The 56,745-nt window shown below is 63.6% G+C and carries 52 protein-coding genes and 1 pseudogene (1 of these 53 running past the window's edge); 28 read left to right on the forward strand and 25 right to left on the reverse strand.

Annotated elements, in window-relative coordinates; genetic code table 11:
- The first annotated feature begins 10 nt into the window (after window positions 1–10).
- Window positions 11–466, forward strand: coding sequence for a DUF1269 domain-containing protein (locus U5A58_RS06790; protein ID WP_321960830.1), 456 nt, complete (start codon window positions 11–13; stop codon window positions 464–466).
- Between the two features lie 314 nt (window positions 467–780).
- Entirely contained in the window at window positions 781–1,680 is a 900-nt protein-coding gene (locus U5A58_RS06795; protein WP_321960958.1) for a LysR family transcriptional regulator, read from the forward strand.
- Window positions 1,681–1,733: 53 nt separating this feature from the next.
- On the opposite strand, the gene U5A58_RS06800 is transcribed toward U5A58_RS06795, so the two are convergent.
- From U5A58_RS06800 to U5A58_RS06810, 3 genes are read right to left on the reverse strand one after another with little or no spacing between them, the layout of a single operon-like run.
- Entirely contained in the window at window positions 1,734–2,069 is a 336-nt protein-coding gene (locus U5A58_RS06800; RefSeq protein WP_321960831.1) for a DUF6566 family protein, read from the reverse strand.
- 19 nt (window positions 2,070–2,088) lie between these two features.
- On the reverse strand, window positions 2,089–2,565 hold the full coding sequence (locus tag U5A58_RS06805) for a hypothetical protein (RefSeq protein WP_321960832.1): 477 nt from the start codon (window positions 2,563–2,565) through the stop codon (window positions 2,089–2,091).
- Between the two features lie 58 nt (window positions 2,566–2,623).
- Window positions 2,624–3,013, reverse strand: coding sequence for a DUF6911 family protein (locus U5A58_RS06810; protein WP_321960833.1), 390 nt, complete (start codon window positions 3,011–3,013; stop codon window positions 2,624–2,626).
- 665 nt (window positions 3,014–3,678) lie between these two features.
- Here U5A58_RS06810 and U5A58_RS06820 point away from each other — a divergent pair.
- Together U5A58_RS06820 and U5A58_RS06825 are read left to right on the forward strand one after the other, a co-directional pair.
- Window positions 3,679–4,061, forward strand: a pseudogene (locus U5A58_RS06820) (AAA family ATPase); the annotation flags it as partial.
- 280 nt (window positions 4,062–4,341) lie between these two features.
- Window positions 4,342–4,713, forward strand: a complete 372-nt coding sequence (locus U5A58_RS06825) for a hypothetical protein (RefSeq protein WP_321960834.1) — start codon at window positions 4,342–4,344, stop codon at window positions 4,711–4,713.
- 13 nt (window positions 4,714–4,726) lie between these two features.
- On the opposite strand, the gene U5A58_RS06830 is transcribed toward U5A58_RS06825, so the two are convergent.
- The 4 genes from U5A58_RS06830 to U5A58_RS06845 form a co-directional block, all read right to left on the reverse strand.
- The gene (locus tag U5A58_RS06830; RefSeq protein ID WP_321960835.1) at window positions 4,727–5,077 is read right to left on the reverse strand and encodes a hypothetical protein; all 351 of its coding nucleotides are present in this window, start codon (window positions 5,075–5,077) and stop codon (window positions 4,727–4,729) included.
- Window positions 5,074–5,406, reverse strand: a complete 333-nt coding sequence (locus tag U5A58_RS06835) for a superinfection immunity protein (protein WP_321960836.1) — start codon at window positions 5,404–5,406, stop codon at window positions 5,074–5,076. The genes U5A58_RS06830 and U5A58_RS06835 overlap by 4 nt, the downstream gene beginning before the upstream one ends.
- 430 nt (window positions 5,407–5,836) lie before the next feature.
- Window positions 5,837–7,096, reverse strand: coding sequence for an MFS transporter (locus tag U5A58_RS06840; RefSeq protein WP_321936607.1), 1,260 nt, complete (start codon window positions 7,094–7,096; stop codon window positions 5,837–5,839).
- Between the two features lie 93 nt (window positions 7,097–7,189).
- Window positions 7,190–8,218: an ABC transporter substrate-binding protein gene (locus U5A58_RS06845; protein WP_321960959.1), complete on the reverse strand. Its 1,029-nt coding sequence runs from the start codon at window positions 8,216–8,218 to the stop codon at window positions 7,190–7,192.
- 165 nt (window positions 8,219–8,383) lie between these two features.
- On the opposite strand from U5A58_RS06845, the gene U5A58_RS06850 reads away from it, so the two are divergent.
- Together U5A58_RS06850 and U5A58_RS06855 are read left to right on the forward strand one after the other, a co-directional pair.
- On the forward strand, window positions 8,384–9,049 hold the full coding sequence (locus U5A58_RS06850) for a response regulator transcription factor (protein ID WP_201696450.1): 666 nt from the start codon (window positions 8,384–8,386) through the stop codon (window positions 9,047–9,049).
- The gene (locus U5A58_RS06855; RefSeq protein ID WP_321960837.1) at window positions 9,036–10,454 is read left to right on the forward strand and encodes a sensor histidine kinase; all 1,419 of its coding nucleotides are present in this window, start codon (window positions 9,036–9,038) and stop codon (window positions 10,452–10,454) included. The genes U5A58_RS06850 and U5A58_RS06855 overlap by 14 nt, the downstream gene beginning before the upstream one ends.
- Here U5A58_RS06855 and U5A58_RS06860 read toward each other — a convergent pair.
- The 6 genes from U5A58_RS06860 to U5A58_RS06885 form a co-directional block, all read right to left on the reverse strand.
- Window positions 10,441–11,217 (reverse strand): TIM barrel protein, encoded by a 777-nt coding sequence (locus U5A58_RS06860; RefSeq protein ID WP_321960838.1) that lies wholly within the window; start codon window positions 11,215–11,217, stop codon window positions 10,441–10,443. The genes U5A58_RS06855 and U5A58_RS06860 overlap by 14 nt on opposite strands.
- A gap of 164 nt (window positions 11,218–11,381) precedes the next feature.
- A complete protein-coding gene (locus U5A58_RS06865) occupies window positions 11,382–12,572 on the reverse strand; it encodes a sugar transporter (protein ID WP_321936576.1) in 1,191 nt (396 codons plus the stop codon).
- A 115-nt stretch (window positions 12,573–12,687) separates the two neighbouring features.
- Window positions 12,688–14,010 (reverse strand): MFS transporter, encoded by a 1,323-nt coding sequence (locus U5A58_RS06870; RefSeq protein ID WP_321960839.1) that lies wholly within the window; start codon window positions 14,008–14,010, stop codon window positions 12,688–12,690.
- A 98-nt stretch (window positions 14,011–14,108) separates the two neighbouring features.
- A complete protein-coding gene (leuD, locus tag U5A58_RS06875) occupies window positions 14,109–14,747 on the reverse strand; it encodes a 3-isopropylmalate dehydratase small subunit (protein WP_321960840.1) in 639 nt (212 codons plus the stop codon).
- Window positions 14,740–16,158, reverse strand: coding sequence for a 3-isopropylmalate dehydratase large subunit (leuC, locus tag U5A58_RS06880; protein WP_321960841.1), 1,419 nt, complete (start codon window positions 16,156–16,158; stop codon window positions 14,740–14,742). The genes leuD and leuC overlap by 8 nt, the downstream gene beginning before the upstream one ends.
- Before the next feature lie 35 nt (window positions 16,159–16,193).
- Window positions 16,194–17,072, reverse strand: coding sequence for an alpha/beta hydrolase (locus tag U5A58_RS06885; protein ID WP_321960842.1), 879 nt, complete (start codon window positions 17,070–17,072; stop codon window positions 16,194–16,196).
- Between the two features lie 117 nt (window positions 17,073–17,189).
- On the opposite strand from U5A58_RS06885, the gene U5A58_RS06890 reads away from it, so the two are divergent.
- Both U5A58_RS06890 and U5A58_RS06895 read left to right on the forward strand, forming a co-directional pair.
- Complete coding sequence (locus tag U5A58_RS06890) at window positions 17,190–18,098, forward strand: LysR family transcriptional regulator (RefSeq protein ID WP_321960843.1); 909 nt, start codon at window positions 17,190–17,192, stop codon at window positions 18,096–18,098.
- 223 nt (window positions 18,099–18,321) lie between these two features.
- Complete coding sequence (locus tag U5A58_RS06895) at window positions 18,322–19,146, forward strand: alpha/beta hydrolase (protein WP_321960844.1); 825 nt, start codon at window positions 18,322–18,324, stop codon at window positions 19,144–19,146.
- A gap of 34 nt (window positions 19,147–19,180) precedes the next feature.
- On the opposite strand, the gene U5A58_RS06900 is transcribed toward U5A58_RS06895, so the two are convergent.
- Window positions 19,181–19,429, reverse strand: a complete 249-nt coding sequence (locus tag U5A58_RS06900) for a hypothetical protein (protein WP_321960845.1) — start codon at window positions 19,427–19,429, stop codon at window positions 19,181–19,183.
- A gap of 61 nt (window positions 19,430–19,490) precedes the next feature.
- The gene (locus tag U5A58_RS06905; RefSeq protein WP_321947625.1) at window positions 19,491–19,907 is read right to left on the reverse strand and encodes a MarR family winged helix-turn-helix transcriptional regulator; all 417 of its coding nucleotides are present in this window, start codon (window positions 19,905–19,907) and stop codon (window positions 19,491–19,493) included.
- Window positions 19,908–20,340: 433 nt separating this feature from the next.
- Between U5A58_RS06905 and U5A58_RS06910 the strand changes: the two genes are divergently transcribed.
- The gene (locus tag U5A58_RS06910; protein WP_321910322.1) at window positions 20,341–22,584 is read left to right on the forward strand and encodes an NADP-dependent isocitrate dehydrogenase; all 2,244 of its coding nucleotides are present in this window, start codon (window positions 20,341–20,343) and stop codon (window positions 22,582–22,584) included.
- 138 nt (window positions 22,585–22,722) lie between these two features.
- Here the strand turns inward: U5A58_RS06910 and ilvD are convergent, their stop codons facing one another.
- Window positions 22,723–24,582 carry a dihydroxy-acid dehydratase gene (gene ilvD / locus U5A58_RS06915; RefSeq protein WP_321960846.1) on the reverse strand — a complete coding sequence of 620 codons (1,860 nt, stop codon included), beginning with the start codon at window positions 24,580–24,582 and terminating at the stop codon, window positions 22,723–22,725.
- A gap of 296 nt (window positions 24,583–24,878) precedes the next feature.
- Here ilvD and U5A58_RS06920 point away from each other — a divergent pair, with 296 nt between their 5' ends.
- From U5A58_RS06920 to U5A58_RS06935, 4 genes are all read left to right on the forward strand, one after another.
- A complete protein-coding gene (locus U5A58_RS06920) occupies window positions 24,879–25,091 on the forward strand; it encodes a hypothetical protein (protein WP_321960847.1) in 213 nt (70 codons plus the stop codon).
- 540 nt (window positions 25,092–25,631) lie between these two features.
- Window positions 25,632–26,174 carry a PAAR domain-containing protein gene (locus tag U5A58_RS06925; protein WP_321960848.1) on the forward strand — a complete coding sequence of 181 codons (543 nt, stop codon included), beginning with the start codon at window positions 25,632–25,634 and terminating at the stop codon, window positions 26,172–26,174.
- Window positions 26,167–26,865 (forward strand): M35 family metallo-endopeptidase, encoded by a 699-nt coding sequence (locus U5A58_RS06930; RefSeq protein WP_321960849.1) that lies wholly within the window; start codon window positions 26,167–26,169, stop codon window positions 26,863–26,865. The genes U5A58_RS06925 and U5A58_RS06930 overlap by 8 nt, the downstream gene beginning before the upstream one ends.
- Window positions 26,866–27,533: 668 nt before the next feature.
- Window positions 27,534–28,922: an alkaline phosphatase family protein gene (locus U5A58_RS06935; protein ID WP_321960850.1), complete on the forward strand. Its 1,389-nt coding sequence runs from the start codon at window positions 27,534–27,536 to the stop codon at window positions 28,920–28,922.
- 38 nt (window positions 28,923–28,960) lie between these two features.
- Here U5A58_RS06935 and cynR read toward each other — a convergent pair whose 3' ends face one another.
- Entirely contained in the window at window positions 28,961–29,857 is an 897-nt protein-coding gene (cynR, locus tag U5A58_RS06940; RefSeq protein WP_321910331.1) for a transcriptional regulator CynR, read from the reverse strand.
- Window positions 29,858–30,040: 183 nt separating this feature from the next.
- Between cynR and U5A58_RS06945 the strand changes: the two genes are divergently transcribed.
- On the forward strand, window positions 30,041–30,340 hold the full coding sequence (locus tag U5A58_RS06945; RefSeq protein ID WP_321960851.1) for a hypothetical protein: 300 nt from the start codon (window positions 30,041–30,043) through the stop codon (window positions 30,338–30,340).
- Here the strand turns inward: U5A58_RS06945 and U5A58_RS06950 are convergent.
- The 3 genes from U5A58_RS06950 to nirB form a co-directional block, all read right to left on the reverse strand.
- A complete protein-coding gene (locus U5A58_RS06950) occupies window positions 30,294–34,490 on the reverse strand; it encodes a sulfite reductase subunit alpha (RefSeq protein ID WP_321960852.1) in 4,197 nt (1,398 codons plus the stop codon). The two genes, U5A58_RS06945 and U5A58_RS06950, sit on opposite strands and share 47 nt — an antisense overlap.
- A 72-nt stretch (window positions 34,491–34,562) precedes the next feature.
- Window positions 34,563–34,910, reverse strand: a complete 348-nt coding sequence (gene nirD, locus U5A58_RS06955) for a nitrite reductase small subunit NirD (protein WP_321910337.1) — start codon at window positions 34,908–34,910, stop codon at window positions 34,563–34,565.
- A 29-nt stretch (window positions 34,911–34,939) separates the two neighbouring features.
- A complete protein-coding gene (gene nirB, locus U5A58_RS06960; RefSeq protein WP_321960960.1) occupies window positions 34,940–37,516 on the reverse strand; it encodes a nitrite reductase large subunit NirB in 2,577 nt (858 codons plus the stop codon).
- Between the two features lie 619 nt (window positions 37,517–38,135).
- Between nirB and cobA the strand changes: the two genes are divergently transcribed.
- From cobA to U5A58_RS06975, 3 genes are all read left to right on the forward strand, one after another.
- Window positions 38,136–38,933, forward strand: a complete 798-nt coding sequence (cobA, locus tag U5A58_RS06965; protein ID WP_321960853.1) for a uroporphyrinogen-III C-methyltransferase — start codon at window positions 38,136–38,138, stop codon at window positions 38,931–38,933.
- Between the two features lie 479 nt (window positions 38,934–39,412).
- Window positions 39,413–40,132 (forward strand): response regulator, encoded by a 720-nt coding sequence (locus U5A58_RS06970; RefSeq protein ID WP_321960854.1) that lies wholly within the window; start codon window positions 39,413–39,415, stop codon window positions 40,130–40,132.
- 66 nt (window positions 40,133–40,198) lie between these two features.
- A complete protein-coding gene (locus U5A58_RS06975; RefSeq protein WP_321960855.1) occupies window positions 40,199–41,182 on the forward strand; it encodes a zinc-binding dehydrogenase in 984 nt (327 codons plus the stop codon).
- Between the two features lie 32 nt (window positions 41,183–41,214).
- Here U5A58_RS06975 and U5A58_RS06980 read toward each other — a convergent pair whose 3' ends face one another.
- On the reverse strand, window positions 41,215–42,609 hold the full coding sequence (locus U5A58_RS06980; protein WP_321960856.1) for an MFS transporter: 1,395 nt from the start codon (window positions 42,607–42,609) through the stop codon (window positions 41,215–41,217).
- A gap of 23 nt (window positions 42,610–42,632) precedes the next feature.
- A complete protein-coding gene (locus U5A58_RS06985) occupies window positions 42,633–43,361 on the reverse strand; it encodes a type IV pili methyl-accepting chemotaxis transducer N-terminal domain-containing protein (protein WP_321960857.1) in 729 nt (242 codons plus the stop codon).
- Window positions 43,362–43,859: 498 nt separating this feature from the next.
- Between U5A58_RS06985 and U5A58_RS06990 the strand changes: the two genes are divergently transcribed.
- The 7 genes from U5A58_RS06990 to U5A58_RS07020 all read left to right on the forward strand — a co-directional run bounded on the left by U5A58_RS06990 (window position 43,860) and on the right by U5A58_RS07020 (window position 50,869).
- Window positions 43,860–44,228 carry a hypothetical protein gene (locus tag U5A58_RS06990; protein WP_321960858.1) on the forward strand — a complete coding sequence of 123 codons (369 nt, stop codon included), beginning with the start codon at window positions 43,860–43,862 and terminating at the stop codon, window positions 44,226–44,228.
- A 333-nt stretch (window positions 44,229–44,561) separates the two neighbouring features.
- Window positions 44,562–45,668 (forward strand): AI-2E family transporter, encoded by a 1,107-nt coding sequence (locus tag U5A58_RS06995; RefSeq protein ID WP_321910350.1) that lies wholly within the window; start codon window positions 44,562–44,564, stop codon window positions 45,666–45,668.
- Window positions 45,669–45,711: 43 nt separating this feature from the next.
- Window positions 45,712–47,262, forward strand: coding sequence for a TolC family protein (locus tag U5A58_RS07000; RefSeq protein WP_321960961.1), 1,551 nt, complete (start codon window positions 45,712–45,714; stop codon window positions 47,260–47,262).
- On the forward strand, window positions 47,259–48,380 hold the full coding sequence (locus U5A58_RS07005) for an HlyD family secretion protein (protein WP_321960859.1): 1,122 nt from the start codon (window positions 47,259–47,261) through the stop codon (window positions 48,378–48,380). The genes U5A58_RS07000 and U5A58_RS07005 overlap by 4 nt, the downstream gene beginning before the upstream one ends.
- A gap of 9 nt (window positions 48,381–48,389) precedes the next feature.
- Window positions 48,390–49,430: a DUF2955 domain-containing protein gene (locus U5A58_RS07010; protein WP_321960860.1), complete on the forward strand. Its 1,041-nt coding sequence runs from the start codon at window positions 48,390–48,392 to the stop codon at window positions 49,428–49,430.
- The gene (locus U5A58_RS07015) at window positions 49,427–49,804 is read left to right on the forward strand and encodes a potassium channel family protein (protein WP_321960861.1); all 378 of its coding nucleotides are present in this window, start codon (window positions 49,427–49,429) and stop codon (window positions 49,802–49,804) included. Before U5A58_RS07010 ends, U5A58_RS07015 begins: the two co-directional genes overlap by 4 nt.
- A 114-nt stretch (window positions 49,805–49,918) precedes the next feature.
- On the forward strand, window positions 49,919–50,869 hold the full coding sequence (locus tag U5A58_RS07020; RefSeq protein WP_321960962.1) for a hypothetical protein: 951 nt from the start codon (window positions 49,919–49,921) through the stop codon (window positions 50,867–50,869).
- Between the two features lie 31 nt (window positions 50,870–50,900).
- On the opposite strand, the gene U5A58_RS07025 is transcribed toward U5A58_RS07020, so the two are convergent.
- Window positions 50,901–51,677: an NAD(P)H-dependent oxidoreductase gene (locus U5A58_RS07025; RefSeq protein ID WP_321910357.1), complete on the reverse strand. Its 777-nt coding sequence runs from the start codon at window positions 51,675–51,677 to the stop codon at window positions 50,901–50,903.
- An 84-nt stretch (window positions 51,678–51,761) separates the two neighbouring features.
- On the opposite strand from U5A58_RS07025, the gene U5A58_RS07030 reads away from it, so the two are divergent.
- The 3 genes from U5A58_RS07030 to U5A58_RS07040 all read left to right on the forward strand — a co-directional run bounded on the left by U5A58_RS07030 (window position 51,762) and on the right by U5A58_RS07040 (window position 54,073).
- A complete protein-coding gene (locus U5A58_RS07030; protein ID WP_321960862.1) occupies window positions 51,762–52,658 on the forward strand; it encodes a LysR family transcriptional regulator in 897 nt (298 codons plus the stop codon).
- 110 nt (window positions 52,659–52,768) lie between these two features.
- Window positions 52,769–53,635 (forward strand): AraC family transcriptional regulator, encoded by an 867-nt coding sequence (locus U5A58_RS07035; RefSeq protein WP_321910360.1) that lies wholly within the window; start codon window positions 52,769–52,771, stop codon window positions 53,633–53,635.
- A 57-nt stretch (window positions 53,636–53,692) separates the two neighbouring features.
- Entirely contained in the window at window positions 53,693–54,073 is a 381-nt protein-coding gene (locus U5A58_RS07040) for a cupin domain-containing protein (protein ID WP_321936592.1), read from the forward strand.
- Window positions 54,074–54,144: 71 nt separating this feature from the next.
- Here the strand turns inward: U5A58_RS07040 and U5A58_RS07045 are convergent, their stop codons facing one another.
- The gene (locus tag U5A58_RS07045; RefSeq protein ID WP_415774183.1) at window positions 54,145–55,263 is read right to left on the reverse strand and encodes an FUSC family protein; all 1,119 of its coding nucleotides are present in this window, start codon (window positions 55,261–55,263) and stop codon (window positions 54,145–54,147) included.
- Between the two features lie 252 nt (window positions 55,264–55,515).
- Between U5A58_RS07045 and U5A58_RS07050 the strand changes: the two genes are divergently transcribed.
- Entirely contained in the window at window positions 55,516–56,214 is a 699-nt protein-coding gene (locus tag U5A58_RS07050; RefSeq protein WP_321960863.1) for a cation transporter, read from the forward strand.
- A gap of 53 nt (window positions 56,215–56,267) precedes the next feature.
- On the opposite strand, the gene U5A58_RS07055 is transcribed toward U5A58_RS07050, so the two are convergent.
- Window positions 56,268–56,745, reverse strand: partial view of a helix-turn-helix transcriptional regulator gene (locus U5A58_RS07055; protein ID WP_321960864.1) — the 3' portion only. 338 nt of this gene lie beyond the right edge of the window; only the last 478 of its 816 coding nucleotides appear in the window; its start codon lies beyond the right edge, outside the window — the gene reads right to left on this strand; the stop codon is at window positions 56,268–56,270.

Here is a 56,745-nt window from a genome sequence, read left to right on the forward strand (position 1 = left end):
TTAATGTGCCATGGCCAACAATTTAATCGTCGCTGTTTTCAATGATTCCGCTATCGCCGAAAAAGCGTGTCAGGACTTCAAGGACTACGCAGAAAAAGGACAAGGGTTCATGATCCACAGCGGCGTCGTGGTAGAAAAGAGTACCAATGGAAAGTTGTCCGTTCTCGAGCGGCAATCGCGGTCCTTCTGGGGCACGACAATCGGCGCGGCGACAGGCGCGCTCATCGGTTTGCTGGGCGGCCCGGCCGGCTCGATTCTTGGCTTTGTCGTCGGTGCAAGCGCAGGATTGACCGGGCATGCGCTGCGTGAGTTGCTTGACAGCGAACTGGTGAACGCGATTTCGGCGAAGCTGACGCCCGGCTCCGCTGCGGTCATACTCGAAGCGGAGGAACCCTCCCCCTTTGTTGTGGACAATGTCGTAAGCGGTTATGGCGGCAGTGTTCACAGGAAAGCGTATCCGGAATGACGCCCCTCTCTTTGGTTTGCTTCCAGGATCGAATCACTCCACAGGCTTCCATAACAGTTCGACTCTCGCCGGAACGTCAACTGTTATCTATGTGTTCACGCCGTACGCGCCGCATCAAAACTGTACTCTACTCAGCGAGCGCGATTTGTGCGCTCCGCGCATGAATGACTCCTCTTACTCTTACCCCATCGCCACGTCGCCTCTGCAAGGCGCGACGCAAGAATCGGAGTTAAAGCAATGAGAGGAATCGTATGTCAACGCCATTTACTGAAGGACGCACCGCGAATACGGCTGGCCACGGCAAGGAACGCATGGTGAACCTGCTGGAGGCCATGCGAATTTACGTGAGAGTGGTCGAAAGAGGGAGCATCTCGGGCGCAGCAAGGGACCTGGACATCGGCCAGCCGGCCGTGAGTGAGCGCATCGAGCGGCTCGAAAAGTACCTCGGATGTCGCCTGCTGCAACGCAACGCACGCGCTTTCAAGTGCACGCCTGAGGGGATCATCTTTCATGAACGCAGCAAAGCCGTGCTAGGCGCCGTGGAGCAAGCCGTGGCCGAAGTGTCGAACGACGAGCAGGCAGTGAAGGGCGCGATTCGTATTGCAGCGCCACACTGCTTCGGCGAAACGCTTCTGCCCGAGGGCGTGAAGCGAATCCGTGAAAACTATCCGCGCATCGACATCGAACTCGTGCTCAACGACAAGATCACCGACCTTGTCACCGAGGGCGTCGACATCTCGTTTCGTCTCGGACAGCCAGGCGACGGTGCGTACATCGCCTGGCCGATTGGTGAGATCGAGCGCGTGCTAGTCGCTTCGCCGGACTATCTGAAGCGGCACGACGCGATCGACGATCTGGCGGATCTCACAGGACACAACCTGATTCGCGTGAAGGGCTCTTTCGACGCGGACCTGCTACCACTCTCGCGAGATGGTGCGCCCATCGACAGCGTTCCGATTCAGACAATGATCAAGACCACGCATTGGCGCCCGATGTATGAAATGGTTTTGTCAGGACTCGGGCTCGGCGTGCTCGAAGCACCGGCCGTCAAGCACGCCCTCGAGACAGGCGAGCTGGTGCGGGTGCTGCCGAAGTATGAAGTGCCTGCACTGGCACTGAACCTGCTTATCCAGCCGCAGCGTCCAATTTCGGTACGGGTTCGCAGAATCGTCGACACACTCAGGAGCTACCTCTCGGAGGCACTGGCCCAATAGTGAAATCGAAACGCCGATCCTCTGTTGGCTATCTTGAACAGTCGTTAGTTACATCAAAGTGCATTCAGTTCGCGAACGATCTGCTCCGCTTCCTGAGTGCATTCAAGCCTGAAGAACCAGCGTTCAGCATGCTCGCGAACGGCTACCCACGACCGATCCTGAAGGTCATTTTTTATGCGGCCGATGAATTTGCAGGCGCGCTCCATGCCGTCACGATTGGCCTCTGCCTGCGTCAACCATTCCGGTTGCACGGTGTCCGGGCTACACGTAGCAAACAAACGGCCAGCGTGACGAATCTCCACGTGCGCGATCCAGCCACCCCGCTCGTTCTCGCGGGATTGCGCCGTTATCTGAAAGCCGTAGCACGTCATACTTTCGGTCGGAACCATGCGCTGCCTCCATTGCCATTCACGTTGATGGCCGTGTATCCCCCAACGCGGACGGCTGTCCCGTCGTCGAGGTTCGCATTTCCAGTACCGCGCGATGAATGGCTTCGGTTAGCGTATTGTTGACTTCAATGAGCTTACGCATCTCGTCCTGCAGCTTCAGAAGTGCCTCGGCGTCCTTGTAGGTCTGCAAGGCCTGCTTATCCGATGCCGCAGCCGCCACCTTCTGGCCGACCATGATTACCGATAACAGTACGAGCTGCAAAAATGTCTGTGCGACCCACGCGACCAGAGTCGAAACGCCACCCTGGATAGCCGACGGCAAGCTCACAAGCGCAATCGCTGCAAAAACGTAGGCGCACCACATCGTTCCGACAACATTAGTGATAGCGACGGCAATCCTGCCGTTCAGCCCCACATGCTCATGCGTGGTCAGATGCGGGCCGGTCTTTTTTCGTTCTTCAACACGCGCACTCGCTTCGTTATCAACTTTCATCATTGAACCCCCGAAAGAGCGGTTGGATCAGCGTCGGACCCGGCAACGTGCCCCACCGTATTTATCGGCCGTGATTCCCGTGCGTGATCTGTGTGCCAAGCTCGGAAATCGTACGGAAGGCCCTTCGCACCACTGCAAAATCGTGTGTCACAGCGCGGCGTGGAAATGCGTCGCCCGGCACGCTGACGACGTCAAGATCAAGACCATGCATCGAGAGTATATCGACGATCGCACTATCGTCTCCCAACATCGTGCTGAGCATTAATACGAACATTCCATGCTCCGAATAGAGCGATAGTTCGTAAGGGCCGCGAGTCGATACGGGAACGACGCGCAGTACAACGAGACCATCTTCTTCGCTGAAGCATTCAATCAACCGTTCGATCGTGATCAGGTCCGGACCGAAGACGGGATCGAGCGGCGCTTGCTTCGCCCCGCGCCACCGATGCATCCGCCAATCACGCCGTTCATAACGCCTCCGTTAGCTCGCTGTAATCGTCACGCCCTGGATTGCAAAAAAAAAGGCGCCGCCCGGTTTGGCGTTGAAAAGCCCGGTTCTTCGTGGCACCGGCTTTACCTGATACGACGTATCTGTCTCCAGGTTTGGGAAATCGTACATCCAAACTGCAAAACGAAAAGATCGGTTTCTTCTTGTCAATCCGATACCTGATATCGCACGCACAATAAGATCGACCCGAATCTCCCCGATATAACGTATCGGATGGGCAGAGGTTCACATCCGCCGAATCCAACAATAAAATTCAATCGTCAAATTGTCCCTTTTTGGCTTCCCTCGCGCTCTCGTCTGATATCGGCGCTGCTTGCGGGCGACTATGAACTCCATCGCAGCGAAGACCATTCCATCGGCTGACTCGATCAACCGGACACGACGATCAGACTGTACCTGCGCAAAGCATTCACTTTCTGGATGCTGACAAGCGAAGCGTCGGTTCCGCTTGCCTATTCAGAGGCAGGGCCGGCACACGCTGACTTCTTCAGGACAACTTCAAACGGATAAAGGTGCTTCGATCACGCCTACACTCTGCGATATCTGCCACGCTCGCCCCGCTGTCGCGCGAGTCGTTGTGACCGAGAACGGCGAGCGCAAGTCTCTGTCGATACCTCACTGCGCTCGCGCGCCAGGGCAAGCTCGACCCGGTGCTCGGCCGCGCTCAGGAAATCGAAAGCACGATTGAGGTGCTCGGGCGCCGCAAGAAGAACAATCCTGTGCTCATCGGCGAACCGGCCGTGGGCAAGACCGCGATTATCGAAGGACTCGCGCAGCGCGTGGTCAACGGTGACGTACCTGAGGAAACGCCTCGTGGAAGTCAATATCAACTCGATGGTCGCCGGCGCGAAATACCGCGGTGAATTCGAAGAGCGCAAAGCAATTGATCGACGAGGTGACGGCCAAGCAAGATGAACTCATTTTGTTCATCGACGAGTTGCATACGATCGTAGGCGCTGGCCAAGGCGGCGGCGAAGGCGGCCTCGCCATCATGGAGTATCGCGACGGAACTCGCCTTGTCGCATCGCCTAAATGCGACCGCGGCGTGAAGGTGTCACCGCTGCGCACCTCATCTCGAGCGGTATGAGTAGCATCGTTTAGATGTGTGAGGCGCAGCGCATGCTAGCCCCGCCAAACGACTCAGACGCAAATCTGAAAATCGCCAGGCTTGAGGCAATAGGGAAGATTTAGAAGATTCGATTATCGGGAGTCGTCAGGCGACGCCCCACTTCGTCGATAATCGCGTCATATCTCGCTGACGAAAACCATCCATGTCGACAAGAACAACGCACGCTGCGCTTTTATGCATCGCGTTTTGCGCAGGCACTGTCGCGGCCGAACCCGCACAAAAGCCGCCCGGACCGGCCATGATGGTCCACTTCGACTACTACCCGAAAGACCGCGCGCAGATCCACGCGCTCGAACAGCGGCTGGCAGGCGCGATCAAGCGCGCGGACGCCGGCGAACTCGGCGAAACCGAAATTCACGTCGATGGCAACGACGGGTATCTGTACATGTACGGCCCCGACCCGGACCGGCTGTATCGCGTCACGAGCCCGATTCTGAAGTCGTCCAGATTGACCGCCCATTCCGAAGTCACGAAATGGTATGGGCCGCGCACGGAGACTATTGTGATTCGCTAAGGTAGCGAGCGCCTCAAAGCTTCGGATGGCACTCGAAACGGATCGTGGAAGCCTGCTGCTGCAGCGCCTCGAAGCCGTCCATTTGTTCGATGCCGAGGCTCGCCTGCATGCCGCGAGTCTCGCAATAGTCGGACGCCGCGGTCACGGCGCGTTTGTGGGCGCGTGCCCAGGCCAGGCGCCCGCCGGACGCCGAGGCAGAAACGACGAACGTGTCCTGCCGATCCGCCGTAGTGACATTGCTCGCCGATGCGCATCCGGCGAGCACCGTGCAAGCGGCGGCAAGTGAAACCAATACTTTGGGCAACGACTGCGTGATACGCGACGGCCACTTCGCGCCGCCGCCAAACTGTTCCGACGCGCTCATGAATACACCACCTCCGCGCTGCGCTTGGCCACCGCCTTGCGGGACTCCAGCGCCATACGCAACTTCGCATGCTGCATGAGGTTCTGCGTCGTCACGCGCCCGGCTGTGTGAAGCACCCGCTTCGCCGCGCGCGGCAACCGCCGCTGTTCGTTGCGGCTATGCGCCCAGGCGCGCGCCGCGAACCAGCCAACGACCGTCCAGCCGAGCAGGATGTTGACCATCGTGATCGCAAACGCGTCCTTGTGCCCGCGCGCGTCGGCTTCGATGGAAGGAATCAGATACAGGATGACGGCCGCAATGACCGAGGCACCTTCGAGAATTTGGAACATCACACCACCTCATGTTCGAGCGTCGAAACTGGGCGAAACGCCTGTGCGTCGCAGGGGCAGGATCGGGCGCGATCGCGCGCCGGATTGTCCACGTCCGCCAGCTTCAGAAGCTTCGCTTTGCCTGCACCGCGGCCGTCAGGGCCGCCGTGACATGAGGTAGCAGTTTAGGATCGTTCTATCGAAAGTCCATGCCAATAGAACGAATTCAGTGTTGCGGCTGCATTAACAATCGCACGCGCCTTCAAACGAAAAGGTCGATGATTGCCGCCGAATTACGCCAATCATGAAATAAATGGGGTCGAGATCTCGTGAACGTGGGAGTGATCGGCACGAAGCGGCAGGAAGACTAGTCGACGTGTTTCGCGCGCGCGGCACACGTCTATCCGCGCACGCATGCCGCCACCGCCATCAAATAAGGGTCAAGCCAGGCTCACGCGGGCACCCCCTCCATCGCACGCCCGGAACGTCCCCACGCCACCACGACGCCGAGACCGAGCACCGCGAGGCACACGATCGGCACGATCATCGGTCCGAATGCAGTGCCCGTGAGCTTGCCTGCGAGCGGCATGAGGTTCTGGCCAAAGAAGCCGCCGAGATTGCCGATCGAGTTGATGGCCGCCACGCTCGCCGCCGCCCGCGCGCCGGTGAAGTAGCGCGGCGGCATCGACCAGAAGCACGGGTACAGCAGCGGAATGCACGCGCCGCCGAGTACGAGCGCGATAAAACGCAGCGGCGTGGAAGGCAGCAGCAGACTCAACAGGAAGCTGAGCGTCCCCAGCGCAGCGACGATCGCCATCGTTCGAAGAATGCTTTTTGCGCGGCGCAGCTTCGAAGGCAGCCACAGCAGCAGCAAGACCGCCAGTGCCCACGGCAGCATGCTCAACAGCCCGTTCACGCTGCTCGACACGCCAAACGACTTCACGAGCGTGGGCAGCCAGTAAGTCACGCCATACAGCGACGTCGACATCAGCATGTAGGTCGCCGCGAACAGCATCACGCGCGGATCGAGCAGCGCCTTCCAGGGCTGTGCGTGTTCGGCATGCTCGGGCTTCTCGCGCTCGTGCGCGGCCGCCACGATCTGTTTTTCGCGCTCATTGAGGAAGCGCGCTTCCTGGTACGACGCCGGCAGCAGCCTGAACACGGCAATGCCGACCAGCACGGCGGGCAGGCCCGTGGCGATGAACACCCACTGCCAGCCGGCCAAGCCCCATACGCCGTTGAGGCTCAGCAGCCAGCCGCCCACGAGCGAGCCCAGCATGTTCGCGAGCGCGCTGCCCAGCGTGAAGATGCCGAGCACGCGCGCGCGGTAGCTCTGCGGAAACCACAGCGTGAGGTAATAAATCACGCCCGGATAGAAGCCGGCTTCGGCCACGCCCAGCGCAAGGCGCAGGCCGCAGAACACCTTCATCGAGGTGGTGAAGCCCATCAGCACCGTAATCAAGCCCCAAGTGAGCATGATGCGCGCGAGCCACACGCGCGCGCCGTAGCGATGCAGCGCGAGCGTGCTGGGCACTTCGAATAGCAGATAGCCGATGAAGAAAAGCGACGACGCCAGACCGAATGCCGTTTCGGTCATGTTGAGGCTGTGCACCATCTGCAGCTTTGCGAAGCCGACGTTCTGCCGGTCGATGAAGGAGATCAGGAACATCACCACGAGGATCGGCATCAGGCGGCGCGCGATCTTCGACATGACATCCCGCTCTTCGGCGGACTGTTGATCGACGGTTTTATCTGGATTCACTCTGTTCTCCTACGTTTATTTGTATGTTGCCTGTGCGACTGCCTAAGACGGACGGAAGTCCCCGAGCATCGGCACGAACATGTCGTTCCATGTGCGCGGTTTCGCCTTGATCGTGCCCACCATGGACAGAAAGTCCACGTACTCCATCAGCTGCTCGGGCCAGACCGAAAAGCGCGACTCCGGCGCGGCGAGCGTCTGCACCACGTGCTCGCGCGATGCCCCGAAGCCCGACGAATCGACATAGATCTGTGCCGCGGCCGCTTTGTCCTGCGCGATCATCCGGTTCGCCTCGTCCAGCGCATGAAGGAACGCGCGTACGAGCGCCGGTTCCGTATCGACGAGGCGCTTGGGCGCGAATACCACGTCGAGCGTAAGCGGCCCGAGCACGTCAACGGAATTGACCACGCGGTGGATGCCCGGCTGCTGCAATTCGAGTGTTGAAAATGGCGGCGATGCGAAATGGGCGGTAATGCCGCCCTCGCGCCGCATCAGCGACTGCATGGCCTGCGGATGTGGCAAACCCACGGTGATCGAATCGAGCTGCGCGAAGTGCTGCGCGCCAAGCAGCTTGCTCGCCACCATTTGCAGCACGACGGCGGAAAGCGAGGTGCGAATGCCCGGCACCGCAATGCGGTCAGCGGGCGTGAAGTCGCGCAGCGTCGCGATCCGCGGCCGGTTCGTGTTCAGCGAGAGCGCCGTGGCCGAAAGGCCGCTAATGCCGATCACCTCGACGTTCGGTATGCCGCGCGCCCGCGCCCACAGTTCGATGAAACCGGGCGCGCCCACGGCGGCGAAGTCGAGCGTGCCGGCCATCATGGCGTCGTCGACGGAATTGCCGCCGTCGAGCCTCAGCCACTCCACGCTGACGTCCGCAAGCCCCTGACGGGCGGCGTGGCGCTCGAAGAGCCGCATCTTCTCCATCACGAGCAGCGGCAGATACAGCAGGCCGTAGCCCTTCGAAATGCGCACCGTGCGCGGCGTGGCCCGCACCCAGGCAGGCGCGAGCCCTGCGGCGAACGCCGCCGCGCCAAGCCCGGCCGCAACGAGTGCGCGCCGCCTCGGCGACTGCATGCGCATCTTGCCGTCTCCGGTGGTTCGTGTCGTAATCACGTCGCTGCATCTTCCATGGTTCGCGAGATTACCGGGCGAGTCTGAGAAAATGCTGAGAAAACACAGCTGGCAGACCTCGGGAAAACCCGCAATCGCACCCATGAAGATTTCGGCAGGAACGGCATCATGCGCATTCTGGTGGTAGAGGACGACGCGGAAATCGGCGCGGCGGTCCGCAGCCGCCTCACACGCCTCGGTCACGCGGTGGACCTCGAAGCGAACGGCGCCACGGCGAACAGCCTGCTAGGCGTCGAGCGCTTCGACCTGGTCGTGCTCGACGTGATGCTTCCCGCCATGGACGGCTTCGCGATCCTGCGCAACCTGCGCGCGGCGGGCTCCACCACGCCGGTGCTGCTTCTCACCGCGCGCTCGGCCATCGACGATCGCGTGAGCGGGCTGGGACTCGGCGCCGACGACTACCTCGTCAAGCCGTTCGACTATCGCGAACTCGAAGCACGCGTGCAGGCGCTCCTGCGCCGCAACAGCGGGCACGCGAACGATGTCGTGAGGCTCGGCGGTCTTGCGATCGACCGCAGCAGCCGGCTCGCCGAACTCGATGGCAAACCGCTTTCGCTCTCGCGTCAGGAATTCGCATTGCTCGAAATCCTCGCGAGCCGTCCGCAACGCATCTTCCCGAAAGAGGAACTGCTGAACCAGTTGTTCAGCTATGGCAACGAGCCGACCGCGAACGCGGTCGAGCAGTACGTCACGCGCTTGCGCAAAAAACTACAAGGCAGCTCGGTCGAAATTCGCACCGCGCGCGGCATGGGATATCAAATTGCCGCGCTTTGACTGGTTCCCCAAAACGCTGCTCGGCCGCACGCTGCTCTTCATCGCACTCGTGGTGGCGTCGGGCGCGGCGGCGCTCGCGGGCATCGCGCGCTATTACGCGGGCGTCGCTTCCGAGCGCGCCTACGATCAACTGCTTGCGGGCGCAACCATCCAGGTCGCCGAGAATCTCTATGTGCAGGGCGGCGTGCTCGCGCTCAATCCGCCCGTGGCCGCGCTCTCCACGCTCTCGCGCTACGACATCGTCTACTACAAGGTGATCGATGCGCGCGGCCTCGTGGTAGCGGGTTATGGCGACCTTCCCGGTCCGGCCAACACGATGAGTGCGCGTCAGGGTCCGACATTCGCGAATGGGCGTTACCAGGGTGAGCGCGTGCGCACGGCCACCATCGGGCGCTACATGCCCGACGCGCGGCCGCCCGGCTGGGCCCTCGTTACGGTCGCGCAAACCACGCATGCGCGCCAGCAGCTCACGAACGACATGAGCTTCAAGGTCTGGACGCTGATTCTGCTGATGAGCGTGCTCGCCATTGGCGCGAGCGGCCTCGCGATCCGGCGCGGTCTGCGCCCGCTCGCGCAAATCGAGCAAATCATCGCCGCGCGCGACCCCGCCGACCTGCGGCCCGTTTCGCATGACACGCCGAGCGAGATCAACGCGCTGATCGGCGCGATCAACGGACTGATCGGGCGCCTCGCGGAACGCATGACGGCCATGCAGCGCTTTATCGCCGACGCCGCGCATCAGATGCGCACACCGATCGCGCGGCTCGACGCGCAAATCGAATTGCTCAGCACCGAGTCCGACCCCGCGCGCCACGCTGCACGGCTCGAAGCGTTGCGCGCCACCTGCTCGGACGTGGGCCGGCTCACCGGCCAGTTGCTCAATCACGCCATGGTGATTCATCGCACGGAAGTGGTGCCGTTGCAGCGCGTGGACCTGGCGAAGCTCGCGAGAGAAGTGTTGGGCCGCACGATCCCGCTCGCCGACGAACGCGACGTGAAGGTGGCGTTCGAAAGCAGCGCGCCGCAAGTGTGGATCGCGGGCGACGCCGTGAGCCTGCAGGAAGCGCTGTCGAACGTGCTGCACAACGCGCTGCTGCACGGCAAGGCCGACGATATCGTCGTGACCGTGAACGCTTCGCTGGAGGCTGTCACGCTGACCGTGACCGACAACGGCAGCGGCATTGCGCGCGAACACTGGGACGCCGCGTTGCGTCCGTTCGAGCGCATCGGCCAGGAAGGCGCGGAGCGCACGACGGGCTCCGGCCTTGGGCTCGCCATCGTACAAGCGGTGATGAAGGCGCACGGCGGCCGCGTGAACTTTGCGTTTCCCTCCGCGGGTGGGTTCGCCGTGGTGCTGACGTTTCCGCGCGCAGAAGACGAAGCGCCTCCCGCTACGCCAATGTGAACGCCTCACGAAAGCGCTGGAGCGCGAGTTCGGTGTCGCCGCTCGCCCAGGCTTCGAGGCCGATCGTGCCGCGATAGTCGAGCGCGGCAAGCGCACGTGCGATCGCAGGATAGTGAATCTCGCCGGTGCCGGGCTCCTTGCGCCCAGGCACGTCGGCCACCTGGATCTCGCCGATATAAGACGCGGCACGACGCACGAGTTCGATCAGATTGCCCTCGCCGATCTGCGCGTGATAGAGATCGAGATTCAACCGCAGATGCGGATTGTCGACGGCCTTGATGAGCGCCAGCGTGTCGGCGGCTTGCGCGAACGGCACGCCCGGATGATCGACTTCAGTGTTGAGGTTTTCCAGGCAAAACACCACGTCGTGCCGCGCGCCCAGTTCGGCAACGCGGGCAAGCGTTTTCTGCGCGGCCAGCCACATTTCGCCGCTCACGACCGGTACCGGTATAACGGGCAAACCGTTGCTATCGAGCCCGGTGCCGTGCAGGTTCAGGCGTGGGCACGCAAGGCGCTTCGCCACTTCGATCGATTGCCCGGCCGTGCGCACAAGCGCATCGGCGCCACGCTCGGTAATCAGGTCGCCTTCTATATAGCCCGTCATCGACGAAAACTTCGCGCCGCTATGCGCCAGCGCGCCGATATCGTGCCGGGTCCAGTCCCAGATCTCGACCTCGAAGCCCAGTTCGCTGATACGCCTAACGCGCTCGATCACCGGCAAGTCACGAAAGACCATCTCCGCGCACACTGCGAGAGTAAACATGGGTATCCCTTACTCAATCGGAAGATTCCAGCCCGGCGCCTGGCTAAGTCAAGCGGCCTTTACGCGGCCAGCAGTGCAATAGTAGTCCGACTTCGCGCCGCCTCCACGCCGAAATGTCCGGTCTGGGTAAACGGCCATCGATCCGCAACTTGCAAAACCGCGCTTCAATGGTCCGAAGGATGCGCCCGCGCATACATGCGCAATGCGAGCCAGCACACCGCTGCCCCAAGGCCGCCCACCACGCCGCCGAACGAGCCGACCCACGACACGCCAAAGCCGTTGGCGATATGGTTGCCCAGTAGCGCGCCCGCGCCGATCCCCACGTTATAGAGCCCGGAATAGATCGAGACCGCGAGGTCCGTGGCTTCCGGCGCGAGTTTGAGCACCCATGCCTGCATCGCAAGGCCAAAAGAAACGATCGCGCCGCCCCAGACCAGCGTATGAACCGACAACGTGACGATGCTCAACGCAGCGGGAAACAGGACGAGCAGGCATACGCACACGGCAATCACAGCCGCTTGCAGGAATTGCGCGGGATCGCGCGGGTAAAGGCGATTGAAGCAAATGGCCGCTGGAATGCCGGCACCGCCGAACAGGATCAGGATATAGGTGATGCGCTGACTGCTTTCGTGACCCACGGTGTGAATGAACGGCTCGATATACGTATACGACGTGAAGTGCGCGGTCACGACGAGTATCGTCAGCAGATAAAGCGAGGCCAGCATCGGCTTTCTGAACAGCACGGGTACGCTGCTGAACGAGCCCGTTTGCTGGCTCGGCAAGGCGGGCAGCCACATGCGCAACATCAGCAGCGCAACCGCCGCCGCGCCCGCGATGACGAAGAAAGTCTGCCGCCAGCCCAGCGTCTCGCCAATCACGCGCCCAAGCGGAATGCCCGCCACCATCGCGATCGATGTGCCCATGCCGAGCATGGCGAGCGCACGGCTCTTGTTGCCGGGCGGCGCGAGCCTCACCACCAGCGAAACGGAGATCGACCAGAATATCGCGTGCGCAAATGCAATACCGACGCGGCCCACCATCAGCACCGTGAAATTCCACGCCACGCCGGTCACGATATGGCTGACGATGAAGAGCCCGAATATCCAGGTCAGCAGCTTGCGGCGTTCGACGTTGCGTGTGAGCAGCATCAAGGGCAGCGACGCCACGGCCACCGTCCACGCGTAGATCGTCAGCATGAGGCCGACGTCGGTCGGCTGCATGTTAAGGCTGTCGCCAATGGCACTCAGCAGCGCAACGGGCACGAACTCGGTCGTGTTGAAAATAAAGGCCGAAAGCGCCAGGACGAGCACGCCCCACCACGAGTGCCCGGAAGAGACCGGTTCAGGCGTCGACATACGAGAGATGCGGGAATCGATAAAGGGCAATTATCGCGTATCGCGCGTTTCAAGCTCTCCGAACCGTACAGTGCCTCTTCTGGCCCTCGCCGCAAGCAGCGAGGGCCGGCCCAGATTACTGGCTTACGCGAACCGCCGCGCGCCGGGCACGCAGTCCGAACGCATAAGCAAGCACGGCCGAAACAAGCAGCGTGGCGCTGACGAAATACAGCCCCAGTGAATAGTCGCCGCTCAGGTCGCGCAACCGGCCAATCACCATCGGGCCGATCGTGCCGCCGATGAGGCTGCCCATCGCGTTGATGAGCGCAATGCCCGCGGCGGCAGCAGAGCCCGAGAGAAACTGCGTGGGCATGCTCCAGAGCGGCGGCTTCGCCGCGTTGATGCCGAAGTTCGCGATCGAGAGCCCGACGATCAGCACAATGACATTGGCGGCGTGACCGGACATCAGCATGCCGATGCCGGCCGCGAGACACGCAATCGCAACGTGCAGGCGGCGCTCGTTCGTGCGGTCCGAGTTGCGCGCCCAGAGCACCATCGTCACCACCGCGAACAGGTTCGGAATCGCGTTCACGATACCCAGTTCGAAGTAGCTGAAGCCGAAGCGGTGGATGATCATCGGCGCCCAGATGCCAATGGCGTATAGTCCGGTCGAAGTGCCCGCATAGACGAGCGCGAGCAGCAGCACGCGCGGGTCCTTCACTGCGCCCCACACGCTCGACTTGCTCTGTGCCGCTTTCGCTTCGCGTTCGCGCCGCATTTCGGCGCTAAGCCACTGGCGCTCGGCGGGCGCGAGCCACTGTGCGTCCTCGGGCCGGTCAGTCAAATAGAAGTACGAAATGATACCGAGCAGCACGGTCGGCGCGCCTTCCATGAGGAAGAGCCACTGCCATCCGTGCAGGTGCGCCACGCCTTCCAGGTTCATGAGCGCGCCGGAAATGGGCGAGCCGATCATGTTCGAGAGCGGCGCGGCGGTCATGAACATCGCCGTGACGAACGCACGGTGGCGCGCGGGAAACCAGAAGCTCAGATAGAGAATGATGCCGGGAAAGAAGCCCGCTTCAGCGAGACCGAGCACGAAGCGCAGCGTATAGAAGCTGTACGGGCCTGTAACGAATGCCGTGGCTGCGGAAAGCAGACCCCATGCAACCATCAGCAGTGCGATCCATCTGCGCGCGCCAACGCGCTGCAATGCAAGGTTGGACGGCATCCCCGCCGCAATATAGCCGACGAAGAAAATCCCCGCGCCCACGCCAAACATGGCTTGCGTGAGCCCGATGTCGTGATTCATCGTGAGCCCAGCGAAGCCGACGTTCACGCGGTTCAAAAAACTCAGGAAATACAGGACGATGATGAACGGCGTGATGCGCCGTGAGACCTTGCGCACAACGCTGGGCTCCAGCGCGGCGGCGTCCTGCGGGTGGACTGCGGCAATGCTCATGGGTTGTCTCCGTATGGGCGCACTTGCCGCGCATGGCGGTGAGTGCGCCCCTGTGCCGTTGCGCGCGATGCACGAACGGTCTGGTTATAGCAAGGGGATTAAGCGCGTTGCTGCTGCGCTGGCAAATCGATGCGGCACCACGGCTGCGTCGCCCAATGTTTCGCCTCGAAGGCGTCGATCGCTTCCTGCTGGCGCAGCGTCATACCGACCATGTCGAGCCCTTCCACGAGCATCTGCTTCTGCCGTGCCGGCAGCGAGAACGCATAGCGCTGCCCCGAAGGCGCGATCACCACTTCGTTGTCGACATCGATCGATACGTGCTTGTCGTCGCCGCTCGCGATCTCCGCGACCAGCGCCTCGACTTGTTCCGGCGGCAGCGTAACGAGCAGCAAGCGGTTGTTCGTCGAATTGAAGTAGAAAATCTCGCCATGGCTCGGCGCGATCACGGCTTCGAAACCCGCCTGCTGCAAGCCCCACACGGCATGTTCGCGGCTCGATCCGCAGCCGAAGTTCGAGCCCCCGATCAGCACCTTCGCGTCGCGATACTCAGGACGATTGAGCACGAAATCCTCACGCACGCGGCCATCGGCATCGAAACGCAAGTCGTACAGCAGCCCGCGCGCGAGCCCCGATTTGTCGATGCCGAGCAGAAACTGCTTGGGCATGATCTGGTCGGTGTCGAGGTTGTTGACGGGCAGTGGCGCGGCAACGCCCGAGATCGTGAACGGCTTAGCCATGTGCAAGCTCCTTGCGAATGTCGACGATGCGGCCCGCCAGCGCAGCGGCGGCGGCCATTGCGGGGCTCATCAAATGCGTTTTGCTGTCGCGCCCCTGGCGCCCTTCGAAATTGCGGTTCGTCGTCGAGGCGCAGCGCTCGCCTGGCGCTAGCACGTCGTCGTTCATCGCGAGGCACATCGAGCAGCCCGGCTGACGCCACTCGAACCCCGCGTCGATCAGCGTCTGCGCAATGCCTTCGCGCTCGGCCTGATCGCGCACCATGCCCGAACCCGGCACGACCATCGCGCGCACCGTCGCGGCCACCTTGCGGCCGCGCACGACCTGGGCGACGGCGCGCAGGTCCTCGATGCGCGCATTCGTGCAGGAGCCGATGAACACGCGGTCGATTGGCGTGCCCTCGATCGGCGCGCCTGCGGCGAGGCCAATGTAATCGAGCGCCTTGTGCAGCGTCGCGGCGTCGAGACCCGCGCCTTCGGCCGCTTCGGGAATGCGGCCGTCCACCGGCACGGCCTGGTCAGGGCTCGTGCCCCATGTCACGTAGGGTGCAACGCGCGCGGCGTCGAAGCGATGCTCGATATCGAAATGCGCGTCGTCATCGGAGCGCAGTTTCGACCATGCGTTGCATGCGGCGTCGAGCGTCTTTACATCGAGGTCGCGCACCTTGCTGACCACGTAGTCGAGCGTCGTGCGGTCGGGCGCGATCAGCGCGGCGCGCGCGCCCGCCTCCACGGTCATGTTGCACAGGGTCATGCGCGCCTCGGCGGAGAGCCCGGCGATGGCTTCGCCCGCATATTCCACGGCGTAGCCGCGTGCGCCCTGCGCGCCGATCTTCGCAATGATGTGCAGCACGAGATCCTTCGATGTCGTCCCCGGCGGCAGCGCGCCATCCACGACGATGCGCATGTCCTTTGCGACGCGGTACACCAGCGTCTGCGTCGCCAACACGTGTTCGACTTCCGAGGTGCCGATGCCGAACCCGAGCGCGCCCAGTGCGCCGTAAGTCGTCGTGTGGCTGTCGCCGCACAGCACGACCATGCCAGGACGAATCAGACCGATTTCGGGCGCGACCACATGCTCAATGCCCTGCATCGGGTCGTGGATATCGAACAGATGAATGCCCTGCTCCACGCAGTTGCGCGTGAAGTTCGCAGCCTGCTTCGCGGCGTCGACGATCTCGATCGTGCGCGCGGCCACGGGCACCGGCTTGCTGGGAATGACGTGATCGACCACGCCCATCTGCTGGCGCGGGCGGCGCACGCGCAGGCCCTTCTCATGCAAGCCTGCGAACGCTTGCGGGCTCGTGTACTCGTTCATGATGTGCAGATCGGCGTAGAGCAGAACGTGCTCGGCGTCGATGATCGATACGGTGTGCGAATCAACCAGTTTCCGGTAAAGCGTGTGTGAGGACATGATGAAGCCCGACTAAAAAATGACGAACGATCGAATCAGCGCTGCAGAAACGGCAGCACGCGTTCGAGGAGCAACTGGGGCGCTTCTTCCGCGATGTAGTGGCCGCACGGCAGCGCTTCGCCGCTTACGTTCGCGTTCCAGCTACGCCACTCCGCCAGCGGATCGAAGCACTGGCCAACCGTGCCCTGCGCGCCCCACAACGCGAGGAACGGGCACTCGATGCGCTTGCCCGCCGCCAGATCCGCGCGGTCGTGTTCGAGGTCGATCGTGATCGACGCTCGATAGTCCTCGCAGATTCCGTGTGCGGTTGCGGGGTCCGAAAGGCAGCGCCAATATTCCGCGTAGGCCTCGGGCGCGAAAGGCGCGAGCCCCGCGCTACGCGCGCCCATGGTCTGCTTCAAATACAGATCGGGGTCGGCACGGATCAGCGTTTCCGGAAACGGCGCCGGGCGCACGAGAAAGAACCAGTGCCAGTAAGCGCGCGCGAACTCGAACGACGTCTGTTCGTACATCGCGACAGTTGGCGCGACGTCGAGCGTAACGAGCTGCGTGACCACGTCCGGATGATCGATCGCCATGCGCGCGGCGACGCGGCCGCCCCGGTCATGGCCCATCACCGCAAACGAAGCGAAGCCGAGGCCGCGCATGAGCCCAACCTGATCGAGCGCCATGCGGCGCTTCGAATAGTTGGCGTGGTCGGGCGTGCCCTGCGGTTTGCCGCTGTCACCGTAGCCGCGCAGGTCGGCGGCAACGACCGTGAAGTGTTCCGCGAGCGTGGGCGCAATCTTGTGCCAGATGGCATGCGTTTGCGGATGGCCGTGCAGGAGCAGCAGCGCCGGGCCGCGTCCGCCCTTGATTGCGTGAATGCGGACGCCTTCAATGTCCGCCGACACGTTGGTGAAACCTTCGAACATGCTTGTCTCCCGAGGTTGCATGCAGTCTAATTGATGCCTTGGGCGATTGGGTTTCCGCAAAAGCAATCCGGTCGTAACTTTCAGGAACGAATCACGCACGGCAACGGGAGCGGCTCGATGGACGCGTTTTCCGATCTGAATCTCTTTGCGCTCGTGGCGCGCAACCGTAATCTGGCGGCGGCCGCCCGCGAACTGGGCGTCACGCCGCCCGCTGTGAGCAAGCGTCTCGCTCAACTGGAGCAGCGCCTGGGCGTGCGGCTCGTGAACCGCACGACACGGCGTCTTTCGCTCACGCCGGAAGGCGAGCTGTATCTCGCGAACGGCTCACGCATCCTCGACGAACTCTCGGAGCTGGAGCAACTCGTCACGCGCAGCCGCGGCGAACCGGCCGGGCTGCTGCGTGTGAACGCGTCGTTCGGTTTTGGCCGCGCGCACGTCGCGCCCGCGGTATCCGCTTACGTCGAGCGGTTTCCCTCGATGAAAATCCAGCTGCAATTGACCGAGCGCCCGCTCAGCCTGCAGGAAGAAGGCTTCGATCTCGGCATTCGCTTCGGCGAGGTGCCCGACGCGCGCATCAACGCGCGTTTGCTGCTGAAAAATCAGCGCATCGTGTGCGCTTCGCCGGCGTATTTGAAACGGCATGGCAATCCATCGGCACCGCACGATCTGACACGCCACGCGTGCATCGTGCTGCGCGAAAACGACTCGGCATACGGCACCTGGCACTTTTCGCGCGGCAAGCGCACGGAAACCGTGAAGGTCGACGGCGCGCTCTCGAGCAACGACGGCAGCACCGTGCTGCGCTGGGCGCTCGACGGACGCGGCATTGTCGTGCGCTCGCAGTGGGAAATCGGCGAGCACATCGAGCGTGGCGAACTCGTGCCGCTGCTTGCCGAATGGGCGCTGCCGAACGCCGATATTCATGCGATCTATCTCGAGCGCAACAAGCTTTCGGCGAAGCTGCGCAGTTTCGTCGAGTTTCTCGGCGACTATCTGCGCGATGCGGTTGGCGCGGAAATGGCTTAGCCACGCCGGGCCGCACACCCTCGCATCATCGAACAGGCGTTCTCTCTATACTCTTTCGCGTGCCTTGCGCCTCTTTCCTGAGGCTCAGCTTCGGGCACGTTCCACCTGCATTGCCCATCCCTGGACGCCGTCACGTACTGCCGCGCGAAACGCGACTGCGCGCGCATGCGCGCCGGTGTCTGTCTGCTTCGTGATGCCGTAGTTAGAAACTGGAGAGTTTCCAATGAGCACCTTCACCACCCGCGATGGCACGTCGATCTATTACAAGGACTGGGGCAGCGGGAAGCCCGTCGTTTTCTCCCACGGCTGGCCGCTTACGGCCGACGCCTGGGACGCTCAAATGCTCTTTCTCGTGCAAAACGGTTTTCGCACGATCGCGCACGACCGCCGCGGCCACGGCCGCTCCGATCAGCCCGCCAAGGGCAACGACATGGACACCTGGGCCGACGACCTCGCCGACCTGCTCGACAAGCTCGACGTGCAGGACGCCACGCTCGTTGGCCATTCCACGGGCGGCGGCGAAGTCGCGCGCTATATCGGCCGCCACGGCACGAAGCGCGTGTCGGGCGCGGTGCTGATCGGCGCGGTGCCGCCCATCATGATCAAGAGCGAGAAGAATCCGGGCGGCCTGCCTAAAGACGTGTTCGACGGCATCCGCAAGGGCGTGATCGACGACCGCTCGCAGTTCTTCAAGGACCTGGCCGTGCCGTTCTACGGCTACAACCGCAGCGGCGCGAAAGTCTCGCAGGGCGTGATCGACTCGTTCTGGCAGCAGGGCATGTGGGGCGGCATCCTCGCGTTGCATGACTGCGTGCACGAGTTCTCCGAAGTCGATTACACGGAAGACCTCAAGAAGTTCGACGTGCCCACGCTGATCCTGCACGGCGACGACGACCAGATCGTGCCGATCGACGACGCCGGCAAGCTCTCCGCGAAAATCGTGAAGGACGCGACGCTCAAGATCTACCCGGGCGCCCCGCACGGCATGTGCACGACGCTGGCCGATCAGGTCAACGCCGATCTGCTCGCGTTCCTCAATCGCAAGTAATGCGGTACGCGGCGTGCCCGCTTGATGTGCCCATTTAGCGCGCGCACGCCGTAAGCGCCTCGACGTATTGCGCCTGCCACGCCGGATCTTGCGCGAACGCCGCGAGATCCGCGTGCAGATCGTTGGCATAGGCCGCGATGCACGCGCGGTTGTTCGCCTCCACGGCACGCGGCATGTAAAGAATTACCGCGACGACCGCTCCCACCGCCAGCGCGGCGATCGCCACGCCAATTGCCCAACGCCAGACCTCCTCCGCCGTCCCTTTCAGCGCCGCTTCGCTCATCGTTCTTCTCCTTATTGATTAGCAAGACAATCATTAGGGTTTTAAAAAAGGCGCGAACGCCTCACGCGAGTCCCTTGCGAATTTTGCGCATGCCGGTGACCGTCGACTCGAACAGGTCCGAGCCCACTTGCGCACGCAGGCGGCGCGCGACTTCGGCGCTCGCACCGTTGATCGGGCCGTCGAGCGCCGCGCCGCTCGCCGTGGGAAAGAGACCCCATTCGCGGGCGTCGGCCTCGCCCTGGCGGCGCTCGAGCAGGTCCTTCTCGCACAGGGTGTCCACGAGGCGCGTGGCCGTGGGCCGCGCAATGCCGAGCGTTTGCGCGACATCGCTCGCCAGGCATCCAGGCTTGGCCAGCACCACGCGCAGCACGAAGCCTTGCGCGGGCGTGAGGCCGAACGGCGCGTAAGCGGCGCTCCACTCGCGCTCGACGAGCCGCGCGAGCGCCGACGAATTGAAGTAAAGGCAGTGATCGAACATGGAACGAATGAGACCACGAATTGATTAGCAAGGCAACCGTTATTGCGCGCTTGAGCGAGGCTGACGGAGCAAAATTCTTATATAAGACTCCCCGATTCACTTCTCTTTTCACAAGGGTCTTTACCAACTTGACACATTATCAAGGGTACGATCCACAAAATCTCAGGGCGGTGAGCGAATCCCCGGAATCACGCTGCAAAGCCTTATGCAACGGGGCTCCGGCGCGGAAACGTTTTCAGCGCGCGGCCGGCCAATCAAGGCAAACGCGCCGACTTTCTGGTCAATTAACATTGCGCAAGCACATTCCACGATATGAAATACATGCATGGTTGGCCCCCAGCCCGCTGCAAATTCAGGCAAAATCCAGGTGTTTCGCCGACTGCGCGCAGCCGGTGGTGTTATCACCCCGTTTTTGAACCCCGCCAAGAAGCCGATGAGTACCCAGCAACCCACCATCATCTATACCCTGACCGATGAAGCGCCGCTGCTCGCCACCAGCGCGTTTCTGCCGATCATCCGCACCTTCGCTGCGCCGGCCGGCGTGAACGTCGAGACCAGCGATATCTCCGTTGCGGGCCGTATCCTCGGCGAGTTCCCGGAATTCCTCACGGAAGACCAGCGCGTGCCGGACAATCTGGCCGAACTGGGCCGTCTCACGCAGTTGCCGGAAACGAACATCATCAAGCTGCCGAACATCAGCGCATCGGTGCCGCAGCTCGTCGCCGCGATCAAGGAACTCCAGGGCAAGGGCTACAAGGTCCCCGATTTCCCTGAAGATCCGAAGACCGACGAAGAAAAGTCCATCCAGAAGCGCTATTCGAAGTGCCTCGGCTCGGCCGTGAACCCGGTGCTGCGCGAAGGCAACTCGGACCGCCGCGCACCGCTCGCAGTCAAGAACTACGCGAAGAAGCACCCGCACAGCATGGGCGAGTGGAGCATGGCTTCGCGCACCCACGTCGCGCACATGAAGCACGGCGACTTCTATCACGGCGAAAAGTCGATCACGAACGACAAGGACCGTGAAGTCCGCATGGAGCTCGTGACGAAGGGCGGCGAGACCATCGTGCTCAAGCCGAAGGTCAAGCTGCAAGCCGGCGAGATCGTCGACAGCATGTTCATGAGCAAGAAGCACCTGCTGGCCTTCTACGAAGAGCAGATGGAAGACGCGCGCAAGACCGGCGTCATGCTCTCGCTGCACGTGAAGGCGACCATGATGAAGGTTTCGCACCCCATCGTGTTCGGCCACGCCGTGCGCACGTTCTACAAGGACGCGTTCGCGAAGCACGCCAAGCTGTTCGAACAGCTCGGCGTGAACGTCAACAACGGCCTCGTCGATCTCTACACGAAGATCGAAACGCTGCCGGAATCGCAGCGCGAAGAAGTCATTCGCGACATGCACGCCTGCCACGAGCACCGTCCGGCGCTCGCCATGGTCGACTCGGCCAAGGGCATCTCGAACCTGCACGCACCGAACGACGTGATCGTCGACGCTTCGATGCCGGCCATGATCCGCGCAGGCGGCAAGATGTGGGGCGCCGACGGCCGTCCGGCCGACACGAAGTGCCTGATTCCGGAAAGCACGTTCGCGCGCATCTACCAGGAAATCATCAACTTCTGCAAGACCAACGGCGCATTCGACCCGCGCACGATGGGCACGGTGCCGAACGTCGGCCTGATGGCGCAGAAGGCTGAAGAGTACGGTTCGCACGACAAGACGTTCGAGATCCCGCAAGACGGCACGGCGCGCATCGTCGACAACGCCACGGGCGAAGTCCTCGAAGCCCTCACGCAGCCCGTCGAGCAAGGCGACATCTGGCGTATGTGTCTCGTGAAGGACGCGCCGATCCGCGACTGGGTCAAGCTCGCCGTCACGCGCGCGAAGAACTCGAACACGCCGGCCGTGTTCTGGCTCGACCCGTACCGTCCGCACGAAAACGAAGTGATCAAGAAGGTCGAAACGTACCTGAAGGATTACGACACGAACGGCCTCGACATCCAGATCATGTCGCAAGTCCGCGCAATGCGTTACACGCTCGAGCGCGTGATCCGCGGTCTGGACACGATCTCGGTCACCGGCAACATCCTGCGCGACTACCTGACCGACCTGTTCCCGATCATGGAACTGGGCACCTCGGCGAAGATGCTCTCGATCGTTCCGCTGATGGCGGGTGGCGGCATGTACGAAACGGGTGCAGGCGGCTCGGCTCCGAAGCACGTGCAGCAGCTGGTTCAGGAAGACCACCTGCGCTGGGACTCGCTCGGCGAATTCCTCGCGCTGGCTGTGTCGCTCGAAGACCTCGGCATCAAGACGAACAACGCGCGCGCCAAGCTGCTCGCGAAGACGCTCGACGCCGCCACCGGCAAGCTGCTCGACAACAACAAGGGCCCGTCGCCGAAGACCGGCGAGCTGGACAACCGCGGCAGCCAGTTCTACCTCTCGATGTACTGGGCACAGGAACTGGCCGCGCAGAAGGACGACGCGGAACTCGCAGCGCAATTCGCACCGCTCGCGAAGGCACTGGCCGACAACGAGCAGACGATCGTTGCCGAGCTGGCTGCGGTTCAGGGCAAGCCGGTCGACATCGGCGGCTACTACAAGCCGGACTTCGTGAAGCTCGCTGAAGTCATGCGCCCGAGCACGACGTTCAACGCCGCGCTCGCAGCCGTTGCGAAGTAATTGATGGAACCCGCCCCTGCGCTTCTCGCGGGGGACGTACCACCAAATGAATCGAGCCTCCCGATGTGATCGGGAGGCTCGATTTTTTTTGCCCTTTCTGCTTGAGGCGAGCCTTGCGGCCCGCCCCTGCGTTCAGGCTTAGTCGTCCAGCAGCGAGAGGTCGCGCACGGCGCCCTTGTCCGCCGACATCACGAGCTTCGCATACGCCTTCAAAGCCGCCGACACCTTGCGCGGACGCGCCTTCGCCGGCTTCCAGCCTCGGGCGTTCTGCTCTTCGCGGCGGCGCGCGAGTTCCTCGTCCGAAACCAGCACGTTGATCGTGCGATTCGGAATATCGATGCGGATCTTGTCGCCGTCGCGCACGAGGCCGATCGCGCCGCCCGCTGCCGCTTCCGGCGAGCAGTGGCCAATCGAGAGGCCCGAGGTGCCGCCCGAGAAGCGGCCGTCGGTCAGGAGCGCGCACGCCTTGCCGAGGCCCTTCGACTTGATGTAGCTCGTCGGGTAGAGCATTTCCTGCATGCCGGGGCCGCCCTTCGGGCCTTCATAGCGCACGATCACGACGTCGCCGGCCTTGACCTTGTCAGCGAGGATGTTTTCCACCGCCTCGTCCTGCGACTCGGTCACGTGAGCCGTGCCTTCGAACACGAGAATGCTGTCGTCCACGCCTGCCGTCTTCACGACGCAGCCGTCGAGCGCGATGTTGCCCGTCAGCACGGCGAGGCCCCCTTCCTTCGAGAACGCGTGCTCATACGAGCGAATGCAGCCTTCAGCGCGGTCCGAGTCGAGGCTCGGCCAGCGGGTGTTCTGGCTGAACGCGACCTGGCTCGGCACGCCAGCGGGACCTGCCATGTAGAACGTCTTGACCGCTTCGTCCTGCGTGCGCTTGATATCCCATTGCTCGAGCGCGTCGCCGAGCGTCGGCGTGTGCACGGTCGGCACATCGGTATGCAGCTTGCCCGCGCGCTCCAGCTCGCCGAGGATCGCCATGATGCCGCCCGCGCGGTGCACGTCTTCGATGTGGTACTTGTTCGTGTTCGGCGCGACCTTGCACAGCTGCGGCACGACGCGCGAAAGGCGGTCGATGTCGGTCATGCCGAAGTCGATGCCCGCTTCCTGCGCAATGGCCAGCAAGTGGAGGATCGTGTTGGTCGAGCCGCCCATGGCGATGTCGAGCGTCATGGCATTTTCGAACGCCTTGAAACCCACCGAGCGCGGCAGCACGCGCTCGTCTTCCTGCTCGTAGTACTGGCGCGCGAGTTCGACGATGCGGCGGCCGGCGCGCTTGAAGAGCTGTTCGCGGTCCGCGTGCGTGGCGACCACGGTGCCGTTGCCCGGCAGCGAAAGACCCAGCGCCTCGGTCAGGCAGTTCATGGAGTTGGCCGTGAACATGCCCGAGCACGAACCGCAGGTCGGGCAGGCGGAGCGCTCGACTTCGGCCACTTCGGCGTCGGAGTACTTGCTATCCGCCGCGATCACCATGGCGTCGATCAGGTCGAGCTTCTTGACTTCGATCGCTTTGGTGACGGGGTTCGCGAGGCGCGTCTTGCCCGCTTCCATCGGGCCGCCCGAGACGAAGATCACGGGGATGTTCAGGCGCATGGCGGCCATGAGCATGCCTGGGGTGATCTTGTCGCAGTTCGAGATGCAGACCATGGCGTCGGCGCAGTGCGCGTTGACCATGTATTCCACCGAGTCCGCGATGATGTCGCGGCTCGGCAGCGAATACAGCATGCCGTCGTGGCCCATGGCGATGCCGTCATCGACGGCGATCGTGTTGAATTCCTTGGCTACGCCGCCCGCGGCTTCGATTTCGCGCGCAACGAGCTGGCCGAGGTCTTTCAGGTGCACATGGCCGGGAACGAACTGGGTGAACGAGTTGACGACCGCGATGATCGGCTTGGAGAAGTCTTCGTCTTTCATGCCGGTGGCGCGCCAGAGGGAGCGCGCACCTGCCATGTTGCGGCCGGCGGTGGAAGTTTTGGAACGGTATGCGGGCATTGTGGCTGTAGGAGAAAAATCGCAGAAAGGAAGCGGGCCACGGGAATAAAGGCCCCACGCACGCCCTTGCGAACAACCTCTTGAGCTGTGCTCTGGGCAGAACCCGTAATTATCCCACAGGCCTCGGCGCCGCGCTGTCCGCAGCGGTTTTGGCGGTTTTTCTCGCTCCATCATTCGCGCTTTGCATGCCTGGACGCCCCCACATTTTTGGCGGCAGATGTCGAATGAATTCTGGCGGCGTATGGTGGCCATACAGCGTCGTGCAGACGCGCAAACTCAAGCACCTCGGGGGCAATATGAAACATTGGCAACACGCGCGGCGACGCGCCACCTGGGCCGTCACAGGCCTCGCACTCGGGCTCGTTGCAACGGGTGCGGGCGTGCACCTCTGGCTGCGCGCCCCGGCAGGCGGCGCAGCGGATCAGTCGGTTGCGGTCGGCGCGATCCTGCTCGGCGTTTTCACGGCGATCTGCGCCGGACATGAAATCTGGCGCGCGAGGATGCGGTAGGGGCGGCAGGTATCGATCAAACCTCGACGACGCCGACGCGAGACGCGGGCGTTTGGGGGACTTTACGCCACGGCGCTCTGCGAGGCCCATTCGCGGTGCACTTATGCGCGCGAGCAACTTTGCAATGATCGCGCCCCAAACCTTGCCGTCATCATCGAGGCCCCTGCACAGCAGGCGCGACCTAAGCAGTAACGCGCCGCGTGTAAGCATTTCCGCCCTTTCGCCTCGCCGTCCGGCGCGGCCCTTCATTTATTCGGAACAAATTTCAAGCACCCGGATAAATCGCAATACAGGACAGATTTTGTCCAATGCCCAATTGCGCGGACACCGCGATGCGTGGCGAATCGCCGCCGCCCCCGTCTTTCCCCATTTCAGACCAGTCTGATTTCGCGACACGCAGCACGCCTCGAGCATCGTCCAAATGGGCAGTCGCTTGTCCATCCAATTGCGCCGGTCGCGTCACCGGGCCGGTCGCTTTTATCTACTTCCCGGAGGTATGGAGATGTCGGCAAAGCAGCAACGCACCACGAGAGCTCCGAAATGAGGCGAGCCATTCTGAAACTGGGAGACAAAACAACGGCGGGCGGTGTCGTACTCGAAGGCGTTGATGGCTGCACGCATCACGGAACACCGCTGACGTTTATCGGCGCGAAGATCTGGTGCCCCGCGTGCAATTCGGAAGGCGTGATCGGCTGGAATGGCCCACACCGAAAGGCGACGATGAGGGGTAAGCAGCAGGCCCTGGAAGGCGATCTTTGCCTCTGCAGGTGCGATCCGCCGCCTGTACTTATCGCCTCGCAGAATAGCGCCTGGCACGTGTTCGAGGCATGCGAACTGGCGGGCACTCGGTACGCATCTGTGGGCACGGCCGGTTCAGCACCACATCGCGGCATATACGACGAGCAATACACGCTAAAAGGCAGTGACGGGCGTCCGCTTGCGGGTATGCCATATCGAATCGTTACCGCCAGCGGGCGCGTTATAAATGGAACAACAAACGGTGTGGGGCAAACGAAACGTATTGAGACAGATGGTAAGGAAAAACTCAAACTCTACACAACCGAAGGCGGCGAGAATGCGTGACTTCACCGGCAAAAACAAATACGATTTTGATATTAGCGACGGTGAAGAATGGTTCGAAATACATTCCACCGCAGTCACCAACACTATTCCGGGGTCGATGGTTGAGGTAACCATAAACAATAAGACAATCTGTGAAAACCTGACCAACAGGGATTTTAGGGAAATCATCATAAGCATTCTTCAACGCGCAATTCCGTTGGTTGACAATCGCATCGCGGCGTTAAGAATGTGGTCGCCGAGTGAACGCGCGCGCGTCCAGCGGTGGTTCGGTCGAGCTGACGAATCGGCTCGCGCGATTCTCATAAACGGCTTGCCACGAATTGCCACCGTACTTCGTGGCCTGAGCCCCGCGAATTTTATTCGTTCAAGTCCAGATCGGGATAGAGCGCTAGGTTGCACCCCCAATCCGGTGAGCAACCGTCAGGAAGCGGCTCATGTTTGTGCGCCAGATACCGCAACGCATACGATCAGCATTAGCCCCAACTTTTGTTCAATGCGTCACTGGTCGGCTGATGCAGACTCACGTGTTTCGACAGTCATTCATGAAGTTACACATTTCATCGACACTATGGCTACGAAGGATCACAAGTACACGATAGCGTATACGCTACGAGATTGGGCGCAAGAACATTCCGATCTCGCACTCAATAACGCGGACAGCGTAGCCGGATATATTGTTGAAGGAGACTGAATTGAAGCGATTCATTTTTCTGAGCCTCTTCTTCCTTAGCCTGTCAAAGGCGTTTGCTTGCTCGGATTCATCGAGCCAACCCGGTTCAACCAGAGATATTAATTTCAATTTCAATTCAAGCATAATCACCAATGCAGAAATTCTTTCGCTTGCAAATTGGATCTTGGACTCACGCGGGACGTTCTCCACTCTCGAGGGTGTTTCTATAATTGGACTTGCTGACGCGCGCGAGCGGAATCCACAACGCATGGCGGAAGACCGGGCCAACAACGTCAAGCACGTACTAGACGTGTTAGGCGTCCGATCTGCGACGACGGGCGTCATAGCCCACATTTATAAGCCCACTCTGCCGAGAGACAAATATGAGCCCACTGGCACAAGAGCAGAAGTCACGCTAATTCCAGGTTGTGCAAAAAACTAGCCCTTCCGCTTGCTACCCCCGCATCGGCGGGGCTTTACGATCAACAAAAGTAACGGCAAATCGTCTAGCGCCAAGTTAATGGCTCAGGTGCCCCACGTTTCGCCCGCCCTTCGCTTTCAAAACGCCTGACTTAGCCAACTCTGCCCGATTCAATCAATTTCCCCCGACGCACTCAGGGTTCCCGCACCTTGCACAAAGCGTGCGGCTGCACCAATACTCTGCGTCAGTCCCCGCGACGGAGAGACCCATGCCCATGCAGAACATCAAGCACGTCGTTGTCGTGATGTTCGAAAACCGTTCGTTTGACACGATGCTTGGCGGCTTGTACACGAACGGCAGCAGCCCCACGCATTTCCTCCCCGCCGCCAGCGCGGACCGGCCGTTCGACGGCCTCAAGGCGGGCCTGAGTAACCCGACCCGGGCAGGCGGCACTATCGCCGCGACCACACCGGCCTCCACGGCCACGCTGCCCGACCCCGATCCGCAGGAAACGTTCGCAAACGTGCACATCCAGTTGTTCGGCAACGCCGCTGGGGCCGAGCCCATGTCCGGCTTCGTCCAGGACTACGAAACGACCGCGACGACAGATGCAAGCCAGGTCATGCAGTGCCACAGCCCCGACCAGTTGAAGGTGCTCGCAACGCTCGCGCGCGAATACGCCGTTTCGGATGCCTGGTTCGCGAGCGTGCCGAGCCAGACCTGGCCGAACCGCGCGTTTGCCCAGGCGGGCACGTCGAACGGGCATGTCGACAACGGCTCGCCGCCCGATCCGTTCGACTGGCAGGTGCGCACCATCTTCAACGTGTTGAGTGACGTGGACATGAGCTGGGCCGTGTACAGCGCCGCGCTCGTCGCGCCGTCGCTCACGCTCACCATGTTCCCAACATTATGGGATCCAAAATATAAAGCGAATTTTCAGCGCTTCGGCAACTTCGTCTCGGACTGCGAGAACAACACGCTGCCGCAGTATTCGTTCATCGAGCCGCGCTTTCTGCTCGATCCCAACGACCAGCACCCGCCACACGACGTCTATGCGGGCGAAAGCTTTCTCTACGACATCTGGCATGCGTTGAGCACCTCGCCCGCATGGCCCGAAACGCTGCTCGTGATCACTTACGACGAGCACGGCGGCACTTACGATCACGTCCTTCCGCCCGCCAACGCCGTGGCGCCCGATACCGCAAGCAACCCCGGAGACCAGAACTTCGCCTTCGACAGCTTTGGCGTGCGCGTGCCAGCGGTCGTGGTTTCGCCCTATATCGCACCGGGCACCGTATTTCGCTCGCCCAGCGCCACGCCTTACGACCACACGTCGATTCTCGCCACGCTGCGCGACTGGCTCGACATCGCCCCCGCCGACATGCTTGCGAGCAAGCGCGTGGCGGCCGCGCCCACGCTGGCTCCGTTGCTCACACTGGACACGCCGCGCACGGACTTGCCAGCCATCGCCGCGCCGCCTGCCTCCGGCTTTATTGCGACCAACCTCGCCCGCCCGCTGAACGACCTGCAAAAGAGCCTCGTAAGCGGCACGGCACGGCGCACCGGGCTCGACCCGGCGGCCACGCTCGGCGCGATGAGCACTCGCCAGCACGCGGTGGACTTCTTCCACAACCTGCTTTCGTCCGGGCACTCCTGAGCGGATCAACGAACCGAAAGGGGCATGCGACGCATGCCTCAGGCTTCGCCCAGCCCCTCCTGCGCAATCAACCCGAACAGCACGTCCGAAAACGCGTTGGCGGCGAGCGTGCTCGATGCGTGCCGCCGCTTGAGCAGCGCAACCGTGCGCTGCGGCAACGCCGGCATGACGGGCAGCGTGACGAGCCCGCGATGCTCGCGCAGCACCGCCGATGGCAGCAGGGTGGCGAGCGTGCCGTCCTTCACGAGCTTGAGCACCGTGCCCACCGAGTTGGCCTGCAGCATGACGCGCGGAATCAACTGGTGCGCTCGGAAATACGCATCGGCGAAACGCCGCACCACGAAGTCCGGGCTCAGCAGTGCAAGCGGCATCGCCGCAAGCTGGTCAGCCGTCACTTCGGCGCGGCGGCGCGCGAGCGGATGGCGCGTGGCCACAAGCAGCGCCATGTGCTCGGCAAAGAGCGGACGCACTTCGATTTCATCGGAGCGCACGTCCGTGAAGCCAATGCCGAGATCGATTTCGTCACGCTCGAGCCCCCCTTCGATGTCCTCCAGTGGCCGCTCGCTCACGTCGAGCGCGATAGCCGGATGCGCTTCACGAAAACTGCGCAGCGCGGGGCCGATCAGATATTCCGCGAAAGTGGGGGTATAGGCGAGCCGCAGCAGGCCGCGCGTGAGGTCGCGCACGTCGTGCAGCGCACGCTTGCCCGCATCGAGATGCGCGAGCGCCTGGCGCGCGTGGTCGATGTACACGCGCCCGAATTCGGTGAGGCTGATGGCCCGGCCGCTGCGGTCGAACAGCGCCCCGCCAAGCTCGTTTTCCAGTTGGCGGATCTGCTGTGAGAGCGCCGGCTGCGAAACGTGCAGCACTTCGGCTGCGCGCGTGAAATTCTTCAACTCCGCCACGGTGAGCACGTAGCGTATCGAGCGAAGCATCAAGATGGCTTGCCTCCCGAATGTCTCCGGATTCTTTTCATAAGGTGCGCTTATCGCGACGATCCAAATATCGTCTTGGACGTGAGCGCGCGCCCTGCGCAAAATAGTTTGCGATGGCGGCGATCCGGTGCGCCCTGCGCGCTGCATCGCTTGCCGGACACCATTCTACCGGGGAGCAAACGGATGTTCGAGTCGATCTCGATGAGCGTGGCGGCGGTGTTCGCAGGCTCGTGCCTGACGTTTCTCATCGCCGTCCTGCTGCCCGAACCCGTTGTGGCCAAAGGCGCCGAGGGCGGCCTTTATGCCGGGCTTGGCAATGAAGATAAAAGTTTCGTGCGCGCGAGCCAGGCGCGCACGCGGCGCTTTCGCGCGCTGAAAACGTGGCGCGCGGGCGGCCGCCGTTCGCCGGGCACGACGGTAGTCGCGGGTTGCCCCGTCAATAGACGTCGCGTACGTAGCGTTTGTCCCGCCCGAGCGCACTGACATAGTCGTGCGCGGCCTCGGCGCTCATGCCGCCATGGGCCGCCACCACGTCCCGGAGCGCCGCATCCACATCCTTAGCCATGCGGCTCGCATCGCCGCACACGTAGAGGTGTGCCCCTTCCTGCAGCCACGCCCATAGCTGCGCGCCCTGCTCGCGCATACGATCCTGCACGTACACCTTCTCGGTCTGGTCGCGCGAGAACGCGAGATCGAGGCGGTCGAGGTGGCCGTCCTTGCGCATTTGCTCCAGTTCGTCGCGATAGTAGAAGTCGGTGGCGGCGTGCTGCTCGCCGAAGAAGAGCCAGTTGCGGCCCGTATCGCCACGCGCCTGCCGCTCGTGCAGGAAGGCGCGGAACGGGGCGACGCCGGTGCCGGGGCCGACCATGATCATCGGCGCGTCGCCATTGCGCGGCGGCCGGAAATGCGTGCTTTTCTGCACGAACACGGGCACGCTGCCCTCGTGCGCGCGGTCGGCGAGGAAGGTCGACGCCACGCCCTTGCGCTCGCGGCGGCCGTTGTTATAGCGCACGGCCGATACGGTCAGATGCACCTCGCCCGCATGCGCCTTCGGGCTCGACGAAATCGAATAGAGCCGCGGCTGCAGGCGTTTGAGCATGCCGAGCAGTTCGGGCGCGGTCATGTCGACGGGGTATTCGTGCAGCACGTCGGCGAGCTGCTGGCCCCAGAGCCAGTTGCGCAGATCGCCCTTGCGCGCCTCGTCCAGCATCTCGGCAAGGCCGCGCGAGCGCGTGCGCGACGCGATGAACGCAAGCGCATCGGGGCTCGGGCGCGCGATCTCGTAGTGCTTGCTCAGCGCCTCGCCAAGGCGCATCTCGCCCTGGCCGCTCACGGCGACCGCGGTGTCGGCGGCGAGGCGCGTGAGGCCCAGCAATTCGTCCACGAGCGCGGGGCAATTGGTCGGCCACACGCCGAGCGCATCGCCCGCTTCATAGTCGAGGCCCGCCTCGCCCGTTGCAAGCGAGAAGTAGCGCGTGTCCTTCGTCGCGCCCTTCATGTTCAGGCGCACGTTGCTCAGGAGCTTCGAGGCGGCCGGGCGCGCTTTGGTCGCCGCGCATCCTGGCAGCACCTCGGGAATCGAACCGTCGGCGGGCACGGCGTGCAGCGCCGCATCTTCCTGCTTGATACGCACGACGATCCGATCGAGCCATGCGTCTGCGGCGCTCTGGTACTCGCTGTCGCAATCCACCCGCTCCATGAGGCGCGTGGCGCCCAGCGCTTCGAGGCGCGCGTCGAGCTTGCGGCCGTGACCGCAAAACGCGTCGTAATTGCGGTCGCCCAAGGCGAGCACCGAGAAGCGCAGCGATGCAAGACGCGGCGCATTCTCTGCCGCGAGCGCGCTCCAGAACGCCTCGCCATTGTCCGGCGCATCGCCGTCGCCGAACGTGCTCGTCATCAGGAGTGCGTACTGTGCCTTTTCGAGGCTGGCGAGCGAGTAATCGGCCATGCAGGCCGTACGGATCTCGAAGCCCGATTCCATGAGCTGCGTGGCGTACTGCTCGACGAGCGATTCGACATTGCCTGTTTGCGAGGCCCACAGCAGCACGACCTTCGGGCGCGTGTGCGCAATGCGCACACCATGCGGCTTTTCTTCCGGAGCGGCCGGCACGGCGAGCGAAGCCGTACGCGCGCCAGGCTCGCCGCGGCTGAACAAGCCCGCCAGCAGCCCGTCCAGCCATACGCGCGTGCCTGCCGGGAAGGGGGCGTGCGCGGGCAGCACGGGCACGCCAACGGGCTCGGCTGCCCTCAACGAGCGCAGGCCGCCGACAAAGCCCGAGAGGTACTGGCGCTCTGCGTCGCTCAGTTGTGGCGCGGCGATGTCGTCGAGACCGAGTAGCTGAGAAAAGGCATCGATACGGGACATGTCGAGTTCCTGAAACGGGTTGACGGCTTGCGGCGGGCTCGCGTCGAGCGTGGCCGCGTCGGCAAAGGCATCGGCGGCATCCGGCGTGCGCTCGCTCTCGCGCGGCGCAGATTGCGGACCGACGCGCGAGAGCGCCACCGCGCAGAATTTCAATTCGGGCTGCTGGGAAATGGGGTCGACCGCATCGCTCGTGAGCGCGTTCACGCAGAGTTCCTCGCCATACACGTCGTTCCAGTGCATCGGCGCGAAACAGTTGCCGGGACGCACGCGCTCCGTCACGACGGCGGGTAACACCACCCGCCCACGACGCGAACGCACTTCCACGCGATCCTTCGCGGCAATGCCGAGCGCAGCGGCGTCTTCCGGGTGAATCTCGACGAAGGGGCCCGGGTTGAGCTTGTTGAGCATCGGCACCTTGCCGGTCTTCGTCATGGTGTGCCACTGATGCTGTAACCGGCCCGTGTTGAACACGACCGGATACGTGCCATCCGGCAGTTCGGCGGGCGCGACATGCGGGCGCGCGAAGAACACACCCTTGCCGTGGGGCGTCGCGAAAGCGATGCGAGGGCGCGTGCCGTCTGCGTCTTCCTTCAGCGTCTGGCTCACGCCGTCGTTCACATAGCGCAGCGGATTGCGATCGCTCATGGCATCCGGTGCGATGGGCCATTGCAGCGGCGTTTCGCGCAGCTTCGCGTGACTCGCGCCGCGCAGGTCGTAGCCCGTCTTCGGGTTCGAGAACCGCGCGATTTCGTCGAATATCTCGGCGGCGCTCTCGTAGCTGAACGCGTGCGCAAAACCCATCTCACAGGCCACGCGCGCGATGATCTGCCAGTCGGGCAGCGCTTCGCCCGGCGCTTCGACGGCTTGCTGCATGAGCGTCATGTTGCGCTCGGAGTTGATCATCACGCCCTCGGCCTCGGCCCAAAGCGCGCCGGGCAGCAGCACGTCGGCGTACTGATTCGTTTCGGTGTCCAGAAAAGCGTCCTGGGCGATCACCAGTTCGGCGGCTTTCAGGCCAGCCACCACCGTCTGCCGGTTTGCGACGCTCGCAACGGGATTCGTGCAGATGATCCAGCACGCCTTGATCTCGCCTGCCGCCATGCGCGAGAACATGTCGATGGTGCCGCCGCCCACTTTCACGGGCAGCGTGCCGGGCGCCACACCCCACGCCGCTTCCACGAATGCGCGGTCGTCTTGCGCGAGCACCGTGCGCTGCCCGGGCAGGCCCGGCCCCATATAGCCCATTTCACGCCCGCCCATGGCGTTCGGCTGCCCCGTGAGCGAGAACGGGCCGCTGCCGGGGCGGCAAATCTTGCCCGTCGCCAGATGCAGGTTGCAGATCGCGTTCGTGCTCCACGTGCCATGCGTGCTCTGGTTCAGGCCCATGGTCCAGCAGCTCATCCACTCGGGCGCTTCGCCTATCATCTGCGCCGCGCGGAGAATGTCGTCAACGGCCAGGCCCGTGATTTCAGCGACCTTCTGCGGCGTGTAGTCGTCGAGGAACGCGGGCAGCGCGTCCCATCCTTCGGTGTACTGTGCAATGAAGTCTGCGTCGGTGTGACCGTTCTTGTGCAACAGGTGCAGCAAGCCATTGAGCAGCGCGAGGTCGGTGCCCGGCGCGATCTGCAGAAAGAGCGAAGCCTTGTCTGCGGTCGCCGTGCGGCGCGGGTCCACCACTATGAGCTTCGCCCCGGCTTTCACGCGGTCCATCATGCGCAGGAACAGGATGGGATGGCAGTCCGCCATATTCGCGCCGATCACGAAGAACAGGTCTGCCTTATCGAAGTCCTGATACGAGCCCGGGGGGCCGTCCGCGCCCAGCGAAAGCTTGTAGCCGCTGCCTGCGCTCGCCATGCACAGACGTGAGTTCGATTCGATATTGTTGGTGCGCACAAAGCCCTTGGCGAGCTTGTTCACGAGATACTGCGCCTCGATCGACATTTGCCCCGATACGTAGAACGACAGTGCGTCGGGACCGTGCGCGTCGAGCGTCGCGCGCAGGCGGCGCGCGGTATCGGCGATCGCCTGCGCGAGCGGCAGCGGCACCGGGTCCTCGTCGCGCGCATGGCGCACGAATGCACGCTCGAGACGCCCCGACTTGCGCAGCGCCACGTGCGCCGAGGAACCCTTCGTGCAGAGGCGGCCGAAGTTGGTCGGATGCTCGGCGTCGCCGGAGATCTTCGCGACCTGACCGTCCTCGACGTGCAGGATCATCCCGCAGCCTACGCCGCAGTACGGGCAAACGCTTTTTACGCTCTCGCTGCTCATGCGGTCGATCGATATCAGCTTGAAACAGATTCAGGGTGCGCGGCGCTACGTGCGCGCCGCGCCTTCGTCATGTCAGGCGGCAACCCAGACCTGACCGTTTTCCACGCGTGCGGCAAACGCGTTGACCGAATGCTGGGGCGCTTCGATACATTCGCCAGTGGCCAGATCGAAGTGATGCTTGTAGATCGGCGAAGCGACTACGACACGCTCACCAAAACTGCCGACGAGTCCGCGCGAAAGCACCGCGGCATGCGAGTTTGGGTCGTAGTTGCCGATGGCGTACACGCGCGCGCCGCCGTCGTCGACATGGAACACAGCGACCTGCTCGCCCTTCACGAGCGCACACACGCCGGTGTTCGGCACGATATCGTCGAGCGTGCAGACGGGAACCCAGTCGCCTTGCCTAAGTTCGTTGCTCATTTCGTACTCCTCGGTTCGATAAAAGGGAATCAGACGGTTTCGACGACTACCGGAATCGCGCTCAGCGCTTCATGTCGCGTGAAATGCGGCGCCGCTTGCGACACCTGCGTGCGCTCCTCGGGCGTGGCCGGCCGGATCTGGCCACGCTCTTCAATGAAGGCGACGTGCTGGTCGCCTGCATCGCTATTGACGAAGTGGCGGAAGCGGCGGCGCGTTTCAGGATCGGTCACGGCCTTCTTCCATTCGCATTCGTAGGTGTCCACCACGAGCTGCATTTCTGCTTCGAGTTCGGCGCCAAGGCCCAGCTTGTCGTGCACGATCACGTCAATCAGATAGTCGAGGCCGCCTTCGAGGTTGTCGCGCCACACGCTCGTGCGCTGCAAACGGTCAGCCGTGCGCACGTAGAACATGAGGAAGCGGTCGACGTAGCGCACGAGCGTCGCCTGATCGAGATCGGCAGCGAGCAGCTCCGCATGGCGCGGCTTCATGCCGCCGTTGCCGCACACGTAGAGGTTCCAGCCCTTCTCGGTCGCGATGATGCCGACGTCTTTGCCTTGCGCCTCCGCGCATTCGCGCGTGCAGCCAGACACGCCGAACTTGATCTTGTGCGGCGCACGCAGGCCCTTATAGCGGTTCTCGAGTTCGATCGCGAAGCCCACCGAGTCGCCCACGCCGTAGCGGCACCACGTCGAGCCCACGCATGACTTCACCGTGCGCAAGGCCTTGCCGTAGGCGTGCCCCGATTCAAAACCCGCTGCGATCAGCTCTTCCCACACGAAGGGCAACTGCTCGACACGCGCCCCGAAGAGGTCCACGCGCTGGCCGCCCGTGATCTTCGTGTAGAGGCCGTACTTCTTCGCCACCTGCCCCACGGCTATGAGGCCCTCGGGCGTGACCTCGCCGCCCGGCATGCGCGGCACCACCGAATACGTGCCGTCGCGCTGAATGTTGGCGAGGTAGTAGTCGTTCGAGTCCTGCAGGCTCGCGTGCTCTTTCTTCAGCACGAATTCGTTCCAGCAAGAGGCGAGAATGCCGCCCACGGCCGGCTTGCAGATATCGCAACCGAGCCCCTTGCCATGTCTCGCGAGCAGTTCGGCGAACGTCTTGATGCCTTCCACGCGCACGATGTGATACAGCTCCTGGCGCGAATAGCGGAAGTGCTCGCACAGGTGATTGTTCACGGCAAGACCCTGGCGTTTCATTTCCGACTTCATGACCTGCGTGACGAGCGGCACGCAGCCACCGCACGACGTGCCAGCGTTGCATGCGCCCTTCACGGCGGCGATGGTCGTCGCGCCGTCGCGCACGGCCGCGCATATTTCGGCCTTCGAAACGTTGTTGCACGAGCAGATCTGCGCGGCGTCGGGCAGCGCTTCCACGCCGAGGGCAGGCTTCACCTTGCCGTCGGCCTGCGGGAGGATCATGAATTCGGGCGACTCGGGTAGCTCGATGCCGTTGAGCATCATCTGCAGCAGCGTGCCGTATTCGCTTGCGTCGCCCACCATGACCGCGCCGAGCAGCTTCGTGCCGCAATCGGACACCACGATCTTCTTGTAGACCTGGCGACGCTCGTCGGCGTAGCGGTACGAACGGCTGCCGGGCGTCTTGCCGTGCGCGTCGCCGATGCTCGCCACGTCCACGCCCATCAGCTTGAGCTTGGTGCTCATATCGGCGCCCGCGAAGTCCGCCGCAACGCCCGCCAGCGCCTTCGCGGCGATGCGCGCCATGTCGTAGCCGGGGGCGACGAGGCCAAAGATCTGGCCTTGCCACAGCGCGCATTCGCCGATGGCGTAGATGTTCGTGTCGCTCGTGCGGCACTGGTCGTCGATCACGATGCCACCGCGCGCGCCGATATCGAGGCCGCAGGCGCGGGCGATTTCGTCGCGTGGACGAATACCGGCCGAGAACACGATCATGTCGGCTTCGAGGTGCGTGCCGTCGGCGAACTGCATGCGGTTGGCGGCCGTTTCACCGTCGACGATCGCCAAGGTGTTCTTCTGCGTGTGTACGCTCACGCCGAGTTCTTCGATCTTGCCGCGCAGCATGCGGCCACCGTCGTCGTCCACCTGCACCGCCATGAGGCGCGGCGCGAATTCCACCACATGCGTGTCGAGGCCCAGATCGCGCAGGGCTTTCGCGCATTCGAGGCCGAGCAGGCCGCCGCCCACCACCACGCCCGATTTCGCGTGCGCGCCGCGCGCCTGCATTGCTTCCAGGTCGGCAATGGTTCGGTAGACGAAGCAATCGGCGCGATCGTTGCCCGCGATGGGCGGCACGAACGCCGAGGAACCGGTGGCCAGCACGAGCTTGTCGTACGCAAGCGTCTCGCCGTTGGACACCGTAATGGTGCGCGCCTCGCGATCGATCGACACCGCCTTGGCATTGAGCACGAGGCGCACGTTCTCGCGCTCGAAGAAGCCGGGCGCCACGAGCGAGAGGTCGTCAGCCGACTTGCCCGCGAAGAATTCGGAGAGGTGCACGCGGTCGTAAGCGGGACGCGGCTCTTCGCAGAGCACGGTCACGCGCGCGTTGGGTGTGCCGTCCGCAAGGATGCATTCGAGAAATTTGTGGCCCACCATGCCGTGGCCGACGACGACGATCTCCATCGCGGCCGAACTGTTCACTTCGTTCGTTGCTTGCACCATGAGCCTCTGCCAATAAAAAAGGCGTCCCGCGATTCCAGCTTCTAAAGAAGCCAGATTCGGGGGACGCCGTTGCCCTGAATACGAAACCCTTGTGCGCCGCGCTTGCTGCTTGCAGCCGAATCCCCATTGATTCGCTATGGCACTTGCTGTGAAGCAATACGCAAGCACTGTGCCAATTCGCGCGCATTCCGCACAACGCCCCGTCTGGCGGACTTCGGCGGTATGCGCGCAGGGCGTCCGGCACTGATGCGGCGCACGCATCGTGATGCAAGCGGGCACAAGATTGGTGCCGTGCAGCACATTCGCTGTGCGCCTCCCGCTTGCGGGTTGCGGCGTCGTCAATTGGGGGGCGCCCTGCCAGTGTGCGGGCGGGGCGAATGCGCGCGCGCTGGTCTGGAACTTGCGTGAGCCCGAGCGTCCGGCAGCGTCGCCGGGCGATGCAACTATGGGCCGCGCGACGTGCGCGGCGTGATTCGAGCTAACCGGACAATGGCGTCCCCTCGTCGCAAGCGGCGAGCGGACGCCATTTGTTTTTGGGCGTTCCCAACGTGGGTACGCGAAACAGGAAAGGAACACAACGATGACGACGGGCAACGAAGGCAAGGTCACGCTGGTGAGCGCGGGTCCGGGCGATCTCGACCTCCTCACGCTGAAGGCGGCCAAGGCGCTTGCGAGCGCCGACGTCGTGCTGCTCGACGATCTCGCGAACGCGGAGATCGCTACGCTCGCGCCGCAGGCCCGCGTGATCCGCGTTGGCAAGCGAGGCGGCTGCCGCTCCACGCCGCAAGCCTTCATCGAGCGCCTGATGCAGCGATACGCGCGCCGGGGGCTGCACGTCGTGCGCGTGAAAGGCGGCGACGCCTTGCTGTTTGGCCGCGCAGGGGAAGAACTCGCGGCATTGCGCAACGCGGGCGTGGCGGTCGAGATCGTGAACGGCGTGTCTTCGGCGTTCGCGGCGGCCGCCGGGCTTGGCGTCTCGCTCACGCACCGCGATCATAGTCAGGGTGTGATCTTCGTGACGGCGCATTTGCGCGACCACAGCGAACCCGACTGGCAGGCACTCGCCGCGACAGGCATGACACTCGCCATCTATATGGGTATGAGCCGGATCGAGTCGCTGTGCGCAACCCTTGCCAACACACTCCCGGCGGCCACGCCTGCAGCCGTCGTGCAGTGGGCGGGCAGCGCTGACGAGCGCCGCGTAACGGGCACGCTCGGCACGATCGCGGCGCACGCGCGCGCGGAGAACCTTGGCAGCCCGGCCATCATTCTCGTGGGCAATGCGATTGGCGAGGCGTCTTCGTTCGCTATTTCAACTGCATCATTCCCCATGGACGCGAACAAGAGGCCAATCACGGCGCAACGGCTGAGTGCGTGACCGCGTCATTAATCTCCTGATTATCACGCTATACATAGGAATGCGAATATATTAAATAGATCAAGCCTTGACCAAACATCTTCTCAACATCCACTGACATAAATCTTTCGTAATTCTCCCCGCACTATCGCAGCGCGCGATGCTTTCATTTCAATGCGAAAAATAAAAACAGTAAGCAAAACAGCGCGTATCACTGTCGTACTAAAGAATTCCTGACCTTCGCCCTACTATTTTCGTACATGCCCTATGGAAATCCCCGATTAAATATTGCGCTCCATGAAAGCGCCGGGAAGGGTTGCCTTGACTAGAATGCAGACATCAACGTAGCAGGCAGCTTTGAGAAAGGTGATCTGCCGTTGCAAAGACTGCTCACGCAGCATTTCTTTCAAGCATTGCGCCACCACCTGCTTCGGTATTCGTTCGAATAGTATTCCTATATAAATCAAGCAAATCATAGGGCGCAGGTAAGGAACAACAAGATGAAGTTGCTGCTCGTCGAAAATAATTCGGGGCTTTCCCAGTGGCTCGTCAGTTTGTTGCGCAGCGAGAATTTCACCGTCGATTGTGTGGGCGACGGCGAAAGCGCGGATCTCGTGTTGAAGTCACAACATTATGACCTCGCACTGCTCGAAATGGACTTGCCGCGCTTGAGCGGTATGAGCGTACTTGTGCGTTTGCGGCGCCGCCGCGACAACCTCCCCGTTCTGATGATGGCAACGAACGGCTCGATCGACGACAAGGTGGCGTGCTTCAGCGCCGGCGCCGACGACTACCTCGTCAAGCCCTTCGACACCCGCGAGTTGCTCGCGCGCATCAAGGCGCTGATACGCCGCCAGGCGAGCGACAAGGCAGCGCGCCTGAGCTGCGGCGACCTGCACTATCGCACGGACACGCGCGCCTTCTGCCACAACGACACGCCGCTGACGCTGCGTCGCCGCGAACATTGCATTCTCGAGGCGCTCATGCTCCGTCAGGGCAGGACCGTCTCGAAGCGCACGCTCATGGAAAGCCTGTTCGGCCTCGACGAAGAACCAAGCCGGGATGCAATCGATATTTACATCCACCGCTTGCGCAAGCATCTCGCCAACTCGAGCGCACAGATCCTGACCTTGCGCGGCCTGGGCTACATCCTGCGAGCAAAGGACGCCGCATTGCTCAAACCCGGCGAGCAACCCTGCCTGCAGACAGAAAGCAAATGATGAACTCCACACGCGCTGCGGCCACGCTCACCCCATGCGCAAACTGCCACCTAAACGAGATCGAGCATGAAAGCCTATGTCATCGAACAGCCCGGCGGCCCGGAGGTCCTGAAGATGCGCGAGATCGCGCCGGCCGCGCCTGGCGTGGACGAGGTACGCATTCGCGTATGCGCGTTCGGCATCAATCGCGCCGAAGCCGATTTACGCGCGGGACGCCTTGGGCCGATTGCCGGCTCGGTCGTGCCGGGGATCGAGGCCGTGGGTGTGGTGGCGGAGGACCCCTCGAAGACATTCCGGGTGGGGGAACGTGTTGCCACTGCGATGGGTGGCCTGCAGGTCTCGCGCAACGGCAGCTACGCGGAGGAAGTCACGGTTTTGCGGCGCAACGTCGTCGCGCTCGGGTCCACGATCTTGCCATGGGAAGAACTGGCCACGTTGCCGCTCGCCTATCTCACGGCGTGGGGGGCGCTTGCGGCGAGCCTCGAGGCGAAAGCCGGGCAGACCTTGCTCGTGCGCGGCGGGACATCCGCCGTGGGCCTCGCTGCGATCGCCTATGCGAATGCCTTCGGGCTCAACGTGCTGGCCACGACACGTTCGGCAACCCACGTCGAACGCCTCTACCATGCCGGTGCGCACGAAGTCCTGATCGACAGCGGAGAAGTCGCCGCCGCAGTCGCGCGTGAATGCTTGCATGTCGACGCCGCGCTCGAAATCGTGAGTGCGGCCAACGTGTGTGACACCGCGAAAATGGTGCGGCCGTTCGGCGGCGTCACCGTCGTCGGCACGCTGGCCGGACCGCCTCTTCTCGCGCCTTTCGACATTGCGCGCGATCTGCCGCCCGCAGTCCGGCTCAGCTTCTTCACGAGCGATCTGCTCGGCACAAAGGCGTTGCCGCTCGACTATGCGCCACTGCGCTTTATCGCTTCGGGCATCGCCAGCCGGAGCATCGCGTCGCTGCACGCCTACACCTTCGAGTTCGACGAGATCAGGAAAGCCCATTACCTGCTGGAAAGCAACCGGGCCCTCGGCAAGATCGTCGTCCGCTTATAGCGGCCCGCCAGTCACGCGCGGGCCACGATGCCTTAGTTGCTTGCGCTCGCTTGAGCGCCCTGCACGACAGCCGGCGCCATCGCGGGCTCTTGCGGCAGCGCCCATTCGAGCCAGCGTGCGCGGTGCAGCACCACCAGAGCGAACGCGGCTGCGGCGATCACGCCGAACGTCGCGAAGCCCATCTGGTAGCTGCCGGTGCTTTCCTTGGCAATGCCCATGATGACCGGCAGATAGAAACCGCCGATCCCGCCCGCCGCGCCGATGATGCCCGACATCAGCCCGGTGCGGCCCTGCCAGCGGCGCGGAACAAGCTGGAACGTCGCGCCGTTGCCAAGCCCGAAACACACGTAGGTGAACGCAAGCAGCGCAATACCCGTGGCGAACGGCGGCATCCACATCGCGAAGGCGAAGTCGCACACCGAAATCGCCGCCAGCAGCACCACGAGCGCACGCACGCCCGAAATGCGATCGGCGATCAGGCCGCCGAGCGGACGTACCATCGCGCCGGTCAGCGCGAGCAGCGACATCACCACGCCGGCTTCGAGCTTCGGTACCTGGTAGAGCGAAATAAGCAGCGTCGAGACATAGGACGACATGCCGACAAAGCCGCCGAACGTGATGCTGTACACGAGCATCACGACCCACGTGTCGCTTTCCGTCAGCACCGCGCGATAGTGCCGCGGCAGCACGGCAATGGCGAGCAGCGCGCCGAACACCGGCAACAAAAGCACGCCGGTCTTGCCCGCACCGAACACGCCGGCGTGCACGGCGAGCACAAGCGCGATCAGCCCGGCGAGCGTGATACCGAACGAGCGCAATGCCTTCGCCGCGCTGCCGGACTTGTGGCCGAGATCGCGGGCCCAAAAGATCACGGCCGTCGCGGCCAGCGCGAGCAGCGGCAGCGCCGCGCCCGTGGCGCGCGCCCAGCCATAGTGGCTGGCGAGGCCCGGAAAGAGGAAGCCGTCGAGCACGGCGCCAATATTGCCGGCTGCAGCGAGGCCCAGCACGAGGCCCTGCACCTTCGGCGGATAATTACTGCCAGCCATCGGCAACGCCACAGCGAAGCTCGCGCCGCCCACGCCGAGCAGTACACCGAGCACGAGCAGCAAGGTATAGGACGGCGTGCCCGGCATCAGCAACAGCACGGCGGCGGGAATGGCGGAAAGCGCGATGCCCATCAGCGCGACACGGCGGCCGTCGCAGGCCTGATACAGATTGCCGAGCGTCACGCGCAAAATCGCCGCACCGAGCACCGGTACCGCCACGAGCAGGCCCAGCTCGGCCGGCGTCATCGCGATGTCCTTCTGAATGAAAGGCGCGAGCGGGCCAAACATCACCCACACCGTAAAGCCGGTGTCGAAGTACAGGAAGCACGCGATCAGCGCGCGCCAGTTACCGCTCTTGAGCGAACTTACCAGGTCTTTCACGAGGTTCTCCCCAATAGTGGATCTCAACCCGCAAGTCGGGCATGCATCCGTTGATTTCGGAATCCAGAATGTCTTTCGGGCGCAGCGTCACGCGTTTCGGGCTTGCCGACCACGCCTTGCACGAGCCGGTCCATTTCGCCTATTACGTGCGCCAGCTCCGCCGTGATCACGGCGAATTCGCGGCCGAACTGTCCTGCGCGGGCGGCCGCCACCCTTGCATTGAGCGCGACGATGTTCGCGCGCAGGGAAATGGCGGCGAGCTCGTCGACTATGCCTGCCTGGCGCTTCGCCGCCGCCGCTTCCACGCTGCGCAATTCGTCCTGGTACGCCTGGGTGAGCGTTTGCAGCAGTTCGAGCAGTGGCGTGGCGGCGGTGGTGAGTTCCGTCACTGCTGCCTCGCACACGCCATCGTCCGTCGATGGCTGAACTGAGCGCTCGAGGCACGCACACGCATGCTCGGCCAGCTTCGTGAATGCGCGAATGCGCTCGTCGGCCTTGCGCGCGCCGAAATAGAGTTCGCGCAAAGCGCTCGAAAACACACCCGGAAAGTGGTCGTCGCCTTCTACCAGCCGCGCGTGCGAAGCCGCAAATGTATCGAGGCATTCGCGCGCGATCACGAGCGCGGCGGCGTCGCCACGCAAGCCAAGCAATGCGTGCAGGACGACGCGCTGCGAGAGCATCCGCTGGCGCCCGGCCAGATTGATGAGCTCGCCAACGATTTCCGCCGAGATGTCAGGTGTCGTTTCCCGCATGTTCATCTTTAGTAGTGCAAATAGCATCGCCAAGGATTTGCCAGACCAGGGCGCACCGAGCGAAGCAAAAAAAAGCGTCCCGAAGCGCACCTGCCACGCACGCTGTGCCGTGGAGTGCTGCTTCGGGACGCCGTTGCCCCGCATGATCGAAAAGCCCCGCGCACGGCGGGACGATGATGCAATTCACTGGAGCCGTCATTGGCCCCGGCAGTGATTAAGCAATAGGTGTGCCACACTCTGCGCAAGCGGCGCGCGCTCCGGCGCAACGCCCGGCTGGCGCGGCTCCGCCCGCTCAGACAGCGCGCCCGGCCCGCGCAGTCCGGACCGGCGGCGCACCACCAATCGTGTGCTTCAGATGACTGCTGCTGGTGCACTGCAGCGTAGCCCCGCACCATCGCCGGGCACCGTCTTGCCCTTCGCCGCAACCGCCCTAAGCTTTAAACATCGATCGAAAGCCGCGCTTGCGCGCGTACGCGACGCCGGCTTGGGAGGTGCATCATGAAACCAACTGCCATCGCCTTCGCGAGCGCATGGGTAGCGCTTAGCCTTGTCTGCGGTCCCATCCCGGCTGCGGCGGCCGCCTCGAACGAAGCAACGATAGCGATCGTCGCCGGCACGTACGGCAGCAACTGCGGTGCGCCACACGGCAATGTCACGCGCGATCTCGCCGAGCACTGCGACGGTTTGCTAACCTGCAACTATCCGGTGTCGATGACCGCCTCGAAATCGGGAAGCTGTCGCAATGACTATCTCGCCGAGTGGCGCTGCGGCAGCGAGGAATTCCACAACGCGGCACTGGCCGCCGGTGTGGGCAAAGGCGATCGACTGATTCTCAGCTGCGTGCCGTCGAGTGGTGCGGGACATTGAGGTGTGCGAATAGGAATCAGAACCGCGCCGCGCGCACGACGCCATTTTCAGCGCGCGGCTAACCCGATTCGTCGCCGACCCAAGGCGGGCGGCAGATTCGTTGTCGCCTTTCATCGCGTGTAATAGACTCAACTCAACAGCGCGTTCCGCACAACTCGCAGGCGACTGCAAACATCGTGCAGTTGTGCTCCCGGTCACGGGGTCATGCCGGGAACGAACGCAACGTTAGCGGACAGTTTCTCGTACTACCTGGGGTTCTGGCGGCCCTCGCCGGAACGCGATAGGAGCCACGGCGCGCCCGAGTTGCGCGTCAGGCCAGAGGAGAGACAGACCATGCTGCTGCCCACTACGTCAACGCCAAAGGCGCAGTCCCGGGACTTGCTCGATGTCCTGATCCGCGCCGCGCTGATAGCCGTCCTGGCGATGTTTTGCTTTCGCATCTTCGCCCCGTTCCTCGACCTCATGGTCTGGTCCGTGATTCTCGCGGTCACGCTTTTTCCGCTGCAAATGCGGCTGCAGCGCAGTTTCCCTCACAAAGATGGACTCATCGCCTCGCTCATCATTCTCGTGGCGTTCGGCGTGATCCTCGCGCCAACCTGGCTGCTGGGCGTCGCCGTGGCCGATTCGATCGAGCATGCCATGGGCGTTGCGAAGAGCGGGACGTTCAATATTCCGCCTCCCGCCGACTCGATCGCGCACTGGCCAATCGTCGGCCAGCGCGTATACGACTTCTGGATGCAGGCGTCGACCGACATTACCGGTCTCGTGCAGCGGTTTGCGCCGCAACTAAAGGCGGCTGGCCTCGCGCTGCTTGGCACGCTCACCGGTCTTGGCGCCGCATTGCTGGTTTTCTTTGTATCCCTGATCATTGCGGGCATTCTCATGGCGCACGGCGACAAGGGCTACCGCAGCACGGTGTTGATCGCCTCGCGCATCTCCGGCCCGGAAAACGGCCCGCAGATCGCCGATCTTTGCACGGCAACGATACGCGCGGTCGCGCAGGGCGTGGTGGGCATCGCATTCATCCAGATGGTGCTGATCGGCGTTGGCTTCATCGTGATGGGCATTCCAGGCGCGGGCTTGCTCGCGCTGGCCGTGCTGCTGATCGGCATCATGCAGTTGCCCGCCACGCTCATCACCGTGCCCGTCATTATCTTCGTGATCATGACGCAGGGCGTGAGCACGGCGACGATCGTCTTCTCCGTGTATGAATTCGTTGCAGGCCTCGCCGACAACGTCCTCAAGCCGTTGCTGCTCGGGCGCGGTGTGGCCGTGCCCATGCCGGTGGTGCTGATCGGCGCGATTGGCGGCATGGTCACAGGCGGCGTGATCGGCCTGTTCATCGGCCCGGTAATGCTCGCCGTTGGCTATCAACTGTTCTGGCGCTGGGTGAAAGACCAGCCTCAACCCGAACGCACACGAGAAGAACAGCAGGCGTGAGCCGCGAGGCCGACCTGTGTTCCTCTGCGAGCGCCCTCACTGGCTGCCTCTCGGTGCCTGTTGCATCAGCACGCTGCTGAACGCGTGCATGCACGTGGGCCCCGACTTTCAGCCGCAGCATGAGAGCTGGAGCGAACACTGGAGCAGCGCGTCGATCGATCAGGTCACAGTGATCGTTGCGCAGCCCGGTGAGCAGCCCGACGCGCGGCAATGGTGGCACGTCTTCAGTGACGACAATCTCGAACAGCTGATTGCCGCGGCCGATGCAAACAACGGCGACCTGAAGATCGCGGCACTGCGCGTGATCGAGGCGCGCGCCCAGCTAGGTATCGCGCTCGCGGGGCGTTACCCGCAGGTGCAGCAAGCCAACGCCGACGTGCTGGCCTCGGCACGCAAGCGCCACGACGGTTTCGACCCGCGTTCGGGCGCGTACGTTCAGTATGGTCTCGGCTTCAGCATAGGCTGGGAACTCGACTTCTGGGGCCGCTTCAGCCGCGCGATCGAATCGGCCGACGCCTCATTCTTCGCCGCCCAGGACAACCGCGAAGACGCGCTCGTGCTCGTTCACGCGCAAGTCGCGGACACCTATTTCACGCTGCGCACGACCGAAGCGCGCCTGCGCATTGCGCGCGAGAACGCGCAACTGCAAAAGCGCAGCTACGAAATCACGCAAAAGCTCTTCAAGAGCGGCGAAACCGACGAGCTCGATCTCCAGCAAGCGAAAACACAGTATCTCGGCACGCTGAGCAGCATCCCGGTATTCGAAAGCCAGATTGCGCTGGCGCGTCACGCGCTTTGCGTGCTGCTTGGGCGCCCGCCCGGCCCGTTGCCGGAACTCGACGCACAGCCTGCCAAAGCAGGCTTCGTCCCGCTCATCAACCGTGCCGTGCTTCAGGATGTGCCTGCGAAGCTGTTGCTGCGCCGCCCGGATGTGCGCGCGGCCGAGCAACAGATGGCCGCGCAGTCGGCGCTGATCGGCGTGGCGAAGGCCGATCTGTACCCGTCGGTTTCACTGGTCGGCTCGCTCGTGTGGAGCGCCAGCTCGCTTGCCGGGGCGCCGAGCACGCTTGCCGTGGTGGGCGGCCCGAGCATCACCTGGAATCTGTTCGATCACGGCCGCATTACGAACAACGTGCGCGTGCAGGACGCGCGCCTGCAGCAGTTGATCGTCGCGTATCAGGATACGGTGCGCGAAGCGGCGCGCGAGGCTGACGACGCCGCTACGGCGCTGAGCGCGGCGCTGCAGCGCGATACGATCCTGCACGACGCGCAAGGCGCTGCGCAGCGCTCGCTCACGCTCGCCAATACGATCTACCGCGAAGGGTACTCGGACTTCCAGCGCGTGCTCGACGCGCAGCGCGCACTCTCCGCGCAGCAGGACGCGTTCGTCGTCAATCGCGGCAACGCCGTGAGCAGCCTGATTGCGCTGTACAAGGCCGTGGACGGCGGCTGGGATCTGCCGCAGCCGCTCATCGATCCCGCCACGCGCGCGCAAATGCAGCGGCGCACGGACTGGGGCGACCTGCTCGACGAAACGACGCCTCCCGCCGCCGCGCAGCGTCCTGGCAATCAACCGGATGGGCCGACACAATGAGCCGAGCGCCCGAACCTTCGAGCCCGCCGCCGGCACCGCCACCGGCTTCCGACTCGTCCGGCAAGGCGGTCAAGTGGACCGTCATCCTCATCGCCATCAGCCTCATCTGGTACCTGCTCGCCGATCGTTTCACGCCGTATACACAGCAAGCGCGTGTTGCGGCCTACGTCGTGCCCGTTGCAGCCGAGGTATCGGGACGCGTAACGCGCGTGCTCGTGCACAACAACCAGGAGGTCAACGCGGGCGACGTGCTGTTCGAGATCGACAACACGCAATATCGCATTGCCGCCGACCGCGCGCGCGCCGACCTCGAATCCACGCGCCGGCAGATCGGCGCGAGCACGGCCGGGATCGAATCGGCGCAAGCCTCGTTGCGCGCGGCGCTCGCCAACGAAGTCAAGGCACGTCAGGATAGCGACCGGCTGGAACGGCTGTATCGCGAAGACGAGGGCACAGTCTCGCTGCGGCGGCTCGAAGTGGCGCGCGCCACGCACGAGCAGGCACAAAGCCAGGTCGAAAGCGCCCGAGCCGAAATCGAACGCGCGCGCGAGCAGCAAGGCGGCAATGAAGCGGAAAACGCGCAGTTGCGCAGTGCGGCCGGCGCACTCGAGAAGGCCGAACTCGATCTCGCCAATACACGCATTCGCGCGCGCTCGGCCGGCGTCATCACCGACCTGCGCACGGAAGTCGGCCAGTTCGCGGCGGCGGGCAATCCGGTCATGACACTCATCGCCATTCACGATGTCTGGGTCAGCGCGGACATGACGGAAAACAATCTGGGCCATCTTCATGCGGGCACACCCGTCGCGATCGCACTGGACGCGCTGCCGGGCGAAGTGTTCACGGGACGCATCCGCAGCATCGGCTATGGCGTGAGCGTTGGCCAAAGCACGCCGCCCGGCACCCTGCCCACCGTGCAGAACAGCCGCGACTGGCTGAGGCCCGCACAACGCTTTCCCGTGATCGTCGAGTTCGACGATCACGAACGCGCGCGGCTGCGCAATGTTCGTGTGGGCGGCCAGGCCGAGGTGATGGCGTTTCCGGGCGCAGGCAACCCGCTCAACCCGCTCGGCCGCGTGTTCCTGCGCGTGATGAGCTGGCTCGCCTACCTCTACTGAGCGGCCCCAATGCAAACGAGCCCATCGCCTCCCGGCCGCCGCGCGCTGCGCCTGGCCACGGGCACGGCGCTCACGCTCGCTATCAGCTTCGCGTTCGAGTTCCCGATTCCGGTGATCGCGCCGGTCCTCGCCGTCTTTCTGCTGGCCACGCAGAACCGGCCGCTTTCGCTCAAGGCGGCGCTCGCACTCGCGCTGGTCGTTGCGGGCACAACGGGCAGCGGCCTGTTGCTCGTTCCTGTGCTGCGCTATTACCCGTTCGCCGGCGTGCTGCTCGTCGGGCTTTGCCTCTTCCTTGCGTTTCGCGCCGGGCTGCGCGGCGGCAACAACCTCGTAGCGACGTTCCTCGCGGCGGGCCTCACGATGATTACCGCAGCCGGCGTGGCCGACCAGCAACTGGCCGCCACGGTGGTCGGCGCGCTCGTAAAAGGACTGCTGCTCGCCGTGCTCGCTTCGATCTTGAGCCACGCCCTCTTTCTCGAGACCGGACCTGTGCTCGCCAAACCCGCCGCGCGCGTCATGTCGCAGGCAATGGCATCGCGCGTCGCCTTGCAGGCCGCGCTCGTGGTCATGCCCGCCTGGCTGCTGGCGATGAACGACCCGGCGAGCTACATGCCGATCATCATGAAGTCCGTGAGTCTTGGCCGGCAAAGCTGCACCACGTCGGCACGCGACGCGGCGCGTGAGTTGCTCGGCTCCACGGCGCTTGGCGGGCTGCTCGCCGTTGCGTTCTGGTTTTCGCTCAGGCTCTTTGTGAATATCTGGATGTTCTACCTGTGGATGCTGCTGTTCGGCTTGATCGTGGCACGCAAGCTGTATCGCATCCGTCCAACGCGCTACTCGCCTGGCTTCTGGCTGAACGGTCTCGTGACGATGATCATTTTGCTGGGTCAGTCTGTCCAGGACAGCGCGGCGGGCAAGGACGTTTACCGAGCATTCGCGGTGCGCATGGCGCTCTTTCTTGCCGTCACTGCATACGCGTGCCTGATGCTGCAGATATTCGAGCGGTTTGCGCCGCGTGGCTCCGTATCGCTCGAGAGGAACACGCCATGAACGACGCGCCCCAAAATGCGGTCCACGCCCCGAAGGCGCGAGCGATCCTGCTGGAATCGGGCCGGACCATCTGGTATATGCGCCTGCTGCTCGGCGGCCTTCTACTGATATTCGTTATCCTTACTGTTTGCATGTTCTATTTCGGCGGCGTCGTGGAAACGCTGAACCGCCCCCCTTCGCCGATGGGCGAGACCGTGTACTTCTGCGCGATCACGGCTCCGACCGTCGGTTACGGCGATATCGCGCCGACCACCGTGTTCGGTCGCATCGACGCGGTGCTGCTCGGACTGATCGGCGTGTTCACCGGGTTGATCGTTGCCGCCGCTGTGCGCGGTGTGCAGGAAGCCTCACGCGAGGCGCGTGAGCGGGCGTGAGCAGGCATAAGCAAACTCAAGCAGGTGTAATCAGACCCAATCGGGCATCGGGACCCGGCAGGATCGAACATGACGAACACCACCGTCCGTTGGGCGCAACTGCGCGTCGCGCTAATGAAGATTGGCGCGGCGGCACTCGCGGCCGCGCTGCCCCTGCAAACGCACGCGCAGAGCATACCGAACCAACTGTCGAGCCGCACGGTGATAGGCGGCAACATCAAGCAACATGCGGATGCCGTGCTGGCCATCATGACCTACACCACGGTTCCGGACGTCACCACCAGTTCGCTTTCGATCAACAACGGCGCCACCGGCAACCCCGGCTTTGGCCAGACACAGCTGGGCGGCGGCTTCACGCTTAGCCGGACGTTCCCCTTGTACATGGAAGGCACGCTCGCTTATAGCCGCTACGACCCGACGTTCATCGCCACCGACGGCGAGGAACAGCGCGCGCTGCCCACGAGGTGGAATACCTTTAGCGGCACGGTGGGGCTAGGCTGGGACTTCCGCATCACCAACGAGCTCGTGTTTCGCCCGATCATAAACGGCACGATTGGGCGTGTTTCCAGCGATCTGAGAATCGGACAAACGTTGTTCAACCATGTCACGGACAGCAATCTCCAGTTCCTGAACAACGGCTATCTCGACGCGTACGGCTACGGCGGCTCGCTCATGCTCGACTATGAGCACTACCGCGAGAACTACGAAATCGACGCGGAGTTGCGCGCAACCGATATTTACCTGCGCAGCTTCGGCGGCAGCGCGCAAGCGGTCCAGGGCTCGGCCATGGCGCAGCAAGTGAGCCTCTGGACGCGCTGGCGCGCGCCAACGGGCTGGCACGCGCTGGACAAGCCTGTACGTTACGTGCTGGAGTTCGCCTACTCGCATTACTATGGCGACAGCGCCGGGGTACTCGGTTTCAACGAGCTCACGTCGCTCGGCGTGGGCCTCGAACTCGACAGCAGCAGGTATCCCATCATCATCACCCGTACGCGGGCAATGGTGCGCTACGTGTTTGGCCACAACGTGCACGGCGTTTCGTTTGGCCTGGCGGTCAGTTTTTAGGATTTCGAATGATATCCATGACTGCATCCGCTTACGCGACATGCGCCGCAAACCCCGTGCGTTCCGGCGCAACGTCTTCGCGCAGCGTGAGCGCCGGGATTTCATACGCGCCGCCATTCTGCTTGCGAAACGCGATGGGCGCGCTGTGCGCCAGTGCATCGAGGCGCTCGCCGAGCGCGTCGAGCGTTTGCGCGTAGCGCGCGTCGTCCATGCGCCCCGTGCGGTACACGAGAAACGGTGGCAGCACGTCGTAGCCCGGGTAGTAGAGCACGCCATGATGGATCGGGAAGAGGATGTCGTCGATCGGCCCGTTCACGCCGCGCGGTCCGTAGTGCGACGCCCAGCCGCCCATGGTCACGACGAGCATCGCGCGCTTGCCGGCGAGCGTGCCCTCGCCATAGCGGTCTCCCCAGCGCACGTCGGAGTGCTCGCCCACGCCATAGGCGAAGCCATACGCAAAGACACGCTCCACCCAGCCCTTGAGGATGGCAGGCATGGAGAACCACCAGAGCGGAAACTGCAGGATGAGCGTATCGGCCCACACAAGCCTCGCCTGCTCGCGCGCGATGTCCGCGGCCTGAAGGCCGTTCTCGAACGCGTGTTTCGAATCGAGCGACGGATGAAACGGCGCGTCGCCGCGGCGCTCGAGACTGTCCTGCGCATCGATCGTCGCTTTCCAGTTCATGGCGTAGAGGTCCGACACCTGAACGGCGTGACCCGCCGCCTCGAGACGCTGTACGGTGAAGTCCCTGAGCGCGCCGTTGAGCGACTTCGGTTCGGGATGGGCATAGACAAGCAGGATATTCATGGCGAGGGCTCCGTGGTCTGACACGAACCCAGCTTAGTTGCCCGGCTGCTATAGTGGAAATGAATAACGGAAATACCAGCCATTATGTCCGCTAATTTACGCAGCCTCGACCTCAACCTGCTCGTCACGCTCGACGTGCTGCTCGCCGAGCACAACGTCACGCGCGCGGCGCAACGCCTGAACTTCTCGCAACCCTCGGTCAGCGTGCATCTTGCGAAGCTGCGCGAGATCCTGGGCGATCCGCTGCTGCTGCCGGGCCCGCGCGGCATGCAGCCCACGGCGCGCGCGCTCGCGTTGCGCGAGCCGCTACGCGAGGCGCTCGAATCGCTCGAGCGCGCCATTGCGCCCGAGCGCCCGTTCGATCCAGCCGGCGCCCGCGATACGTGGCGCGTGGCGGCGAGCGACTACGGCGAGTCCACTATCGCGTTGCCAGCCCTGCGCGGCTTGCGCGAGGCCGCGCCGCACACGCGCCTTGCCGTGGTGGAACTGGCGCCTGCGCGCGTCGCGAAGCAGGCAGCGCAGGGCGAAATCGATCTGGCGTTCCACACCACCCGCGAAGCGCCCGAGAACCTGCGCCGGCGAGCGCTCTTCACCGAGCGCTACGTGCTTGCGGGCCGCGCGGACCATCCGCGCCTCAAGCGCCGTCCGGGGGCGAAGCAGTTCTGCGCACTCGAGCACGTGATCGTCTCGCCCGATGGCGGCGGATTTCACGGCATCACCGACGAAGCGCTGGCGCAAGCCGGACTCACGCGGCGCGTCGTGCTCTCCGTCCCGCACTTTCTTTTTGTCATTTCCGTGCTCGAGCGCAGCGACCTCGTGGCCATGCTGCCGTGGCGGCTCGTGCGCGAGAAGGCGGCGCTACGCGTGGTCGAGCCGCCTATCGAGGTGCCCGGCTACGAAATGTGCATGCTCTGGCACGAGCGCTCGCACCGCGACCCCGCGCATCGCTGGCTGCGTGAGCAGATCGCTCGCGCGGTGTAGTGCGGCGCACGGCGGGCGTGGGCCGCCAGCGCGTGCGGCGCGCCTGTGCCACAATCCCCGTGGCGCCGCACCGGCCCCAGGCCGCATTGCGCCGCACATAAGCCACCACCATGAATCCGATCGATCCCCAGCGCCGCGCCGACTGGCTGCTGCGCGCCGAACCCGTTGCGGGCATAGAACGTATCGAAGCCTTCTTTCAAGGGAAGGCGTTTGCGATGCATCGCCACGACACCTACGCGATCGGCCGCACGCTCGCGGGCGTGCAAAGCTTCAAGTACCGGCGCGGCACGACCCACAGCCTGCCGGGCCGCACGATGGTGCTGCATCCCGACGAGCCGCACGACGGCCAGGCCGGCACCGGCGAAGGCTTTCGCTACCGCATGATCTACGTGCAGCCCGCCGTGTTCCAGCACATGCTGGGCGGCCGCGCCCTGCCCTTCATCGAGGGCGGCGTGACGAACGATCCCCGTTTATGGGCGGCGACCGAGGCGCTGCTGCAACAGGTCTCGCAAGGCCTCGACCCGTTCGAGCAGAGCGACGCGCTCGCGGAACTGGCACACGCGCTCGCCGCCGTGGCAGGCACGCCGCCCGCGCGCTCCAAGGGCGACTTCGCGAGCGCGCAGCGCGCCCGCGAGTACCTCGACGCGCAGTGTCAGCAGGCCGTTTCGCTCGACGCGCTCGAACACGCCGTGGGGCGTGACCGCTGGAGCCTTTCGCGCGACTTCCGCATGTTCTACGGCACGAGCCCCTATCGCTACCTGACGCAACGGCGTCTCGACGCCGCACGCGCGATGATGCTGCGCGGCATGCCGCTCGCCGATGTGGCGGCCTGCGCGGGGTTCACGGATCAGGCCCACATGACGCGCCATTTCACGAAGACCTACGGCATTGCGCCGGCGCGCTGGTTGCGCATCGCGGGCGGCGCATCGGAGCGCATCGTCACGATCGTTCAAGACACGCGACGCTCTGGGGCGTAGTCTCGAACGGGTCGTTCGCTATCGCGGGCGAATCAACCTGTGGAGCGGTCTGCAACCATGAGTCCCTTTGCCGAGTCGTTCGATCTCGAAGCCGCGTTCGGCGACGTGTCCGAATACTGGTCGCCGAAAGTCGTCGCGCAGGTCAACGACCAGTATGTGAAAGTCGCGAAAGTGCGCGGCCAACTGGTGTGGCACGACCATGCGGGCGAGGACGAACTGTTCTTCGTCGTGCGCGGGCATCTGAAAATCGAGTACGAAGGCGGGCGTGTTGTCGATGTGCCCGCTGGTTCGATGCACGTGGTGCCGCGCGGCACGTTGCATAACCCGGTAGCCGAAGACGAGTGCTGGATCGTGTTGATCGAGCCCGTGCAGACGAAGCACACAGGCGATATTGCGTCGCCGTTGACGAAGACGATCGAGCAGCAGTTGCGCCGGTAGCGCCCATTAGCGAAGGGGCGCCTGGCCGGGACGCATCGAGCGCGGTTGGCTCCCGGTCGGCTCGCCGTTGCCTATTTCGTGTGGTTCGAGCTTCGGAGCGGGAAGATGAGCATGGCGGCAGCGAGGCCAAGTGCTCCGCCGAGGAGCGTCTCCCAGGCTCGCGCGGCAAGCAGGGAGACGGAGTGCACGCCGCTTGCTGCGAGCGTAACGATCAGCGTGAAGGCGAACGCCCCGCAGGCGATGTCGTAGCGCTCCGGCAACGCCATCGCATAGATGACCATCGCGAGCGCAGCGGCAGCCCATATGAGCAACGGCGCGTGCTCGGCGACCGGCAGGCAGGCAAGGCCTATGGGAACGCCAATCAACGTACCGAGAATCCGGCGGCGAACACGCTGTATCGTTCCGGTTGCCGAACCGGCGACGACGTACGTGCACGCGGTGATCGCCCAGGCAGACTCCTCGAGGCCAATGAGGCCGTTCAGGAGGCAGATGAGCAGCGCGCCAATGGCCGCCTGCAGTCCCATGAAGAACTCCGGCGACCACCGCCCGGGTAACGGCTGCGGCCCGGCGGCGAGCACCGCGGCGATGGCAGGCCGTTCTGCCGGCCCGCTCAGCATGCGCGGCACGACCGATGCCAACACGGCGATCAGCGCGGCTATCCCGATTGCCCGCAGATCGTCCGTGGTAAGGCGAGCACCGTATGCAAGGAGTTCTCCGATATAGATTTGCGAACCTATGCCCGCACCGAGCACGCCGAATCGTTTGAGATAACCAACCAGAAACGCGCCCGACACGAGAACGAGTTCCGGCCCTACCCGGCCTGCATGCTGTAGCGGCCTCGCCAACACCACGAACAGAACCGCACCGAACGCGGCGGCAAAGCTCAGCAGCATGAGATCGCGACTGGATTCGGCTCGCGTCGTTTTGCCTTCGGAGACGCTCGCCCAGAGCGCGAAGCTTCCGGCCAGATAGCCAAGCGACACGCTGCTGGGCACGCTTCGGGCAATGTCCTGCAACGTCCCGAGTGCCGCCGCGAGCCCGTACGCCGTCACGAGTCGCAGCCCCTTGATCCGGCGATGCGTACCGGGATCAACCCGCTCCAGCCAACGGCCAAGTGCGGCGGCGGGTGGCAGCATCCCCCGCAGACATTTTCTGGCTTTGTCAGGCCAGCGACGCAAACTGTCGTTCATGGGCGTGTCCGTGATCTTTTCCGGGGCATCAGCGAGGCCAGCCTTCGGAGCTTCGCAGCCATAGCATGAAAACGCAGTTTAGGCTTGCGAGCACTAAAAACCTCAACGATCTGGAAAACAGGCGCGACAGACGCGGGGGCCCTCGCCCCGCGCCTTGGCTCCTGCTGTCACCGGCCTGCCATGTACGCTCGCTACGCTAGCGGCTCTCCCCGTGCGGCAGCCTTTTGCTTGTGCCCATTACAAAAAACAGCCATGCAAGCCTCCTGCGTCGTCGTCCTCGTTAATGTCGCACTGATGGCGATGCAATTCGTCGCAGGCGGCATTTCGGGCTCGAACGCCATGCTGGCCGATGGCGCGCATACGCTGGTCGATGTGCTCGGCGACGGGGCCGTTGCGGCCGCAATCTTTTTCGACAGTGCGAATCGCTTCGGACGCCAACACAAACTGACACCGATCGCGACGGTCCTCGTCAATCTGCTTATGCTGGCAACCGGCGCGGAATTACTGTTCGCGGGCGTCCTCCCTGTTGCGGCGCAGCCCGCCGGAGCGCGCCCCGCCGTCCTGGCCGCGCTCGCCGTGGCGGTCGCCAGCGTTACCGTCAGGACGGGGTTGTGGTGCTATCTGAGGGCGGCGGCCGCGCAGGCGAAGCGTCGAGACAGTGGCAGCATTGCGGGCGCACTCAGCGCGAGCGCATGGCATGCGTGCGCAGATTCGGTGGCTTCCGGCGTCGCGGCGGTCGGAGCAACAGGAGTGCTTGCCGGTTTCCCCGCCATCGACCGAAGCGGCACCGCGCTCATCGGTTTGCTGCTCATCATGGCCGGCCTGTTGCAGAATGCCGCTACGCTGCGCTCGCTGTTACCGCAATTCGCCCGCATGAACTGGAGCTGGCGCCCCTATGAGCGCCCCGGCCCGGACAACGCGCCGGGCGAACCCTGCGGCGGTCGAAGATAACCGGCCGCTATGGCCTTGACCCTCTTCCGAAACGCCCCCGCGTCCCATCAGGCTCAGTCCGTTTCGCTGAGGTGTTGGCGAAACTGCTGCGGCGTGCATCCAAAGGCACGCCGGAACATCGCGGAGAACGTGCGTACGTCCGCGTAACCCAGGTCCTGCGCGATCTGGCCGGGCGTATGACCGACCGCCAGCTTCGACATCGCCTCGGCAAGTCGCAGTTGTTCGCGCCATTGACCGAACGTCATGCCCGTCTCCTGACGAAAAAGCCGTGCGACAGTGCGGGCGCTCGCACCGACCTCGTCGGCCCACGCTTCCAGTGTGTCGTTGCTCGCCGGTTGCGCGATGAGGCGTTCGCAAATGCGGCGCAGACGCGCGTTCACAGGCAACGGCAGGCGCTTGTCAGGCGCGCGCGCGCACGCGAGCTGCAGCAGACGCAGAATCAGCGGCACGAGCAGCGTTTCACGCGTCGGCACCGCCCCGGAACCGGCCGTGGCCTCGCCATCGAGCGCGGAATCGAACATGCCAAGAAGC

It is taken from the genome of Paraburkholderia sp. J7 (assembly GCF_905220155.1).
In the GTDB taxonomy this organism is placed as follows: domain Bacteria; phylum Pseudomonadota; class Gammaproteobacteria; order Burkholderiales; family Burkholderiaceae; genus Paraburkholderia.

Excerpts from the sequence above, each read along its gene's own strand:
- U5A58_RS06830 (WP_321960835.1), bottom strand. The coding sequence starts at position 5,077 with ATGAGCGCGTCGGAACAGTTTGGCGGCGGCGCGAAGTGGCCGTCGCGT.
- U5A58_RS07010 (WP_321960860.1), top strand. The coding sequence starts at position 48,390 with ATGCAAACGAGCCCATCGCCTCCCGGCCGCCGCGCGCTGCGCCTGGCC.
- U5A58_RS06870 (WP_321960839.1), bottom strand. The coding sequence starts at position 14,010 with ATGAGCATTGCCGCAGTCCACCCGCAGGACGCCGCCGCGCTGGAGCCC.
- U5A58_RS06825 (WP_321960834.1), top strand. The coding sequence starts at position 4,342 with ATGTCGACAAGAACAACGCACGCTGCGCTTTTATGCATCGCGTTTTGC.
- U5A58_RS07045 (WP_415774183.1), bottom strand. The coding sequence starts at position 55,263 with ATGAACGACAGTTTGCGTCGCTGGCCTGACAAAGCCAGAAAATGTCTG.
- U5A58_RS06970 (WP_321960854.1), top strand. The coding sequence starts at position 39,413 with ATGAAGTTGCTGCTCGTCGAAAATAATTCGGGGCTTTCCCAGTGGCTC.
- U5A58_RS06850 (WP_201696450.1), top strand. The coding sequence starts at position 8,384 with ATGCGCATTCTGGTGGTAGAGGACGACGCGGAAATCGGCGCGGCGGTC.
- U5A58_RS06985 (WP_321960857.1), bottom strand. The coding sequence starts at position 43,361 with ATGCGGGAAACGACACCTGACATCTCGGCGGAAATCGTTGGCGAGCTC.
- U5A58_RS06895 (WP_321960844.1), top strand. The coding sequence starts at position 18,322 with ATGAGCACCTTCACCACCCGCGATGGCACGTCGATCTATTACAAGGAC.
- U5A58_RS06800 (WP_321960831.1), bottom strand. The coding sequence starts at position 2,069 with ATGGTTCCGACCGAAAGTATGACGTGCTACGGCTTTCAGATAACGGCG.
- nirD (WP_321910337.1), bottom strand. The coding sequence starts at position 34,910 with ATGAGCAACGAACTTAGGCAAGGCGACTGGGTTCCCGTCTGCACGCTC.
- U5A58_RS07030 (WP_321960862.1), top strand. The coding sequence starts at position 51,762 with ATGTCCGCTAATTTACGCAGCCTCGACCTCAACCTGCTCGTCACGCTC.
- U5A58_RS06845 (WP_321960959.1), bottom strand. The coding sequence starts at position 8,218 with ATGCAGTCGCCGAGGCGGCGCGCACTCGTTGCGGCCGGGCTTGGCGCG.
- U5A58_RS06810 (WP_321960833.1), bottom strand. The coding sequence starts at position 3,013 with ATGCATCGGTGGCGCGGGGCGAAGCAAGCGCCGCTCGATCCCGTCTTC.
- U5A58_RS06790 (WP_321960830.1), top strand. The coding sequence starts at position 11 with ATGGCCAACAATTTAATCGTCGCTGTTTTCAATGATTCCGCTATCGCC.
- leuD (WP_321960840.1), bottom strand. The coding sequence starts at position 14,747 with ATGGCTAAGCCGTTCACGATCTCGGGCGTTGCCGCGCCACTGCCCGTC.
- U5A58_RS06920 (WP_321960847.1), top strand. The coding sequence starts at position 24,879 with ATGAAACATTGGCAACACGCGCGGCGACGCGCCACCTGGGCCGTCACA.
- U5A58_RS07035 (WP_321910360.1), top strand. The coding sequence starts at position 52,769 with ATGAATCCGATCGATCCCCAGCGCCGCGCCGACTGGCTGCTGCGCGCC.
- U5A58_RS07015 (WP_321960861.1), top strand. The coding sequence starts at position 49,427 with ATGAACGACGCGCCCCAAAATGCGGTCCACGCCCCGAAGGCGCGAGCG.
- U5A58_RS06840 (WP_321936607.1), bottom strand. The coding sequence starts at position 7,096 with ATGTCGAAGATCGCGCGCCGCCTGATGCCGATCCTCGTGGTGATGTTC.
- U5A58_RS06995 (WP_321910350.1), top strand. The coding sequence starts at position 44,562 with ATGCTGCTGCCCACTACGTCAACGCCAAAGGCGCAGTCCCGGGACTTG.
- U5A58_RS07040 (WP_321936592.1), top strand. The coding sequence starts at position 53,693 with ATGAGTCCCTTTGCCGAGTCGTTCGATCTCGAAGCCGCGTTCGGCGAC.
- cynR (WP_321910331.1), bottom strand. The coding sequence starts at position 29,857 with ATGCTTCGCTCGATACGCTACGTGCTCACCGTGGCGGAGTTGAAGAAT.
- U5A58_RS06885 (WP_321960842.1), bottom strand. The coding sequence starts at position 17,072 with ATGTTCGAAGGTTTCACCAACGTGTCGGCGGACATTGAAGGCGTCCGC.
- U5A58_RS06905 (WP_321947625.1), bottom strand. The coding sequence starts at position 19,907 with ATGTTCGATCACTGCCTTTACTTCAATTCGTCGGCGCTCGCGCGGCTC.
- U5A58_RS06890 (WP_321960843.1), top strand. The coding sequence starts at position 17,190 with ATGGACGCGTTTTCCGATCTGAATCTCTTTGCGCTCGTGGCGCGCAAC.
- U5A58_RS06975 (WP_321960855.1), top strand. The coding sequence starts at position 40,199 with ATGAAAGCCTATGTCATCGAACAGCCCGGCGGCCCGGAGGTCCTGAAG.
- U5A58_RS06950 (WP_321960852.1), bottom strand. The coding sequence starts at position 34,490 with ATGAGCAGCGAGAGCGTAAAAAGCGTTTGCCCGTACTGCGGCGTAGGC.
- U5A58_RS07020 (WP_321960962.1), top strand. The coding sequence starts at position 49,919 with ATGAAGATTGGCGCGGCGGCACTCGCGGCCGCGCTGCCCCTGCAAACG.
- U5A58_RS06910 (WP_321910322.1), top strand. The coding sequence starts at position 20,341 with ATGAGTACCCAGCAACCCACCATCATCTATACCCTGACCGATGAAGCG.
- U5A58_RS06930 (WP_321960849.1), top strand. The coding sequence starts at position 26,167 with ATGCGTGACTTCACCGGCAAAAACAAATACGATTTTGATATTAGCGAC.
- U5A58_RS06865 (WP_321936576.1), bottom strand. The coding sequence starts at position 12,572 with ATGTCGACGCCTGAACCGGTCTCTTCCGGGCACTCGTGGTGGGGCGTG.
- U5A58_RS06945 (WP_321960851.1), top strand. The coding sequence starts at position 30,041 with ATGTTCGAGTCGATCTCGATGAGCGTGGCGGCGGTGTTCGCAGGCTCG.
- U5A58_RS06860 (WP_321960838.1), bottom strand. The coding sequence starts at position 11,217 with ATGTTTACTCTCGCAGTGTGCGCGGAGATGGTCTTTCGTGACTTGCCG.
- U5A58_RS07050 (WP_321960863.1), top strand. The coding sequence starts at position 55,516 with ATGCAAGCCTCCTGCGTCGTCGTCCTCGTTAATGTCGCACTGATGGCG.
- U5A58_RS07005 (WP_321960859.1), top strand. The coding sequence starts at position 47,259 with ATGAGCCGAGCGCCCGAACCTTCGAGCCCGCCGCCGGCACCGCCACCG.
- U5A58_RS06835 (WP_321960836.1), bottom strand. The coding sequence starts at position 5,406 with ATGTTCCAAATTCTCGAAGGTGCCTCGGTCATTGCGGCCGTCATCCTG.
- U5A58_RS06900 (WP_321960845.1), bottom strand. The coding sequence starts at position 19,429 with ATGAGCGAAGCGGCGCTGAAAGGGACGGCGGAGGAGGTCTGGCGTTGG.
- leuC (WP_321960841.1), bottom strand. The coding sequence starts at position 16,158 with ATGTCCTCACACACGCTTTACCGGAAACTGGTTGATTCGCACACCGTA.
- ilvD (WP_321960846.1), bottom strand. The coding sequence starts at position 24,582 with ATGCCCGCATACCGTTCCAAAACTTCCACCGCCGGCCGCAACATGGCA.
- nirB (WP_321960960.1), bottom strand. The coding sequence starts at position 37,516 with ATGGAGATCGTCGTCGTCGGCCACGGCATGGTGGGCCACAAATTTCTC.
- U5A58_RS06935 (WP_321960850.1), top strand. The coding sequence starts at position 27,534 with ATGCCCATGCAGAACATCAAGCACGTCGTTGTCGTGATGTTCGAAAAC.
- cobA (WP_321960853.1), top strand. The coding sequence starts at position 38,136 with ATGACGACGGGCAACGAAGGCAAGGTCACGCTGGTGAGCGCGGGTCCG.
- U5A58_RS06805 (WP_321960832.1), bottom strand. The coding sequence starts at position 2,565 with ATGATGAAAGTTGATAACGAAGCGAGTGCGCGTGTTGAAGAACGAAAA.
- U5A58_RS06990 (WP_321960858.1), top strand. The coding sequence starts at position 43,860 with ATGAAACCAACTGCCATCGCCTTCGCGAGCGCATGGGTAGCGCTTAGC.
- U5A58_RS07025 (WP_321910357.1), bottom strand. The coding sequence starts at position 51,677 with ATGAATATCCTGCTTGTCTATGCCCATCCCGAACCGAAGTCGCTCAAC.
- U5A58_RS06925 (WP_321960848.1), top strand. The coding sequence starts at position 25,632 with ATGAGGCGAGCCATTCTGAAACTGGGAGACAAAACAACGGCGGGCGGT.